28 protein-coding genes and 3 pseudogenes are annotated in these 53828 nt (G+C 47.4%); 14 read left to right on the forward strand and 17 right to left on the reverse strand.

The genetic code is table 11. The features are described from left to right. The 6 genes from GZ78_RS21270 to GZ78_RS21295 form a co-directional block, all read right to left on the reverse strand. On the reverse strand, positions 1 to 1029 hold a 1029-nt coding region (locus GZ78_RS21270), incomplete at its 3' end, for a reverse transcriptase domain-containing protein (protein WP_269078785.1). Between the two features lie 538 nt (positions 1030 to 1567). Next, complete coding sequence (locus GZ78_RS31070; RefSeq protein ID WP_407919816.1) at positions 1568 to 2134, reverse strand: DUF2441 domain-containing protein; 567 nt, start codon at positions 2132 to 2134, stop codon at positions 1568 to 1570. 300 nt (positions 2135 to 2434) lie between these two features. After that, a complete protein-coding gene (locus GZ78_RS21280) occupies positions 2435 to 3418 on the reverse strand; it encodes a hypothetical protein (protein ID WP_034840715.1) in 984 nt (327 codons plus the stop codon). Positions 3419 to 3482: 64 nt separating this feature from the next. Then, complete coding sequence (locus tag GZ78_RS21285; protein WP_034840718.1) at positions 3483 to 3809, reverse strand: transposase; 327 nt, start codon at positions 3807 to 3809, stop codon at positions 3483 to 3485. A 185-nt stretch (positions 3810 to 3994) separates the two neighbouring features. Further along, positions 3995 to 7783 carry a pentapeptide repeat-containing protein gene (locus GZ78_RS21290; RefSeq protein WP_236631640.1) on the reverse strand — a complete coding sequence of 1263 codons (3789 nt, stop codon included), beginning with the start codon at positions 7781 to 7783 and terminating at the stop codon, positions 3995 to 3997. 961 nt (positions 7784 to 8744) lie between these two features. After that, positions 8745 to 9083: a hypothetical protein gene (locus tag GZ78_RS21295; protein WP_034840722.1), complete on the reverse strand. Its 339-nt coding sequence runs from the start codon at positions 9081 to 9083 to the stop codon at positions 8745 to 8747. A 1132-nt stretch (positions 9084 to 10215) separates the two neighbouring features. On the opposite strand from GZ78_RS21295, the gene GZ78_RS21310 reads away from it, so the two are divergent. After that, positions 10216 to 11163: an integron integrase gene (locus GZ78_RS21310; RefSeq protein WP_034840727.1), complete on the forward strand. Its 948-nt coding sequence runs from the start codon at positions 10216 to 10218 to the stop codon at positions 11161 to 11163. Positions 11164 to 11438: 275 nt separating this feature from the next. Here the strand turns inward: GZ78_RS21310 and cysS are convergent, their stop codons facing one another. The 3 genes from cysS to GZ78_RS21325 form a co-directional block, all read right to left on the reverse strand. Further along, on the reverse strand, positions 11439 to 12821 hold the full coding sequence (cysS, locus tag GZ78_RS21315; RefSeq protein ID WP_034840730.1) for a cysteine--tRNA ligase: 1383 nt from the start codon (positions 12819 to 12821) through the stop codon (positions 11439 to 11441). A gap of 154 nt (positions 12822 to 12975) precedes the next feature. Continuing rightward, on the reverse strand, positions 12976 to 14670 hold the full coding sequence (locus GZ78_RS21320) for a glutamine--tRNA ligase/YqeY domain fusion protein (RefSeq protein WP_034840732.1): 1695 nt from the start codon (positions 14668 to 14670) through the stop codon (positions 12976 to 12978). Positions 14671 to 15106: 436 nt separating this feature from the next. Then, the gene (locus GZ78_RS21325; RefSeq protein WP_161787453.1) at positions 15107 to 16588 is read right to left on the reverse strand and encodes a protein kinase domain-containing protein; all 1482 of its coding nucleotides are present in this window, start codon (positions 16586 to 16588) and stop codon (positions 15107 to 15109) included. Between the two features lie 230 nt (positions 16589 to 16818). Between GZ78_RS21325 and GZ78_RS21330 the strand changes: the two genes are divergently transcribed. Then, positions 16819 to 17310 (forward strand): peptidylprolyl isomerase, encoded by a 492-nt coding sequence (locus GZ78_RS21330; RefSeq protein WP_034840737.1) that lies wholly within the window; start codon positions 16819 to 16821, stop codon positions 17308 to 17310. Continuing rightward, positions 17311 to 18042, forward strand: coding sequence for a UDP-2,3-diacylglucosamine diphosphatase (locus GZ78_RS21335; RefSeq protein ID WP_034840739.1), 732 nt, complete (start codon positions 17311 to 17313; stop codon positions 18040 to 18042). A 145-nt stretch (positions 18043 to 18187) separates the two neighbouring features. On the opposite strand, the gene miaE is transcribed toward GZ78_RS21335, so the two are convergent. Beyond that, positions 18188 to 18814 carry a tRNA-(ms[2]io[6]A)-hydroxylase gene (gene miaE / locus GZ78_RS21340; protein WP_034840740.1) on the reverse strand — a complete coding sequence of 209 codons (627 nt, stop codon included), beginning with the start codon at positions 18812 to 18814 and terminating at the stop codon, positions 18188 to 18190. Between the two features lie 308 nt (positions 18815 to 19122). On the opposite strand from miaE, the gene GZ78_RS21345 reads away from it, so the two are divergent. From GZ78_RS21345 to GZ78_RS30420, 6 genes are all read left to right on the forward strand, one after another. Then, complete coding sequence (locus GZ78_RS21345) at positions 19123 to 19983, forward strand: universal stress protein (protein ID WP_034840742.1); 861 nt, start codon at positions 19123 to 19125, stop codon at positions 19981 to 19983. Positions 19984 to 20413: 430 nt separating this feature from the next. Then, positions 20414 to 22579: a type I secretion system permease/ATPase gene (locus GZ78_RS21350; protein WP_051786420.1), complete on the forward strand. Its 2166-nt coding sequence runs from the start codon at positions 20414 to 20416 to the stop codon at positions 22577 to 22579. Between the two features lie 2 nt (positions 22580 to 22581). Beyond that, positions 22582 to 23979, forward strand: coding sequence for an HlyD family type I secretion periplasmic adaptor subunit (locus GZ78_RS21355; RefSeq protein WP_051786421.1), 1398 nt, complete (start codon positions 22582 to 22584; stop codon positions 23977 to 23979). Between the two features lie 444 nt (positions 23980 to 24423). Further along, complete coding sequence (locus GZ78_RS21360) at positions 24424 to 34554, forward strand: Ig-like domain-containing protein (protein WP_456236235.1); 10131 nt, start codon at positions 24424 to 24426, stop codon at positions 34552 to 34554. A 96-nt stretch (positions 34555 to 34650) separates the two neighbouring features. After that, a complete protein-coding gene (locus tag GZ78_RS21365) occupies positions 34651 to 34923 on the forward strand; it encodes an HU family DNA-binding protein (RefSeq protein WP_034840747.1) in 273 nt (90 codons plus the stop codon). A gap of 15 nt (positions 34924 to 34938) precedes the next feature. Next, the gene (locus tag GZ78_RS30420) at positions 34939 to 35103 is read left to right on the forward strand and encodes a hypothetical protein (RefSeq protein ID WP_236631641.1); all 165 of its coding nucleotides are present in this window, start codon (positions 34939 to 34941) and stop codon (positions 35101 to 35103) included. A 138-nt stretch (positions 35104 to 35241) separates the two neighbouring features. Here GZ78_RS30420 and GZ78_RS27775 read toward each other — a convergent pair whose 3' ends face one another. The 5 genes and pseudogenes from GZ78_RS27775 to GZ78_RS21390 form a co-directional block, all read right to left on the reverse strand. Then, positions 35242 to 35571 carry a helix-turn-helix transcriptional regulator gene (locus GZ78_RS27775; protein WP_051786422.1) on the reverse strand — a complete coding sequence of 110 codons (330 nt, stop codon included), beginning with the start codon at positions 35569 to 35571 and terminating at the stop codon, positions 35242 to 35244. 136 nt (positions 35572 to 35707) lie between these two features. Further along, the gene (locus GZ78_RS21375; protein WP_034840749.1) at positions 35708 to 36934 is read right to left on the reverse strand and encodes a glycosyltransferase family 9 protein; all 1227 of its coding nucleotides are present in this window, start codon (positions 36932 to 36934) and stop codon (positions 35708 to 35710) included. Next, positions 36931 to 38172, reverse strand: a complete 1242-nt coding sequence (locus tag GZ78_RS27780; protein WP_161787454.1) for a GtrA family protein — start codon at positions 38170 to 38172, stop codon at positions 36931 to 36933. Before GZ78_RS27780 ends, GZ78_RS21375 begins: the two co-directional genes overlap by 4 nt. Positions 38173 to 38487: 315 nt before the next feature. Beyond that, positions 38488 to 39951 carry a glycosyltransferase family 39 protein gene (locus GZ78_RS21385; protein WP_034840751.1) on the reverse strand — a complete coding sequence of 488 codons (1464 nt, stop codon included), beginning with the start codon at positions 39949 to 39951 and terminating at the stop codon, positions 38488 to 38490. Between the two features lie 566 nt (positions 39952 to 40517). Continuing rightward, positions 40518 to 40772 (reverse strand): annotated as a pseudogene (locus GZ78_RS21390) (transposase); the annotation flags it as partial. Positions 40773 to 40849: 77 nt separating this feature from the next. Here GZ78_RS21390 and GZ78_RS30070 point away from each other — a divergent pair. From GZ78_RS30070 to GZ78_RS31135, 5 genes and pseudogenes are all read left to right on the forward strand, one after another. After that, positions 40850 to 41098 carry a hypothetical protein gene (locus GZ78_RS30070; RefSeq protein ID WP_201772776.1) on the forward strand — a complete coding sequence of 83 codons (249 nt, stop codon included), beginning with the start codon at positions 40850 to 40852 and terminating at the stop codon, positions 41096 to 41098. Further along, positions 41019 to 42052 (forward strand): annotated as a pseudogene (locus GZ78_RS27785) (ISAzo13 family transposase). Before GZ78_RS30070 ends, GZ78_RS27785 begins: the two are co-directional and overlap by 80 nt. A gap of 339 nt (positions 42053 to 42391) precedes the next feature. Continuing rightward, positions 42392 to 47623 carry a pentapeptide repeat-containing protein gene (locus GZ78_RS21405; RefSeq protein WP_034840753.1) on the forward strand — a complete coding sequence of 1744 codons (5232 nt, stop codon included), beginning with the start codon at positions 42392 to 42394 and terminating at the stop codon, positions 47621 to 47623. 382 nt (positions 47624 to 48005) lie between these two features. After that, positions 48006 to 48914: a transposase gene (locus tag GZ78_RS21410; RefSeq protein WP_081869991.1), complete on the forward strand. Its 909-nt coding sequence runs from the start codon at positions 48006 to 48008 to the stop codon at positions 48912 to 48914. 565 nt (positions 48915 to 49479) lie between these two features. Then, positions 49480 to 49674 (forward strand): annotated as a pseudogene (locus tag GZ78_RS31135) (IS982 family transposase); the annotation flags it as partial. Between the two features lie 103 nt (positions 49675 to 49777). Here the strand turns inward: GZ78_RS31135 and GZ78_RS21420 are convergent. Both GZ78_RS21420 and GZ78_RS21425 read right to left on the reverse strand, forming a co-directional pair. Continuing rightward, on the reverse strand, positions 49778 to 51343 hold the full coding sequence (locus tag GZ78_RS21420; protein ID WP_034840758.1) for a WD40 repeat domain-containing protein: 1566 nt from the start codon (positions 51341 to 51343) through the stop codon (positions 49778 to 49780). A 171-nt stretch (positions 51344 to 51514) separates the two neighbouring features. Beyond that, positions 51515 to 53152: a hypothetical protein gene (locus GZ78_RS21425; protein WP_152558874.1), complete on the reverse strand. Its 1638-nt coding sequence runs from the start codon at positions 53150 to 53152 to the stop codon at positions 51515 to 51517. Positions 53153 to 53828: the final 676 nt, after the last annotated feature.

A 53828-nucleotide genomic window follows, 5' to 3' on the forward strand; every position in this document is an offset into this window, starting at 1 on the left:
CTGGAATCCCATCACACTGTCGTCCGCAAAACGGACGATGTAGCCCTCACCTCTGACCTGCTTCCTGCGCCACTGGTGAGCCCATAGATCCAGAACATAGTGGAGGTAGATATTCGCCAGTAATGGGGAAATAACCGCCCCTTGAGGTGTTCCAAGTCTTGTTCTGATCTTTCGGCCATCGTCGACGACTCCAGCTCTGAGCGTCTGCTCTACGAGCCGGAGTATTCTTTTGTCTGCAATTCTGTGCTGCAGGAATTTCATCATCCAGCCATGATCGATTTGATCAAAGAACCGGCTGATGTCCGCATCCACTATCCAGCTAACCTTTCGGGTGGTAATCGCCATGTACACTGCGTCCAGTGCCTGATGTTGATTTCGTCCCGGCCTGAAGCCATAACTGAACCCAAGAAAGTCTGCTTCGTAGATTGCTTCCAGCACCCAGACCAACGCCTGCTGCACCACCTTGTCTTCTACTGTGGTTATCCCTATTGGACGATGATCGCCATCCGCTTTGGGTATCCAGATTCGAAGCACGGATTGGGGTTTATAGGCTTGGGTATGAATGCGTGTGTGAAGTGCTTGCACTCGTTCAGCCAGATTTTGGCCAAAGCATTGCCAGCTTTCACCGTCGACCCCTTTGGACGCTTTCCGGTTCAGACGATGGTATGCCTTCACTAGCAACTCAGGGGTAATATGATGAAGCAGGTTGTTGAATTGCAGCGACCGATCCCGCTTTGCTGCTGTATGTAGACGTGATAGCCCTGTCGTCCATCCTTCTGCACTCTGTGTTACAGTCTGGATCGGCTTGTCACGCTCTTTTTGACGGTTAGTTCCCTTCGCTCCACCGGCTCCGCCGTGGTCTGGTGTGTTTACCTGCACTTTGTTCGCCAGTTTCCTCACTACTATGAAACTATCTGACTCCCTGCTTGCGTAAGCGTCCAGTCTTCGTCCACAGACTTCACCGAACCTGACCCACATGGAAAAGTGTGAATCACAGACAGGGTCTCCCGAGTTCCGCGCAAGAGACATCGATACATGCACCAGGTCTAACGACTCCGGAGAACCAACAAGGGCACTTGCAGTAACGCACTCTTGTTGTATTGCCTTCCCAATCACCCAACGTGGTCGGCGTTCTCGATAATGGTTTCGAAGCTCAATACTGAGCCTGCATCTTCCCCTGTCAACGCTTAACCATTGTCATTACTGACAACCGCCCATGACTCGGGGTTCCGGCGGTTTGCTAGACCTTACCGGATGAAGGGCTTTCACCTTCAATTTCTTGCCGATTTATCTCGGCGCACTGGGTGTCCTTTATATTTTAGATGCGCTTACTTGTTTGTTATATATTTTTCCAAAATAGAACTTAATTAATATCTGATTGTCTATAAAGATATAATTTCACATACTTACACGGATACAATAAAATGGATTCTATAACACATAAAAATCCTTTTGGAACTTTAGAAAATAAAAGTTCAAGTTCTGATGCTGGTCTAGCAACTGCATTTTCTAGACAAGTGGCTCAAACAGAAATTACTTTAAGATCAGTGGAGAAAGATTTTTCAGATTACGGAAAAACACGTAGTCCAGAATTATTGAATAGAGCATGGCGAGATGTTAATGCGGCTATAATGGAAGGCTCAGAACATGTTAAAGCCCAAGCCTTAACGCTAAAACCCTCAATCGCATTAGCCTGTGCTGAAGCAGATTTCTCAGAGTACGGAAAAACANTTTCTCTTTGTTCCGAGGCTGGAGGGTTACCTTGCCAATATAAAACAGCTCTTTGTTCTAATTCAGAAATATTTTCCATGTTTGTTGTTAAATGTCCTTCCCATGCTTCATGGACATTCCCTTCTATTAGCTCTAACTCATATATCACTTTTGAGCCATTGTGCGGGATTCTTTCCACCCAATATTTTGCACTTTCTAGGCTATCTGTAACCCATAGGCACGTTTTTCTTGAAGGTAAATCAGGGAATTTAGTAAGCCTTATATTTTCAAAAACCAACTCGCGGAGCATAGAAATATAGCTTTGAGTCACTTCGCTACTTGTAATTCCGGGAGCTAACCGTGTTGCAGAATTTTTATTCCTACATGAATAAGGGTTTAGTTTCTCACCAATATCGAAAGTCATCCCTTCGGCGGGCTTTGGAAAATCTCTGTTGTGCTCTGCCTGTGTATAAATATGGTAATACTTCAAATTATTTTCCGTGATAAGGAAATTAAGGAAAAGGACATCCACAAAAACACATACAACAAACTTGAATACCGCCCTAGCCCAAATCTCCCTGATCAGCTCAAATCTTCCTTACTGGAATACCCGTAAAGGCCATTAAACAATGGTTAAAACGCTGAAATCACTTTTGCAGGAACAGTGAACCTTCTCACCAAAAGATTTCAGCAAGAATTCGACGCATGAGACTTAAGAATTGAGTCAGCACGCCTTGAATAAACGACTGCAGATATGTAACCCCTGGAGCCATTGCTGCCCTGTATTGAGTGCGTAAGCCTTCATGGCTTTGAGTCTACCTGCCGCTCGATAGAATCGATTGTTCCAACTCATGGTTTTCAGCCACTCATCAGAATCGATTTCAAGCCTGGTCAGAATAGGAGGCGCACCCTCTGGAATAGAGCCCTTCTTATCGGCTCTTACCACTCTGCCACTCCAGTCGACCAGCTCCAGATAATCATGAAGAATATAAGGCAAAGCCTCATCCGGATTTTGTCCCTGACACTGAAATGCTTTCAGCATAGAAGGCTGCTTGATGTCTGCTGCACCAGCAGTTTTTCCGATGCGTTTCTGAATAGAGGTATAGTCTGACTGCTCAGGCGTGGGTGCCAGTTTTGCCCGAATAGGATTCAAATCAACATAAGCCATACAAGTCAGTAATGCTGCCTCATCCAGTAACGCCTGACTTTTAAAGCGCCCTTCCCAGAATCGACCTTTACAACCATCTTCCTTATTGGCTTCACGAGCCAGGTATTCGTTTAGACAACGCATAAACCAGCTCACACTCTTCAAGCGAAGACGATACTCATCCACATATTCGTCAACACGACTGAGTTCCGAGCTGCTCAGACTGGCTCTGCTCATATAACGTTGTACCAGCACCGGGCCAGCAAAAAGGGCAGTCCAGCGCTGCAGCACTTCATCACGGCTCCAGCTTTCAACATCTCTGCTGTTGATGTGAAGTACCACATAATAATGATTAGACATTACAGCATAAGCACAGACTTCAACGGCAAAGATGGAAACCAGTGCCTGCAACCGGTCAACCACCCACTGCCGGCGATGCTCAAAACTCTTGCCGGTCAGATGATCCTCACCACATAAGTATGCCCTGCGAACACAACGAGCCATGCAGTGATAATACGGTGTTGATCCTGGATCAATCAAACTGCTACGGGCTCGGGTCATGGGTACTCCTGCTACAAAGATAAAAATCAAAGACAGGAGAAAAGTAGTCTAACCGGTCGGTTAGTCAAATGTATGGGTGTCCCTTATATTCATCGAGAAAAACCCAGCATTGACCAAGGATATAAAGACCACGGTTCTTTTTCTTGCTGTGCTGGCGATGTATTCTGCATGCCGGAGCTTTGGCAGAGCACCGCTCAATTGTCAGGTCGTCGAGGATAATGGAAGTGATCTGGCCGTCAGGTACTTTGGAGCAAACCAGCAATATCAGACGGTGGGCCAGATCTCGCCATCGCCACTTACCCTGTGAGACCCAATGGTGATAGCTGCTCCAGACGTTTTCATATTGAATTACCAGAAGGGCTTGTGTAAGAAACCCTTCATCAGAAATCATACTCCCCAGAAGCAACTCGCAGAACGTTGGTGCCGCAATTGATGATAGCGCACCTGTGAGAAATGTCGTATATAAAGAAAGCTCCCGGAGGATAACTTTCTGTTCTGAAGTGAGCATGGCAACCGTTCCGTTGTGATAATCAGAACGGTTGCTTAACCTTATTCGAGCTCGAAAACTATAAAACGTTAGTGCTTATTATTCTCTAAACCCGAGTACATAAGAAAAGTCGGTTTTATTTTCTGCCACTGCTCTTGCATTTCCTTTAGAGCTTTACTCCGATTGAAAGAATCACTGTCAATATAGTGTTCAAAATTTCCCAGCGGTTCACTCGCAGCCTCATTGTAGAGTTCAAAAAGAACAACCAGGGACGCTAAATTATTTACTCTTGACTTCATCACCATAGTATCAATTAATTTTTCTAAAACCTGTGGAATGAACATTAATTTATTAACTTCACTCTTTACTTTAGGCATTGAAAAGAATTTTCTCTTCCCATCATAATAATCTCTAGACAGCTCACATATAATATCAACCCCATATTTTATTAAAATATCATCCAATGTTTTATCTTCTATAGAGTCAGAGCATATATCTTTAAGTAAGCTAAAACCACGCCGTGGATCTAATTGGTTGATAAACGCTGATTCTTCTTTAGAACCGAAACAATGCTTGTTGCAGAATTTTTGCCAAAGACATTCGCTTGGATGAATGATCTCCCCACGCTTCGCTTTTTCTAGTAGGCACTGCTCCTCAATATCGGTTAATGCCTGGTACTTTAAAAGCCCTACCCTATCCTTGAGTAACAGCCGGTCATAAGTCTTATCGAAGTCAGGCAACCCTGTTTCGAGCCCACAAGAGCAGTGCCGATCGACCTGCCTAAGCAAACTTTTGAACGAATTGCATTGCACTGTATCAGTTACTAAATGACTAAAAACAAATCTGGCATAGAAACGGTCATCAGTAAAACAAAGTTGGTTGCCATCATCAAACTGACAATTTATGAATGTGCCGTATAGAGTGCAAGAACTCAAATCACACCCCGTCAGATTACAGTTTTCTATTTTCATGCATGAAAAAACAGTGTTTTTCAGATCAATACCCTTAAAGGAAAAACCTTCAAGGCATCCTCTAAGCTCCAACCCATTCAAACTGCTGATTCCACTTTTCTCCAGATCGGGATTGAGTTGAAGAAATGGTTTGAATTGGTTATAGCCAAGACTTTTGACCAGTTGTCCCCACTGTTTATGCTTACATAGCCGCTCATATTCTGCATATGAATATTTATTTAATAGAACCACTTCATCAACAGGACGACCATCAGGCCAATAGTCAAAGTGCTTTTTAAGACATTCTGTTAACCGAGCCTTACCTTGCTCGTCCGGAACACTAATCGCTTCAAGATTCTCATATAAAGATACACTGTGCGCATAATTAACATGATTCTTATCTTCGTGCTCCTGATTAGTCAGTAGCTCACGGGTTTCCGTTCGTTCGAGTTTCATCTTTTTGGTTAATGGCACATCAGAATCAGCAATATTGATTGCCCTATCCCTGATAAAAGCATTACTTCCGAAGGCCATAGCATCCAAACGCTCAAGGACTCTTGGTTTAAGCAAAATCCGAATGCCCTCATGGTGTTTCTTTTTGCCAAGCCGGCTAAACACCAATGTAGCGGCGCCGTTTTCTATATTTTCATCAAGAACACTACTTCCAAAAGTTGGGAGACCCTTTCGGCTTCTCTCTGGCAGCGAGTCTAAAGTACCACCTTTGTGCAAAATCGTATCAATTACGTTTTCAGCTTTTCTTTCCGAGTCTCCAGAAAAGTATCCAAGATCATGACTGGCATAGTGATCACTCTTCTGACTCGAATTAACGGGCATTGGAGGTCTGAAAAAGATACGCTGCCCACCCTCCATCAAGCAATGGTGCTCCCATGACAGTGATAAAACACCCAGATGAGCGGAAACAAAGTGTTCCTTATGTCTGACTCTTTCTTCCTCTGCCATGCCTTTCACTTGCTGGTCGAGGCTTCGATGAATGCCCTCAAATCTTGCAAGCTGATCGAGATACTCTTCTTGCAGGCTTATGGCAGACGGTCGGCTGATGTGCAGGCTAAACCCCTCAAGCACTGAAAAAAGTTTTTCAGCAGCATGTTCTGGTGAACCCTCAACGGTAACAGTCAGACGCCTTGCAAATGCCTGCCCTGTTGGAATAGCTGCTCCATGAAATGACAGCGTTGTTTTTTCATCGGGAGTCATTGTGTATGCCGGAACAGAATTACCCATTTGACAGCGCTCACCAGTCAATGCTCCCTGACTCCATAGGCTCGGAATAACAGAGAAAGTACCGGGAAGCTCCATACCCACAGTAGCGACCCTGCCAGGCAGGCAGTGCAAATCTGTCAAGCCAGCCAACTCGGGCAAATGTTTAAGATTAACTAACTCACCATCTTTGGTTTCTTGAACATTCTTTCGAAGCTCTGACAGCCATTGTTCTAAATTTTCCCGCAACTCTCCGTTAACACCTCGGTAAGAGCCTGTTTTTTTATCCAGATTTGCTATCAAATTCTGGCATTCACCGGTCAGAATACGGTGCTCTTGCCGCAACTCCTCTGACATACTGGTTCCGGAAACATAATTTCTGAAAAAGGCTATTTTCTGTCTGAGGTTATGATGGCTGTGAACTATACCCATCTCACTTTCAAGACGGACAGCAGCCTCTTCACTGAGCAGGAGAGAAGCCTGAATTTGTGCCTGACCATCAGGGGTATATTGTTGTTGCAGTCTAATTTGACCCTCCGCTATATCGCCCACACAAACCGGACGACAATAGCCATTAATGCCTGCAGAAGAAATGGCCCCCTGTTCCGCTGGTGTAATGATCTGCTCATCACAGGCTTGTGGGTAACGTAAAGCAAACCAGGCTCTTCGTTCATGGATAGTCCGCCTTAACCACTGGCGTTCACCGGGCTTATCGGGACCATAAGTCTCAATAAGTTCGTCTATTTGCCGGGAGGGAACATTAATTAAGCGACGCACTGCATTTATGACATCATTGTCGGTCAGCCCACCAAAGGCATTTTGATGATTAGAGGCACATTTTTCATTTCTAACCTCAAAGTATTTCTTGGACAATTGAGTATTGGCATCCTTAAAAGCCGCTAGTTCTATGGGGGCAGAAAAAAAATCTGATTTTCTTTTAGATGACGCATTGAAACGTCCCGCAACACCCCAGTCCAGAGAAACAAGCTGACCATCAGCTCCTTCCAGAGTGTTACCCTGATGATAGACAGTATCCGAATTACCAAGCCATGCTGCACCAATGTAGAGTAATGCAAGCTCTTCTTTTGATCTTTTAGAGAAATCAGAAACAGGTTTTAAGCCCTCTTGCCAGGGCGAAATAACAAACGTCTTGCCTTGTTCCTGATGAAGACGGTAATCAGGTACACGCAACCCCATTAAAGAGGCAAGCTTAGACATTAACACTTCATTTCTGGCATGTTCAGGCTCAAGCGGGCATTTGACATAATATAATTGCCCTGTCGATTCGTGTTGGTATTTACCAGCTAAATTTTGTTGCCGACTTCCGCCTATAGGTCTGGCGGTTCGTTTCATTTCATCAAGCCGGCACTGCTGACAGGTTATCGGTTTTCCAGCACAGGTAACCAAGCTCTCAAAAAGTTCTGGTGCGTTTTTTTCAAGATGCTGAAGCTGTTTTGACATGGCATCAGGCGCTTTTTCGAATTCAAACTTTTCGCTCATAGAAAAACAGGCTGGACTTTTTTCTTTCAGGATTGTCTTGCTTCCAGAGCAAGTACCTTCAATACCGGTGTTATCTCTCAGATCCCCCTGACTGGCAATAAAGTCGCGAATAGATACAGCAAGAGCTAATATCTCGTTGCAACGAGCCTGATTATTTTGAGAGCCCTGGTAGAGCTCAAGATAGTCAAGGTCAAACATTTCTCGTACACGCATAACCTCAAAAACATCTGCATCGTGAAGCAAGGAGCGAATAAGGCAGGCTGCTTGATCGTCCCTGTATGGGAAGGCTTCCGGATTATCTTTGTATTCAATCGCCCTGGCACATATGTCGGCCAGTTTTGGGTGGGTTCCCAGTGCAAGGAGGTGTTCCCGACAGTTTTCTGCGCTGGCTCGCTCCCATTCAGGTTTATCTACCCCTTCCCCCTTTCTGCCGCTGTCGTGCAAGAGGCAGGTTTTTATTAATGCTGGAATATACTCATCCGGGAAATTCAGGGCCGCTTCATCCCCCCAGTCACGGCGTTTTTGTAATAAAATCGTAGCCCAGAGAGACTCCCTGCATTGATGTTGAGCGCCGTGATGCGGACGAGCTATCTGCTGGTGAGAAGCAGTGCTTCCATCGTAGTTTTTTATTAAGTAGCGATCTACCAACCCACGACACTGAGCCATAAAGTCTTCTGTGAATACGGGTTCGGATTTTTTTATGGCGTGAGAATCTACAATCCGGGCAGGCGAAAGTGCCGTGGCATCCATTGGTTCACTGATATCACTTGACGGTGTGACTTCTGGTACAATCGCTAATTGCCCTTGCTGGCGGCTGGCACCAAAAAAACTTCGTATAAATCCATACATGACAAGTACACCCCTTTACTGATTTCATGATGGTTTGACAGCCTCATAACTAAAAAAATCCCAGGATGATGCAAGTATTTATAACAAGGAGGCTAGGAGGCTGACCGAGAATAGCGTCCGAGCATAAAATTCAGTAGAACGAGTCAGCTTTTTCACTGGATTTGTGCGAATAGTTGACCTATTTAAGCAAATCCAGTGGAAAAGATGGCCGTTCTTTCTGGATTTTAGGCCGGAATGTCTATTCTCGGTCAGCCTCCTAGGGGCGTTCTCAATTAGACGTGAGACCAGTTGAGCAGTGGGCTAAACCTGTTAACCCAGGATCCTTTTAATCATCCAGTCCGGGTCCCATCAGCACCACGCCCACATAGAAAATAACCGTACAAACAATCATTGTAACCAACAAGTTTGTTGACAAATTCATCGTTGCTAACAAATTTCTGATAAGCCCTGTTCTCACCAGCTGAAATTCTTTATAGCGGTCATAAGCAACTCCTGAGACTATGCATTGCTTGCTATTCTCAGCAATAAAACCTGCCATTACAGATTTAATTTCCGGGTCTTCAACTATGCAAAAACCATAAACAAGATCACCTGACTCAAATCGTATCCGTTGGTCAGGATCAATATCTGCTGGCTCAGAAAGATAAAGGCCAGAAGGCGCCATTAATATCAGAAATTCATCAAAAACAAATGATTGATCAAGGCGGGCAGAATGGCAGGCACACTTTGAACTATACGTATCACAATGAACTATCCCCGGCGTCCAAATAGAAACCTCTGAATCAAAACTAACGCAGGCAGCATTACCACTTGATAGCAGAAAATGATTTTCAGGAAAAGGTTCTGTATGACTGTACGTTTTCCAAAGATCAGAAGGATGATCCGGTGGGTAGGGTAACTCAGCAATAACCTGACTCTAGGAGGCTGACCAAGAATAGTCTGCCCTACCGGCAACTGCTCCTGCGTTGCCCTAGCTCCGGCATCCATGCCGTCGTGCGGTCGCAGCAAATTGGTCTGAAAATCCGCTTTTGTTCGTCAAATAGCTCGCTATTCTCCTCACAAAACCGAATTTTCATCCTCAATTTTCTGCGATCCTCGCTACGGGCGCTATTCTCGGTCAGCCTCCCAGCCAATGAGCACAAACATTGAAAAAAACCATTTCACAGTATGATTACCGATATTTATTAGTGGGCTGCAGTATAGGCTTTGCATTCCTCTTTTTGTAAACATGCCGTCGTGTAATATGAACACTGCTATCCTATTTACATTTTCAGTTATCAGGTATTTCCATGCACTCATCAACAATGAAATGCCTATTAAATAAGCTGACTTAATTACTACTCATATACATGTCAGGTATTAGTTTGCTCCACGCTTATTCAATCAATTTGGGCGGCGGGGGTAATGGTGTCAGGGCTTACGCATCAAATTGAAACGACGGTACCTATCTTACAGATACTGAATATCAAGGGTTACAGGTTAATCATGCACAATCGTCCAGTTTTGAGCTAGTGAGAATCAAGAGATACACAACCGGCTGTCGTTTAAAAATATTATAAATTTGATTATTTTAACTGCTTTAAAAGCATAAAACAGGAGAAATTGTTAACTCCGACCCAACTTTACTGATCATTATTCGACCTGTCGCATTTCATGATTTGTATATTTTTCGCTTAACATAAGCAGTCTAACAAACTAATCATATTCTTCTTTAAAAACAATAAGTTATAATTTTCTTGATAATTTGCATAGGCGAACTACTTTTACTGGATAAATAAACAGTATTCGGTTTACTGATGCGCTTGCAAGAACAGTTTCTTATTGCCATACGATCCTCCAACTATTCACTCTCTACAGAGCGTTCTTACTGGAGCTGGATCCGGCAGTTTCTCAGCTATCACAAGATGAGACACCCTGAAGAAATGGGTGGGGCTGAAATCAGTCAGTTTCTCAGTCACCTTGCTATGAACCGAAATGTTGCTGTCAATACTCAACAACAGGCATTGAGTGCTTTGGTTTTTCTATTTCGTGAGGTACTGGGTCATGACAATCTGGTTGTTGATCACTGGAAGAATGCCAAGCGCCCAAAAAAGCTTCCAGTCGTATTTTCAACGTTAGAAGCAAAAAAGGTGATGAGTCATTTAACGGGTACACCGTACCTGGTTGTACTCTTAATGTATGGAGCCGGTTTACGATTGAAAGAGGCTCTGAGGTTGCGAGTAAAAGATGTCGACTTTGGCCGCTCAGAAATTACCGTTCGAGAAGGTAAAGGCAGTAAGGATAGAGTGACCCTTTTGCCTGATAAAGCTGTTGGCGCTTTGCAAGAGCATATTGAGCATTCCAGTTTTTTACATAACAAAGCCCTGGAGCAAGGCGTCTGTTTTGTTCATATGCCCGGTGCCCTTGCTAAAAAGTATCCTAATGCTGGAAAAGAATTAGCCTGGCAATATGTTTTTGCCAGTGGCCAGCTCAGTCGTGATCCACGGTCTGGTAAGATTGGTCGTCATCACATCAATGAGCGAGGCATTCAGCGCAGTGTGAAAGCTGCGATCAAGAAAGCAGGTATTCACAAGCACGCCAGTTGTCACACTTTCAGGCATAGCTTTGCAACTCACCTACTGGAAAGTAGCTACGATATTCGTACTGTTCAGGAGCTTCTGGGTCATGCCAACGTCAACACGACAATGATCTATACCCATGTTTTGAATCGCGGCGGTAGAGGCGTGAAAAGCCCTGTTGACTAAGTGGTTGGACACGCTACCGCCCAAGGAGTTCTAGCTGCCTAAACAGCTGGCGAGCACTAATCCCTTGGCTCAATGGCTTCCTGCTTGTTGGGGTGAGTTCTTGCTATTGAGCGACATTGTGCCAGTATTTTTTACTAAAAGGTAGGTACTAGCACTTATTCAAGACTGCTGAAGTAAGAGTGGTGAGATTGAAAGGGCCTGAATAAATCAGGCCCTGTAAGATGAGTCAGGGAGAACGGAATTCATGCTTTAATTAGGAAGTTCGAACCAAATCCTTATCGCTCAATGCGCCAAGTGGTACCTTCGCGACTGTCCTGCAGGATAATTCCCTGCCCCGCCAGCTCATCACGAATTCGATCTGACTCGGCAAAATCGCGCGCTTTTTTGGCATCTTTTCGCTTCTGGATCATTGCTTCAATCCAGGCTTCATCCACCTCGGTTCCTGACTTCAGAAACGCTTCGGCGTCTCCCTGAAGCACACCCAGAATACTCCCCAGCTTCACCAGCAAGGCTGCCAACGGCAATGCCTGCTGCTCATCAGCCGTACGTACCGTATTCAACTCACGTACCAGCTCAAATAAAGAGGCCAGTGCCTCCGGTGTATTGAAGTCATCGTCCATAGAAGCCATGAATTTTTCTTCAAACCGTGTATTCTCAGCCGGGCTAATATCAGCGATATCCAAACCTTTCAGAGCGGTATAGAGACGCTCAAGTCGAACAGACGCTTCTTTCAGACTGTCTTCTGAGTAGTTGACCGGACTGCGGTAATGACTGGAAATCAGGAAGTAGCGCACTACTTCGTCTGGGTACTTATCCAGTACTTCACGAATGGTAAAGAAGTTCCCAAGACTCTTGGACATTTTCACATTATCAATGCGAATGGCGCCGGAGTGCATCCAGGTATTAACAAACGTCTGGCCATTGGCTGCTTCACTCTGGGCAATCTCATTTTCATGATGAGGGAACTTGAGATCCGAGCCACCGCCATGAATGTCGAAGGTTTCACCCAGGCAGCACTTGCCCATTACCGAGCATTCGATATGCCAGCCAGGACGACCATTACCCCAGGGTGATGTCCAGCTGGGCTCACCTTCTTTGGCCCCCTTCCAGAGCACGAAGTCCATAGGATCTTCTTTTTGCTCTTCCACTTCAATACGGGCACCGGCCTCCAGCTCTTCCAGAATTTTGCCAGAAAGCTTGCCATAGCCGTCAAATTTGCGAACCCGGTAATACACGTCACCGTTACCCGGTGCATAAGCAAAACCTTTCTCGATCAGATCACCGATCATTTCGATCATGCCTTCAACGTGCTCTGTAGCCCTGGGCTCCTGATCCGGTTCCTGATTACCAAGACGTTTAAAGTCTTCTCGCATGGCTGCAATCATGCGATCCGTCAGTACGTCAATGGTTTCGCCTTTTTCAAGAGAGCGACGAATGATTTTGTCATCAATATCGGTGATATTGCGAACATAAGTCAGGTTATAACCCTTGGCTCTCAGATAACGGGAAACCACATCAAAAGCCGTGACGGTTCTGGCATGACCAATATGACACAGGTCATAAACCGTCATTCCACAGACGTACATCCGCACATGATTTTCATCCAGCGGCTTAAAGGCTTCTTTGGTTCGGGTCAGAGAGTTGTATATCTGCAACACGTTCTTTGTCCTGTAGCCTGATGATTCAGGCTCTATGCTCTTCCTGTCAGTACAGGAAGAGCTGAATCCCAATCACTTATTACTGTGAAAACTATTTTGCTGGCCAAGTTCATGATCGAACCGAATACAAGCGTTCTCTTCGATCATGCCTGAATCAGACCTTATTCGCCCAGGTATCCTTGAGACCAATCGTCATATTGAATACCGGCTTAGTGGCACTGTGCTCACGTCGATCTGCTACAAAATAGCCTTCCCGCTCAAACTGAAAACCCTGTTCTGGTTCTGCGTCCACCAGTGAAGGTTCTACCCAGCCTGTCACCACTTCCAGTGAAGCCGGGTTCACATGCGTCATAAAGTCTTCATCGCCCTTGTCGGGGGCAGGATGATTGAACAGGCGATCGTACTTACGAATTTCTGCCTGCTTGCCATGGGTTGCAGATACCCAGTGAATCACACCGCGAGGCCTGATGCCTTCAGGAGGATTTTCACCCACTGTATCGGGCACATAGCTGCAGTGAATCTCTGTAATTTTACCCTGTTCATCTTTAATCACTTCGTCAGACTTGATGACATAGGCACTGCGCAGGCGAACATATTCACCAGACACCAGACGTTTGAATTTCTTGCGTGACAGCGTGGTATCTTCTGTGAAGTCAGAACGATCGATATAAAGTTCGCGTGTAAACGGCAGTGTCCGCTCACCCAGCTCTGGTTTGTTGGGGTGCGCTGCTGCTGCCATTTCCTGAACCTCACCTTCAGGCAGGTTGGTAATGACCACTTTGAGTGGATTCATAACAGCCATGGCACGAGCTGCATTATTGTTCAGATCATCCCGGATCGCATGTTCCAGCATGGAAACATCAGCAATACCATCTGAACGACTGACACCGACCATTTCAGAAAATTTGCGTATCGATGCTGGCGTGTAACCACGACGACGCATACCGGACACGGTTGGCATACGAGGATCATCCCAGCTTTGAACAATGCCTTCGTCCACTAGCCGCTTTAGTTTACGCTTGCTGGTGACAGTATAATTCAGGTTAGTCCTGGCAAACTCATACTGTCTTGGTCTGGATGGTACCGGAAGATTCTCAATAAACCACTCATAAAGAGGGCGATGATCCTGGAACTCCAGCGTACAGATTGAGTGCGTCACCCCTTCTATGGCATCTTCCTGACCATGGGCAAAGTCATAGCTGGGATAGATGCACCATTTGTCACCGGTCTGATGATGAGGCACTTTACGGATCCGATAAAGAATCGGGTCACGCATGTTCATGTTTGAGTGTTGCAGGTCAATCCTGGCTCTCAGGCTGCACTGACCTTCTTCGTACTCACCGGCACGCATTTTTTCAAATTCTGCCAGATTTTCTTCCACAGAGCGCTTACGGCATTCTGTTTCTACTCCCGGCGTGTTGAAGTCACCCCGGTTTTTGGCCATGGACTCGGCGTCCTGGTGATCAACATAGGCTTTGCCTTCCTTGATCAGGTAAAGTGCCCACTGGTAAAACTGATCGAAGTAGCTGGAAGCATAGCGAACCTCTCCGCTCCACTTGAAACCCAGCCAGCGAACATCTTCCTGAATGGCATCCACATACACCTGCTCCTCTTTTTCAGGATTGGTGTCATCAAACCTCAGGTTACATTGGCCATTGAATTGCTCAGCCAGTCCGAAGTTCAGACAGATAGAGGTGGCATGACCAATATGAAGATAGCCATTGGGCTCCGGTGGAAATCGGGTTTGAACCGATTGAACAACGCCTTCTTTCAGATCCTTTTCAATGATCTGCTCAAGAAAGTTACCGGATTTAGATGGTTTGTTGGATGAAGTGTCTGTTGTGCTCATTGCAACCAGCGTCTTGGAGGAGAATGCACCCTCTTATATAAGAGCTTGAAATCGTCGGAACCCTAATGGCTCCAGACTGAATTAACTCAAGAGGGAATGCGTTATTTTACCGTAAAAAAATCTTTTTTCACCCCGGGCGTCTGCCGGTGCTAAAACAATTTCAGCCTAAAATCGAGGAAGAGCGGCCTATTTCCTCTTACATTGCTTAAACAGACCCATTCGTAAAATCCAACGAAGCTGTCTATAAACGCTCCAGGCTGACCTATAAACGCTCCAGGCTGACTCGCTCTACTGATTCTTCACTAGCGAGCACTCTATAGATAGCATGCTCGAACGTTGAAGTACGACCGACTCTCGGGCCATCAAGATTTTTTCAATCGCTCACGGCTGTTAAGTAAACGCTTTAGATTACCATTTTAGTGGCAAAGGGTATAGATCAGACTGACTTTTGGCTTGAAGTTTCCAGGTCCTTACCCACTGTCAGTGAATCTTCATCTTCCTCATCTGAACTGACATCTGGGGTATAGCTGATTGAAAGGGGTATCAATTGCGTAAGTTCTGCAACCACACTCTCTGCCGAAGGCCTTAACGTTGGGTTGACATCGACACACCGGACCAGGCACTCAAACAGCTGCTCGATCTTTAGAGGTACAGGATGTTTCAGAACAGGCTTTATGCCATTAAAAATCAACTTAATGAGTTTGCCTCTCACTCTTTCTTTTCTCTCTATTCCCACTCTCTTCATAGATTCTGGCGCTATATACCCCTGCCATTCCAGCAGTTTCAGGCATGTGACAGCAGTAGAAAAAACATCCGCAGTATAATCCTGGGTTTTTAGCAGCTGGGTCTCAGGGGCGGCATAGAACTGACGACCGCTGAAATCTCTGGGAAAGCCATTCCGACAATCCGCTGCCTGGTCGAAATCGATCAGAATCAGCTGATCATCGCGACACATTAGGTTGTCAGGACAAATATCCCGGTGCAGAACCCTTTGTTCTCTCATATGAGAGACTGCCTTCCAGAACCCTAAAAACTGCGTTAGAAGAAGACGCTGCGTCATCCTTTCTCCCCGGGTTTCTTTTTTTCCTTCTGGGCAATAGACCTCTTTAACGGGCTTTCCGGCATAGGTCTGCCTGAGGACAAGATGCAGGCCATCACAAGATTCATAGGAGTGGCCACCCAAGAAGGTCACAATATTGAAATGATTCATGCGCGACATGACATCGAGCTCAATCAGAAACATCTCCAAAGCGATCTTGTAATGGGCAGGATCATCGACCAGGCGGTGTCGTTCAACATATCCAGGGATTCCCAACTGATCGTCATGGCCATAAATAATAAAAGTACTATTAAAAATACTGTCAGGCAGAGTCGCTATGTAGCGCGTTTTCAATCCACAGGTATCGCCGGTTCCAACCGGGTATTCTTTTAACTCTCTACGAATCAGTTTGGGCTGGGAGGAGACCTCTTCAACAAACACCTCGTCTCCCCTGCTTTCTGTACTCCCTAAAACGAAAGGATTTGAGCCCAGACTACTGGTTCTGGAACGGCGAGTTGCCAAAAGCTGCTTTTCCATGCCAGCCACAAAGGAATATTCGAGATTATCAGAAGAATATTGGGGGTTGAGATAAAGCTGGGCTTCACAATCGGAAATATTCAGGCTGCTCCGGGGGGACGACCGGTCTTCTTCGGTACTCCAGGAATGACCTTCGCTGGAGGCAGACAAGAGCAGTGTACTGGAACCGGATACCCGACGGACGCTGTATCGTGAGTAGTGAAGGAGACTCTTTTCATAATCGTCATGAAGTCTGCCGGACTCCTGTTCAGGACGAAAATCCTGCTCGGTCTCCTGCACGGGAAACTTCAGATTATCATCTGTCACTAAAGCCGCAGCCTGCTCCAGCCCAATATTATTCATAACCACTTCACATGTAGGTAGCACAACATTTATTTGACTGGTGACCCCCATCAAAGTTCCATAAATACCCCCAGACTTAAAGGGTTACTCCTGCCATTAAGGTGGCAGCATCCTGATTCACTGACTAATAGCTGATAATTGCACTCAGACCTTTTACACCGACATCATAACCACCTAGAATTGCAGGCTTCCCGTTCGCGGACCATTAGAACAGAGATTACGGTAATCCTATGGTTGTACTGCATACCAACTTTGGTGATATCAAACTGGAACTTGACGCCGAAAAAGCCCCAAAGACCGTGGCTAACTTTCTGGAATACGTAAAAAGTGGTCACTTCGACGGCACCATTTTCCACAGGGTCATTGATGGCTTTATGATTCAGGGTGGTGGTTTTGAACCGGGTATGGTTCAAAAAGATGGCCAAACCCCTATTGATAATGAAGCGGACAACGGCCTGAAAAATGCCATTGGCACTGTCGCCATGGCTAGAACCATGGACCCTCATTCAGCTTCTTCACAGTTCTTTATTAACGTTTCGGACAACCACTTTCTTAACCATACCTCCAAAACTCCGGATGGCTGGGGCTACTGCGTATTTGGCCAGGTTACGGAAGGAATGGACGCCGTAAACAAGATCAAAGCTGCCAAAACAACTTTCCGTGCTGGCCACCAGGATGTTCCAGTTGATGACGTAGTGATTGAGTCTGCGGAAGTGGTGTGAATGAACATACAGTTCATTTCTGATCTGCATTTGACACCCGAACGCCCGGACATTGTCCGGGCGTTCGCTTCTTACATGAGCGAGCAGGCTTCCAAGTCGGATGCACTCTACATTCTCGGGGACTTCTTTGAGTATTGGGTGGGTGACGATGCCATGGAGCCCTTTCACCATGATATTGCCCGCCAGTTAAAAGCCTACACCGATTCTGGCAAGTCATTGTTCATCATGGCAGGTAACCGGGACTTTGCCATTGGCAAGGATTTTCTCAAGATGACCGGAGCTACCTGGCTTAATGACCCCTGCTGCATTGACTTGAATGGAGAAACGGTTCTGCTGATGCACGGTGACCTGCTCTGCACGGGTGATCAGCAATATCTTCGCTATCGCAAGATTATTCGCAACCCTGTTGTTCTGGGTTTTTTACGCCTTTCTCCTTTGAGCTACCGAAAAAACCTGGCTCAAAAAATACGCAGTAACAGCAAGAAGGCGAAATCCATGAAGTCCCTGGACATTATGGACGTGACTTCAGAAGAAGTGGTTCGGGTCATGGAACAGTATCAGGTGAAAACCTTGATCCATGGTCACACTCACCGACCGGACATCCACGATGTCGAGTTGTCTTCAGGAACCGGTAAAAGAATCGTTCTGGGTGACTGGGATCGACAGGGCTGGGTACTGACAGCCGACGACTCAGGGTTAAATATGGAAGCTTTTGATATATTACCCTCATAAAAATTTGAGCACTCAAACTACCATACCCTCCCAAAACCCATTCCGTTCACCCTGAATTTGTCGAAGTGCATTACCCGTATCCTTCGACAGCCCCAGAATGAACAAAGTCTGTATGAATATTAACGCTTGGCTGCATTAGCAACTGTCAGGCTGCAGCCGGCACACCACTGTGAAAACGAAACTCGTCATCGACAGATTCAATGGCTTCCCGCTCTACTTCTGCAAAAAATGCCACTCGCTCTTCAATGGAGTCTTCAGAAATGCTGTCTGCCAGGGTCAGGTAATCCTTAAAATGCCGGCCCTCTGACTTGAGCAGGGACAAGTAGAATTTCTTCAACTCGTCATCAAGATAAGGCGCCAGCTTATGGAAACGCTCACAGGAGCGCGCTTCTATGTAAGCACCAATAATGAGTGTATCCACCATGCGGGCAGGTTCCCAGGTTCTTACATGTTTTCTCAATGCCCCGGCATAACGGGACGCTGACAGCGGCTTATAAGGAATATCCCGTTTCTTGATCAGCGTCAGCACTTGCTCAAAATGCCTCAGTTCTTCACGAGCCAGACGGGACATCTTGTTCAGCAAATCAAAGTGCTCGGTGTACCGATACATCAGGTTCAGTGCCGTTGATGCAGCCTTCTTCTCGCAGTTGGCGTGATCGACCAGCAGAATGTCCTGATTTTTCAGGGCTTGGGCAATCCATTCATCCGGTGTTGCACAGGGTAAAAAAGCATCCAGCTCAGGAAAGAGTTCGGCCAGGCTCTGGTCACTCATTATTTATGTCTCTAAACAGCAGGTTCTAAACAACCAGACCGAGCTAAGGCAGGATCTGGTTAAATTTTGTTGAGGGTCAAAAAATCAGCTCTACCTTACCGTCAAAGCCGGACTCTGTCATGGGTTCCTTTCATCACTCTTTCTGATACAGTGCCACTGTGTCAATTAAATTAATAAGTTAACAATATTGATGCAGATCAATTTTTCACTTCACACTATTCAGTACGATGAAGTTAGCCTATAAAAAAGCAGTTAGCGCTCAGCCCCCTCAGGGTTAGATGAATCCTTAAGTAATAAAGGAGCCGGCCATGCAAGGAATACAACGCATACTTGTGATTGTTGATACCCGCAAAGCCCGTCATGTCGCACTCAATCGAGCCATTCAACTGGCCCAAGCTACACAGTCCAGCCTTCATATTCTTGCCCCGAACCCCAAGCCGGACATAGCGTCTTCTGAAGTACTGACAGCCCTTGCCAGGGATATCAGTGCCAAGGGAATAACCGTCACCAGCCAGGAACTGTGGAGACATAATCTTCTTGAAACGATTATTCATGTCAGGGAAATGGAACGCAGTCATCTGTTAGTGAAAGACTTCCGTCAGGAAAGCTTTCTTGAGAAACCTTTCTCAACACCAACTGACTGGGCTCTTTTGAGAAAAAGCAGGGTGCCTGTATTGCTCGTTAGACACGACCGTGCCTGGGAAAAAGAGCCCATGCTTGCAGCCATCAACGCCGATCCGGAAGACGCTGACCATCAGCAGTTGAATAGGGCTATTATGGAAAATGCCAAGGCAGTCACCGGCTATTTTGATGCAGACCTTCATCTGGCTTCTGCCTATCCCACCATTATGCTTGCCATGCAGGACAAAGGAGACGGTCAAACCGACCAGGATCGTTATCTGAAGACCTGTCAGCATTTTGCCAAAGACTACGGCATTTCGAATGACTCTATACATCTGGTGCCCGCTCCGGCTGAAACCATGATTCCGGATCTTACCCGTGAACTGGCCGTATCGTTGCTGATTATGGGCACTAATGCCCGCTCTGGGCTCAGCGCTCTCACCCTGGGCAATACCGCTGAGCAGCTGGCCAGTAATATCGACTGTGACCTGTTAGCGGTTCACTCCAAGCATCATATGATCCCACTGGAAAGGGAACTGGAAGCTTGATACTCAATCCCCCGGAGTTGAAAGCTCCGGGGCCTCTCCTTTTTTATTTAATGCCTACTCCCAATAAGATCCCCTCCTCCACCCTCATTTTATTCTTCCCTTTTACCTGCTGCAGCAGTCGTTGCTGAAGTTTCAGAAGTTGCGGATCAGCAAATCCCGACTATTTTTTTAAAGCCATAACACCGAGTTAGAACAGCAAAAGGATTTTCCCTGATCCCTCCCTGAGGCAATTTGCCACTCAGCACTCAAACTGATTTTCCCAGTATCCCCGGGGCATTCAGGAGCCCAAAGGACAGGAGTATCAGGAACTGTTGGCAGCAAAATGGGTCTTAGTAGTGGACCTGGCCTTTCGCAATTTAGTGCGATGAACAGATAGTTCGATGAACAGCGTTTGTAGATAAATCGAATCGACAAGGAACATCCATTTTCCATGCATGAAAGTGAATCCAGTCCTGAATTACAGGCATCCCTGAAGAGCCACGCACAGGTTCAGAGTCCACTGCTCGAGTGTCTGTTGCTGCTTTGCCGTCACTACAAAATTTCTGCGTCCATCAGCACCCTGACCGCTGGCCTGCCCTTAGACAAGGGGCAAATGGACGAGCCATTGTTCATCCGTTGCGCAGATCGCGCCGGACTCTCTGCCCGACATCTCCAAATAAGTCTGGAGCAATTAACACCTTTAGTACTACCGGCCGTGCTGCTGCTGAAGAACGGCAAGGCCTGCCTGCTGACAGCACTGGATCATCATAAAGGAACTGCCCAGGTGGTCATCACTGAGAGCGGTTCAGGCAGTGAAGAAGTAGCACTGACAACTCTGGCTGAGGAATATACTGGTGAGGCGTTGTTCGTCAAAGAAAAACACCGTTATGACGAAAGAACCCCACGCACCCTCAAATTGCCTGAACGACACTGGTTCTGGGGCACCCTGCTCCGCTCGAAAAAAATCTACCGGGATGTGTTGATTGCTTCGGTTATCATCAACCTCTTTGTAGTGGTCAGCCCACTGTTCGTCATGAACGTTTACGATCGGGTTGTCCCTAACAATGCCGTTGAAACCTTATGGGTGCTGGCGATTGGTGCAGGAGTCGCTTATCTCTTTGATTTTCTGCTGAAGCTGGCACGCGCCTACTTTATTGATGTTGCCGGAAAAAAGTCAGACATTCTGCTTTCTGCCAGCATGTTCGAACAGACCATGGGACTGCAGATGGCTTCCCGGCCGGTATCTGTCGGATCTTTTGCCCGTCATCTTCAGGAGTTTGATTACATCAGGGAGTTCATTACTTCCTCCACTGTTGCCACTCTGGTTGATCTTCCTTTCTGCCTGCTGATTCTTGCTGTTATTGCCCTGCTCGGGGGGCCTATTGTCTTTGTGCCCATCGCCGGTATGGCCATCATAGCCATTCACTCTCTTTCTATTCAGCCTGCGCTTAGATTAGCGATTGAAAACACCCAGCGCTCCAGTGCCCAAAAGCACGCCACATTGGTGGAAAGCCTCTGCGGTATTGAAGGCATTAAGGCCAGAAGCGCCGAAGGAGAGCTGCAACATCGTTGGGAAAAATTATCTGGGCATATCGCAAAATGGGACATCAAGACACGCTTTCTGACCGTCTCTGCCTCGACACTCTCGGCTTTTGTTATACAGCTGGTGACCATCGGTATTGTGGTATACGGCGTTTACCTGGTGGTTGATCAACAACTGACCATGGGAGGCCTGATTGCCGCTGTGATGCTGTCAGGACGATGCCTGGCACCTGTCGCGCAACTGTCTTCTCTGTCTACCAAGTTTTATCAGACACAGTCTGCTCTGAATGCTCTAAACAAAGTCATGGATCTTCCTGTAGAAGAACAAAGTCATGACAGCACTCTGAAAACCCCGGACATCAAACAAAGCATCACCTTCGATCAAGTCAGCTTTGCTTACCCCAATCAACATGGGCAGGCGGTACAAAATCTGTCTGTGACCATTAAAGCAGGCGAAAAGGTAGCCATCATCGGTCGTATAGGCTCAGGAAAAAGCACTCTGCAGCGATTACTGATGCGCTTTTATACACCCACTACAGGCAGTATTCGCATTGACGGGCTGGACATTCAGCAACTCTCCCCACATGAGTTGAGAGACCGTATCGGTTATGTCTCCCAGGAAAGTCAGCTCTATTTCGGTACGGTCCGAGATAATATCGCTCTCGGTGCCGGTTATGTAGAAGACGAACAGATTCTGGCTGCGGCCAGGCTCTGTGGCGTCACAGAATTTACAGACAGACACCCCAAAGGTCTGCAAATGCCTGTTGCTGAGCGCGGTGCCAATTTCTCAGGAGGCCAGAAGCAAAGCATTGTTCTGGCCAGAGCACTGCTGAGTGACCCCAATGTCCTGCTTTTCGATGAGCCCTGCAGTGCCATGGACAGCCTTTCGGAGCATTACTTTCGTGAGCGCCTGAGAACACTGGCCAAAGATAAAACCCTGATCATGACAACCTATAAGTCCAGCATGCTCGATCTGGTCGACAGGGTCATTGTCATGGACAACGGTCGTTTACTGGCTGACGGCCCCAGAGACAAGGTTCTCGAAGCGCTGGCACAGGGAAAAACGGAGTTTTAAAAATGAACAATCATTTCAACGTTGATGCCATCAGGGAAAAAATCGTCACCATCTGGCACCAGTGGGCCAAATCTTTAAGAGACTACAAGAGACAACAGTTCAGCCTGGACTATATGCCGGACACCAGTGCTGCCATTCTGATGCAGTCACCCAGAGGAGGTCGTATCCTGATCTATCTCTGCGTGCTTACTGTGGTCGTCTTTCTGATCTGGGCGGCTTTTGCCAAACTGGATGAAATGGCCCGAGGAAGTGGCAAGGTTGTCCCTTCCACCAGAGTCCAGATCATTCAAAACCTGGAAGGCGGTATCATCTCTGACATTTATGTCAGTGAAGGTGACCAGGTCACTTCTAACCAGGCGCTCATGCAACTGGACAGCACCCGTTTTCTCTCTCTTTATCGTGAATCCCAGGTGGAATACCAGAGCCTGAAGGTGGCAGGTGTTCGGCTCAAGAGTGAAATTGATGATACCGAACTGACTTTTGGTCATGAAATCAAAGACAGCCAACCGGTCGTAGAGCGAGAAACCGCACTGTTCAATAATCGCCGGGAAGCTCTGGTGAATGAGCTGGCCGTGGCCGGAGAAAGAGTAAAGCAGAGCCAGCATGAGCTCACCGAAATGAAATCCCGTCGCAACCATCTTGAAAACAGTCTCAAACTTGCCACGAGGGAACTGGATCTCACCCGACCTCTGGCGAGAGACGGCGCAGTTTCTGAAGTGGAACTCCTCCGTCAGGAACAACGGGTTAACGAGCTTGCTGGTGACCTCGATGCCGCCAGACTGGCTATTCCGCGCCTTGAGTCAGTGATGCAGGCGGCACAAAGACAGTCTGCCGAACTGAGACTACAGTTTCGCCAAAAAGCCATGCAAGAGCATAAAGACAATGTTCTGCGTATGGCTCAGCTCGAAGAAGTGTTGACCGCTCACCAGGATCGCGTTGACCGGACGCTTGTGCGCTCTCCCGTCTCCGGCACAGTAAAGAAAGTCAATCTCAATACGTTAGGCGGGGTTGTTCAGCCAGGTATGGACCTGATGGAAGTCGTCCCTCTTCAGGATCAGCTGCTGATTGAGGTTCAGATACGGCCAAAAGACATTGCATTTCTCAGACTTGGACTCAATGCCATTGTCAAGGTAACAGCCTATGACTACATCATATATGGCAGCCTCAAGGGCACGGTAGAACACATCAGTGCCGACACGATTCAGGACGAAAACGGCCAGAGCTTCTATATTGTTCGGGTCAGAACGGAAAAAAGCCACTTGGGTACTTCCGAAAAGCCGTTACCGATCATTCCGGGAATGCAGACCAGCGTCGACATTCTCACAGGAAAAAAATCGGTCCTGGACTATTTACTCAAGCCGATCATAAGAGCCCGACACACTGCTCTGAGAGAGGCTTGAACCGGAGGCTGGCAGACCGCTTTGCCTCTGATTAAGTAAACAGGAAGTTCGCCTATCCGGACGAGCTTCTGAAACAAAAGCTCTTATTTTTGTTTTAACGCCGAATTGAATTTGCTGAGGTAACCGATGGCTAACGAAGATTCAGCAGTAACACCTACCGTTACAGTTTTCACAGCTCATGGTGTTAAGGATCCTGACACCGGTATTCCTATTGAACTGGCCAAAGGCAACCGTCTGCCCCTGAGCCTGAGTCTTGAAATTATTCCTGGTGGTGCACTGACCGTAGAACAGGATGGTAAGCTGTTTCAGGTGACTGAGCCCGGCACCATGACTCTTGGGGAACACCTGAAGTCCGCTGCAGTGGTAGTCCCTGACGAGCCCACTGAAGTTGTTACCGAAACCATCCTGGAAAAAGAAGAGCCCACACCTGAGCAAAAAGCTGCCATGGCCAAGGCAGCCAAAGTGGCATCTCCCAGTGACTCCGGCAGTATTGAGCTGCCAGCCACTATCGAAGTAGAACAGCTGACCTCGTTACCAGAAACCAGCGACGCCCAGATTACACAGCTGTTGAATGAAACGGCCCAGACCCGCGCAACCCGAGCAGAGCTTGAACAAAAAGAGCAGGCCCAAAAAGCTTTTGTAGAAAAAACGCTTGCCGAGCCCACTTTTACGACTATTGCTGTTACACCTGTTACCCCTCTGACTCCTGCTGCGGTGGTGCCACCAACTGTACCCATAATCAGTACCTTTTTCCCCGACAGTGATATCAAGGGTGATAATGTTACCTCGTTCACAGACCTTGATATTGAAGGCACTGGCCGTCCCGGTGATCAGATCAGACTGCTGATTAATGATGAAGCCTCCAATCAAACGACAACTGTCGATAGCAAGGGCGCATGGACTCTCAGTTGGCAGGCGCCCGGTGAAGGTGTTTACGAGTTTTCAGCTCAAGCTGAAGCGGGCGGTGCTTTCAGTGACGCTTCAGAACCTTTGCGTGTAGAGGTCGACACCACCAGGCCTCAACTCAACATTGATACATCCGAGTTCACAGTACAGAGTTTCCGCCCCATTGATATCACAGGCAACAGTACGCCCGGAATACAGGTAGACATTGCTCGGGACGGAACACCTGCGGGACATTTTCAACCCACAGAAAATGGCGAGTGGACTCTCGCTCTGCCTCTGCCTGAAGAAGCTCACGGCGATTACCTCTATCAGTTCACAGTCACTGATAAAGCAGGTAATACCACTACCCATGAAGTCAAAGTCCATGCGATTACGGCTGTTTATGACGTTAAAGTATCACCTGACTCAGGCATAGACGGCGACCAGGTTACCAACGCACAAGATGTCACCGTCTCAGGGAAGTGCCCTCCGGGTGGGACGGTATTTCTGCAATATAATACCGATGGCGAGTCTGTCACCAAACAATACCCCTGCTCTGAACAAGGTGAGTGGAAAAGCGACAGCATTCAGCTACCTGCTGACGCCATTTACCCCTTTGAAGCCAGGGTAAAATTACCTGACGGAAGCCTGTCGAAATCGGTTGAATTCAAAGTAGAAAAAGATGCCAGAGCTTATCTTAAGCTAGAAATTGATGACCCTTTCTACACCAGTATCAACCCACCGGTTATCAAAGGTGAGGCAGAAAGCAGCTCCCGTATTCATGGTGAACTGAGCCAGGCGGGTACGTTAAAAGCCAACGCTGACACCGATGTTAACAGCCCTTTCCAGCTTAATTTCAAACCTGTCGGTACAGAGCCGCTAAGCGACGGCGCCTACGATCTCAAGGCAACCCTGACCGACAAAGCGGATAATACGGCCACTCAAACCCTGCAGCTGATATTGGATACTCAGGAGCCACCGACTCCCGATCAATTAAATGTTCAGGCTACAGGTGTTAAACATCTGGATGGAGCACATCAGGTTCCAAGCTTGAATTTCACTGTCACCGGGGTCGCGGAGAAAGAAGGACATACGCTACAGCTTGAGATGCCCAATGGGTTTGTTTATTCAGGCATCAAAGCCGGTTCAGAGGGTGTCTGGAGTCAACCCGTTGCCGTTTCTGACGAAGGCCGCTATACCATCAAAGTCTTCGAAACAGATCAGGCGACCAACACCAGCAGTCAGCCCGGTCTGATAAAGGTGACTGTAGAGGGAGTACCTTTACAGGTTATTGGCGTTGCTGAACAGGAGACCAGCTCTCAACTAAAACAGGGCGACACCCTGCTGGTCAAACTGAATCTGAACAAAGCAGCCGTCATCTCTGATGATGGGGAGATCAGCTGTCAGCTCAAACTCCTTAGACAAGAATCAGATAACTCATTCAGCACGATCCGGGAAGTTACTGCACAACTGGATAGTGATGCGACCGAGCTCGCCTCCAAACAGCTCATTTTCAACTATACCGTTCAGAATGGCGATCTGGCAGACGCTATTGAAGTAGTAGCAAACTCCCTGAGTATAACCGGTGGAGCCACCATACAATCCACCCTGGGATCACCGCTGGTTCCTGACTTTTCTCAGGCCATTCTCAGTGGGTTGAAAGTAGACGCCGTCCAACCCAATGCTCCTGAAATTACGGCTATTGAGCCCGATACTGGCAGCAATACCCATGATTTTCGTACCACTGCCACTGAATACAACCTGAAAGGTAAGTCAGACCCAGGCACTGAAATATTACTCTTTAATCACGGCCAACTCTTGACCTTACCCGGTCAGATCATTGCCTCTGAGCAGGGTCTCTGGGAAGTCAGCATCGAGGAATCCACCAAGGAATACACAGCCAGCTATACCGTCCAGAGTAAAGATAGCTTTGGTAACCTCAGTGACGTGTCAGCCCCTGAAGAAGTTGTGGTTGACCAGGTTAAACCGAGACTGCACTCTCTTGAGGCCACTACTGACACAGCCACACCTCTGAAAGCAGGGACAACGGTTACTTTCAAACTGACCTTTGATGAGCCCGTTACACTCACGGGCAAACCTGTTCTGAAGATAATGGTGGGTGACAGGATTATCCCGCTGGACGTTGAGAAAAATGGCGACGACCTGATTGCAAACTATACCGTAGAAGACGATTATCAGGACTCCGACGGTATCACAGCTGATTCGCTTGAGTTTACGGCACAACAACCCTCAGAAGACAGTGGTCAGCCTCCTGTAACCATTCCCCTGGGGCAAATTTCAGACCTGACTGGTAACAGCGCAGAAACCAACCTGGTTGATCTTCAGAACACCGGGGTTTTGGTAGACAGTGTTAAACCTGTTATTACTATTACTCCGCCACCGGCTACCGCTTCAGCCCAACCCGTCATCAGCGGCAACTGTTCCGAGACCGTCAGCCACCTTGATATTTATATCAATGATGAGAAAGTGACCCTGCAGGAAGTTCAGCTTGAAGGTATGAGCTGGACTGCCAGGTTGATGGAACCACTGACCGTCAACGAACACTACGCATTAAAAGCGGTAGCTACTGACAAAGCGGGTAATCAGGGCACTTCCGATCCTGTAGACCTATTCATTGACAATACACTTCCGTTTGTTGCCATAACGTCCGAAGCCTACACCAATGCCAAGAATCTAACGATTCAGGGAAGCAGTAACATCCTGAGTGGCACCATCAAACTGTCGCTTAATCAAGGTCAGTTTGTTGATTTAGAAACAGATACTGGAGGTAACTGGAAGTACACGCTAAAAGGCGCTGCTGAAAACACCTACAATGTTGAAGCCATCGCCACTGGCAACAATGCCCAAACAGATACTGCCAGAGCACAGGTCATTGTCGACCGGACTCAGCCTGTTTTTCAGACTGAGCTTTCAGATATCTACACCAGTAACCAGCCCACCTTCTCGATGCAGCTGGATACCGATCACGAACTTCTGACAACTGTCACTCTGGTATCGAACAACGAATCGACACATGCTCACTACAACCCAGACACTCATGCCTGGGAGGCAACACCGCTTACCCCACTGATTCAAGGGGAACAAAAGATCATCTTTACGGCAACTGACCTGGCCAATAATGTCGGTTCCCGTGAAAAAGTCATCACCGTTGACTCTGTTCCACCCTATGTTGAAATCGATCCGGCTTGCCTGAAGACACCCGACCTACAGCCTGAGTTCTTTGGTCGTGGTCAAAATGGTGTCAATGCAAAATTACTGATAAAAGACCAGGTAACCGGTGAACAGCTGGACTCTCTGAACCAGACCATCGTTCAGGGCACCTGGAAAGTAAAAGCCAGCTCTGAGTTACTGCCTGGCAGTTATACGCTTCAGTTGTCAGCTCAAAAAACACTCAGTGATGGCCAGACACTGACTAGTAAAACGATTGACCACGATCTGACCCTGCAGGCGCCCCCCGAAGAGCCAACGCCAGAAGCCACCCCGGATCAAGACCTCTTATTGACTCTTGACCCTATCGCGTCCTGGCACAATCTCAAAAAGCCCATTACCCTCTCTGGCCATGCAAAAGCTGACAGTCTGGTCTCCGTTAAAATAGACGGCCATGATATGGGTGAAGTGACCGCCTCGCCCAAAAATACCTGGCAACTGTCGCTCAGCACTGAACAACTTTCAGCCGTTAAAACACCAGAGGACACTCTTAAAGTTCTGGTGCAGGCCAAACTTGATACAGTGGTCGATACACTCCCGGATACCCTTCTCAAGGTTGATACCACTGCACCTGAAATAACCCTCAACCCTATTGAGATTACAGATTCTCAGTATGTTTTCAGTGGGACTTTTGTTGAGGATCATCCCAACTCTGTAACCTTGAAGGCTTCAGTAATTGATACCCTCAAGGATCCCAAAGTATCATCCAACTTCGTTAATTTAGAACCCAAGCTGCAGGGTGATCAGTGGCAAGCCAGTCTGAACACCCATGAATTGCCTCCCGGCCATCAGTATCTGGTGATTGTAAGAAGCAAAGACAAGGCAGGTAATGTCACAACTCAGAAACAGATATTCAGTATTGAAGCACCTGCTGAACCCACAACTGAACCTCAACCGGCATCAGATTTAGGGCTTACTCTTGATAAATGCCCTGAATGGATCAACTTACAAAAACCATTGACGCTTTCTGGTTCGGTTAAAGAAGGGAGTGAGGTTCGTGTAGCCATGGCTGGCCACGATCTGGGGACTGCAACCGGTAATGACCAAAACATCTGGCAAAAAGAGATCACGCCAACAGACCTTAAAACGGCTCTGTCAGGCCAGGAAGGTTCTAAAGAAATTCTCGTAGAGGCCACCCTTGGCAAGGTCACAGACAGCGTAAAACATCCGATAGGTGTCGACACTACCGGTCCAGTCGTTACCCTTGACAGTTATACGACCACTGCGACTCACCATGAGTTCAGCGGCCATATCGATGAAGCCCACCCACTCAAGAACGGTTTAAAGCTCTACCTGATTGATATTGATAAAGGCTCAGAAGACAAGAGTCACTATATCAAGCTATTGCCTAAGCTGGAGGGGAATGAGTGGACTACCAGCATAGAACACAAGGACTCGTTCACACCGGGTGATCATTACATGCTGTTGGCTAGCAGTATGGATTCAGCCGGTAATAAGTCTTCGAATCAGTTGCGATTTGATCTCAAGGTGCCTGAGGTTAAAGAGACAGAGCCTGCAGAAACGCCTGAACCGGCGATTCCTGTTCCTGTTAACCTCGTGCTGGACCCCCTGCCCCAGCTCACCAATCTTGGCAAAACCCTGTCAATTTCTGGTCAGGCCACTGCCGACAGTCTGGTTTCGGTGGAGCTGGGTAATCAGCCACTGGGACCTGTCACAGCACAACCCAACAATACCTGGGAATTGTTGCTCAGCCCTGAACAACTCAATACATTCCCTGATGGCCCCTTAAACGTCAACATCAGAGCCTCACTTCATGGAGTCACGGATCAAACCAGTGCAACCTTGACTGTCGATAAAACAGGTCCACAGCTGACCCTGGACTCCGATGTCAGCACAGATGCCATACCGGTGTTCACCGGCACTATTCAGGAAGCACATCTTAAGTCCTTCGACGCTAAACTACTGGACGCTGAAGGTCAGGTGATCGAAACCCTGACGGTTTCATACCCCACGGAGGGCGTCTGGCAAGCAACGGGGCATAACGCTCAAAATGCTGGCAGCGACTATCAGTTATTACTGAACGCCGAAGACACCCTGGGCCAAAAAGGTACCCTGACACAGCCTTGCAGTGTTCAGACACTCTCTGAACCTGAACCACAACTTCCTGTCGACCTGGGACTGACGCTTAACAAAACACCTGAGTGGATCAACTTACAAAAGCCGTTGACGCTTTCTGGTTCGGTTAAAGAAGGGAGTGAGGTTCGTGTAGCCATGGCTGGCCACGATCTCGGGACTGCAACCGGTAAGGAACAAAACAGCTGGCAAAAAGAGATCACGCCAGCAGACCTTAAAACGGCTCTGTCAGGCCAGGAAGGTTCTAAAGAAATTCTCGTAGAGGCCACCCTTGGCAAGGATACGGACAGCGTAAAATATCCGATAGGTGTCGACACTACCGGCCCAGTCGTTACCCTTGACAGTTATACGACCACTGCGACTCACCATGAGTTCAGCGGCCATATCGATGAAGCTCACCCACTCAAGAACGGTTTAAAGCTCTACCTGATTGATATTGATAAAGGCTCAGAAGACAAGAGCCACTATATCAGGCTATTGCCTAAGCTGGAGGGGAATGAGTGGACTACCAGCATAGAACACAAGGACTCGTTCACACCGGGTGATCATTACATGCTGTTGGCTAGCAGTATGGATTCAGCCGGTAATAAGTCTTCGAATCAGTTGCGATTTGATCTCAAGGTGCCTGAGGTTAAAGAGACAGAGCCTNCATTCCCTGATGGCCCCTTAAACGTCAACATCAGAGCCTCACTTCATGGAGTCACGGATCAAACCAGTGCAACCTTGACTGTCGATAAAACAGGTCCACAGCTGACCCTGGACTCCGATGTCAGCACAGATGCCATACCGGTGTTCACCGGCACTATTCAGGAAGCACATCTTAAGTCCTTCGACGCTAAACTACTGGACGCTGAAGGTCAGGTGATCGAAACCCTGACGGTTTCGTATCCCTCAGAGGGTGTCTGGCAAGCAACGGGGCATCAGGCTCAAAATACTGGCAGCGACTATCAGTTATTACTGACCGCCGAAGACACCCTGGGCCAAAAAGGTACCCTGACACAGCCTTGCAGTGTTCAGACACCCTCTGAACCAGAACTTCCTGTCGACCTGGGGCTGACTCTTAACAAAACACCTGAGTGGATCAACTTACAAAAGCCGTTGACGCTTTCTGGTTCGGTCAAAGAAGGGAGTGAGGTTCGTGTGGCCATGGGTGGCCATGACTTGGGGACTGCAACCGGTAAGGAACAAAACAGCTGGCAAAAAGAGATCACTCCAGTAGACCTTCAGGCCGCACTGAAAGGTCAGGAGGGACTCAAGGAAATACTGATTCAGGCTTCTCTTGGTAAAGAGACGGCCACTGCCAGTGGTCACCTGGGAATCGACACCACGAAACCTGTCGTCACTTTTACCAGTGAAGGTTATACAACCACTGAAACACATCATGTCTTCAGTGGTACCTTTGATGAAGCTCACCCTCTGGCCGAGGAAAGTGTGCGTGTTCGTTTGTTTGACACAGGCAACGATCCAAAGGATACATCGAAGTATCTTCGCCTCGACACAACGATTACCGATGGGAATCAATGGCAGGCCCAAATCAAGGACAGCGATCTCCCTCCTCTGATCAAGCAGTACGGACTTCTTTTAAATAGTAAAGATGCAGCGGGTAATAAGTTTTCCCAGCCCTTTACTTTTGAGCTCAAATCCCTTCTGGAGATCAAGAAGCCGGCCATTGATATTGAAATCACTTCAGCACCGGCTGTCAGTGCACTGAATGAGAAGTTTGAAGTTTCAGGGACTGCCAAAGCCGGTAGCACCCTGACTTTCGAGCTGGGTACACTGAAATTGGATCTGAAAACGATCGTAGGTGAGGACGGTCTCTGGACTGTCACTCACTCTGATATTCCTGCAGAAGGCAGTCAGTCTATACCTGAAGGCCCTGTGACATTCAAAGCCACGGCGTCCCTGGAAGACCATGATACAAGTGCCAAAGAACACTCTCTGATCGTTGATCGTACACAACCTCAAATAGTCATCGACTATGAGTCAACCGTTGACTCGGAACAACGGTTTACAGGATCCTTCACCGAAGACAACCTCCATGAAATCAGTGCAAAACTAGTAGCCAGTGACAAAACAGAATTACCCTTACAGATTACCTTAGAAGGCAATCAATGGACTGCTGCTGGCAAGCATCAGCTAGTTCAGGGCGTCTATGACTTCCATATCACCATAACAGATCAGGCTGGTGCTTCGAATACAGCGAAAGAAGCGCTCAATCTTGCCGCTGAAGAAACACTTACCGGGCCCATAGCTGTCGCTACTATAGATCCTGCATCACTGGCGACCGAGAACACTAAGCCAGTTCTGAAAGGCACGCTCTCTAATGTCCAACATGAGCACCTTCAGGCACTCAATCTCGAACTGGTTCACCAGGAAACGGGGGAGAAGCTGAATCTTCCGGTACAACCTGCAGAGCAATGGAATATTCAGGTTCCGGGAGAATTGAAGCAAGGTAGCTATAGTGCGACTCTTTTTGCTCAGGATAAAAACACTCAGCAATATAAGCTGACTTCTGACACCTTGGATGTATTTGGAAGCGACCATCTCTTCTCCATGGTGGGCGCAGAAGGGCTAAGTCTGATTGATGGCAACCTCTTCCTGCCACTTAACAGCGAAAACAAGGTTGACGGTCAAGTCACAATAAAAACTATTCCAGAAGCCAGTTTAAAGCTGATGCTGGTTAATCCATCCCAAGGAGCAGGATACGTTACGGCACCGGATAGACTCCCTGTAACATCAGACCAGCATGGCAAGGCCACCTTTGACCTGTCTACCATGCCAACAAACCGTGGAGGCCTCTACACAGGTGGCATCAAGGTGACGAGTTCTGCCAGCGACAAAGGCAAAACGGCATTCTTCTATCTGGCCATGTCTCCTATTCCTGTGTATCACTACAGCTTTGATACCCAGAACAGTGCTGATTTAAGCACTCAATTCAGGTCCCTGACTTTTGGTCAATACAGTACGGTTCAAGGCATTATGCCTGCCGTGGATGGAACCCTGGGAGCAGGTGTCCAACTCGGACAGGGCCATCTGATCAATAATGGCTTACCTGATCTACTGAAAGGAAACTTTACGGTCTGTGCAGACATACAGCGTACTACTGACCCAGAAACTCTCTTCACACTCATGGGAAGGCAAGATGGCTTGATGGTAGACGTGATTAACGATCAGGGTAAGATTGGAATATCGGCAGGAAAACAATCCGTCTTCTCCACCTCTCCCCTGAGTCAGGATGTTCCATTCCATCACGTCTGCCTTTCCCGCTCTGTAAATCCGGAGAAAACACAAAGTACTGTTGCCATTGCAGTTAATGGCCAGACTGAAGTTGAGAATGCCAAACTGGATCACCCGGATGGAGTAAACACCGATATTTCTGCCATAGGTGGTTACCGGGATAGTGAAGGTCATATCATAGAGTCTCAAGGTAAACTGGATAACCTCAAGATCTTTAATGAAGCTGATAGAATGGAGAATGCCTCTTCAGACCTTTATGTTTTATGGAGCTGCCCCGACAAGGATAAATGTTCACAAACTGAGTATCTGCCACTGGGTCAGGAAGCAGTGAAAATGAGTTCACTGAGCCAGGGAGGCGATCTGTATATTCAATTCGCTGGACTCAAGGCCGCTGCCAATAAAGGCTTCACCTTCAATGAAAACTTTGACATTCGGGTCAACGGTGAGTCAGTTCAGGCAGAAGCTCAGTCACCCAATGTCTTCAAATTAACCCATGTTACCGCTGAAAGCCTTAGCACTCTTGAAGTTAAACCCAGTCAACCTGAATCTGTCTACAAAGATCAGAACGATAAATCCGCCAAGATATATAGCTACACCGTTAAGTTTGCTCACAGCCTTGAAGGTCTGGATCAGCCAGAACTGACCGCACGCCTGGACTCTGACCGCATGGATTCAAGAGGCATACTCCACAATGTTCTGTCATTGCCCGGCTCACAGGTTGTGATGCACTCCCCTCAATCTGTGAGCTCAAGCGACAAGCCAATGAAGGGTGAAGATCATGACAGACCCATCCAACAGGATCACTTCCTTGCAGTGGAAGGAGGCAAGATAACCAACTACGATCCTCAGCATGACATCATTGACCTCAACAAACTGTTGAGTGGTGAGCATATTGTGCCCACCAGTGTTCAGGAGCTGGCAGCCCTGCTCTGCACCCGAGAACAAGAAGGCAGTCAAGGCCTGATTGATCAGGTATTGATTCGCCACAAGGACAACTCCAGTGATAGCCACTGCGACTGCCAATCCAGAGAAGATCCGGCTTATACCATCAACCTTCTAGATCCCATGCATCAGCCACTTCTGGTTATGAATTATGATGGTCTGCAACATGACCTCTACCCTTCTTCCTGAGTACGTCTGATACCAGGGATGCCAGTCGCCCATCCGAAGAAACTCTTCGGATGGGTATTCTTTCTCACCCACAGGTAATCATTGTCGAGACGAGCTATGAACAAGAAAGAGCTTGTTGAACAGGTCGCGGAACAATCCAGCCTTTCAAAGAACAAGGCAGAGCAGGCCGTCAATGCCTTCATTCAAAATACCCAGGATACTCTCGCAAAGGAGGATATCGTGCAGCTGATAGGATTTGGAACCTTTTCAGTGGTAGACCGAGCGGCAAGGAAGGGAAGGAACCCTCAAACTGGCCAGGAAATTCACATACCAGCCTGTAAATTGCCTCAATTCAAACCCGGTAACAAACTTCGAGAAGTGGTGAAGTAGCCAGACTCTGTTGCGATGTACTATTGGGTCAAGCTTCCAAAATCTATCGAACCTCGTCAGGACAAAGCCAGCAACAACTTTGTCCTGATACTCTCCAGCAAATATTGTCCACGCAATATGCCTCAGACCGCTATTAATACCAATCAAACTTTCAAACCCCGTTATGAGCAAGCCATTTGAGTCCAATAGGCAATACCCACAGGGCATAAAGGCGGGGTGAGGAGTCATAGCCGTAGCTATGGCGACGATCCCCAACGCAGAATATTGGACTCAAATGGCTGCACAACAGGGGATTTTGAAAGTGCGATTGGTATAAGATTAAGCCATGGCTTTCATAACATTGAGAATGGCTCGTTTCTTCTTCAGGTTCATTCGGTTCAAGGTTCGGATGATTTCATCATCTACCTTGGTGTCGCAGATCGTGTCGATCGGGGTAGTCAGGTACTGATTTCCTCTGCCAGTTGCTATCCATTCAAACGAAACTTCCAGCAACTCAGCCATTTTTCTTAGATTCTCAAGACTGGGGCTGCTCATCTCGGTTTCCCATTGAGCCAAAGCACTTCGGGATACACCGATAAGATCAGCCAAGGCTTGTTGAGATAAACGCTTTTCCTTGCGTGAACGAAGGATCCTTGTTGTCAGGTTCATCCTTGAACTCTCATAGATAATCGAAAAAGATACCTTATTAAAATTTAGTGTAACACAAGCTCTGGTAATGACCGGTTGCAATTAGAGAATCCTTGTCCCCTGATCAATATCCGTAGCTCCAAACACCTTTCCTTCACTAACCAGCCTTCATAATCACGTTGGCATCCAATGCCGGCCTTAATACATCCAGCACTTGCCCTGATTGAATGGCTTTCAGGCACTGGTTATCAACACAACTGGTTTTTCTGTGATTCCCGGCACTGACGCAGGGAGAACAGGGTAGTCCGGCGTAAATAGCAGTGGAATTCCCCAGGGCACCATATAATGCAGGCGTTTCGGGTCCGAAAATCACGAACGTCTCTAATTCAGTCACTGAGGCAAAATGAGGCGGTCCCGAGTCATTCGACAGCATAATCTTTGAAATTGAGTACAGAGGAACCAGCTCTTTAAATTCAAAAGTGCCGGCACTGTTCAGGCAACGATCATGATTGACCTGCTGCCTGAGACCTTCTGCCTCCGAACGCTCTCCGGGAGCGCCGGTGACTACTACCAGAATATCGGGGTATTCTGTCAGCAGGCTCTGAATAACGTCTACGTAGCGATCCTTCATCCAACGTCTTTGTGGAAGCAGATCACTGGCGTTGGGATTCACCAGCACCAGTCGCTGAACACCCGGCTCAAACGCTTTATAGAGCTTTCTCAGCTTAGTGATGACTGACGCGGTTAAATCACTGCTTACCTCTGCTCTGGCCAGTTCAATCTCCTCTTCAAACCCCTCTTTTTGATAAGGCTGTTGAGGATGGCTTTGAGAAGCTCTGACCAGCGTCATGAAGTTTCTGGAAATGTGACTATGAGGGTTATACATGACTGGATGGGTTAAATGATTACCACGATAAAGACCTTCTTCATGAACACGATCAAACCCTGACCTGTTAATCGCCCCACTGAGCCGGCTCAAAATCGAAGTAAAGCGGGAGAACAATTCCAAATCGATGACGGTATCAATCTTTTTTTTGCGGCACCACACCAGGAATTTAAGACTACTGATCGCCAGACTTATCAGATTATCGGGCTTAATAAGAAAGATATTGTCTCGATCAATTGTATTTAACAAATGGAGGCTGGCTGCATTTTTTTCAAAAATAACAAAATGTAATGCCTTATCTTGCTCCTTTAACCAGCGCATGGATGGATCCGCCAAAATAGCGCTACCCATTTCAGACAGTTCTATAAAGAGAACATTCCTGGAAGGCGTTTTCTGATTACGACGAAGCCAGTCAACTGGCCAGAATAGCAGTTTTAATAAAAAGCAGAGAGGTATGCCTGCATAATGATCGACCCATCGCATAGTATCTACTTTCACAGGTTGGCCTCCTTGGCAACGCCGGACTGCCGTCCTACAAATACAAACACACTGGCTATGGTAAAATTAAATAGCATGCCTGCCATAACACCCATTGCCAGCGCTAACTGTTTGTATTCCATAAAGAAAGGTACAAATTCAGTGAGCACATAATAGGAACCCCAGCTGGGAAAAAAACTCACCAGACACATAGTCAGGTATTTACTCCACTGTTTAAGTTTTCTCTCTTTTGGCACATGGGAAAAAGTAAAGGTGCGATTCCAGAACCAGTTCCAACTGGCAGCAACCCAGTAGGAACAACCTCTGGCGACTAAATGAGGTATACCCAGAAGCTGACCTAACAGGGTATAAACGCCCATATCAACCAGAAAACCGCTGGCTCCTACCATGCCAAATTTGGTGAGCCTGTGCCCCAGGAGAAACAGCTTATTCAGCAGAGTGCCCGGCTGTTTCAAACGCGACTCAAGCTCATCCTGATAGAGCGTGACAAGACAACGAACGGATAAAACAAGGGCCAGAAGAGCCAGTAAATATTGAAAATACTGAATCACTGTGTAGCCACGAAACCCGTTATCGTAAAATGGCAGGACGAACACACACAAAAGCCCCAGAAAAATAAACGCTACCCGACTTTTAAAGCCCGAATTCAATTTACTGGCCAGATAGTCTGCCAAAACAGCGGATACAATACCGACCCAGGCTCCCAAAAAAATATCAAACGGCCAATGCGCGCCAACCACGATTCTTGAAAGCCCTGATAAACTGGCTAACAAAAGAACCACTGATTGAATACGTGAATTCAAATAAAGGAACGAAAGTCCTACTAATAGAAATACCGTTCCCGTATGACCCGAAGGCATGGTGTCAGTTTTTAAAACAGGACCCAGAACATTGACGGCTTCAATACCCAATGCACCGACCGGGCGCAGAGAGGGAATTAATGCTTTACCACCATTGAGTAACAAGGCTCCAACCAGCATTGTTAAGATAACAGCCAGTTGTTTATCCGGTTTTTTATAAAATAACAGCATGGTTAAAGGGAACAGAAAAAAACCATCACCCAGATTGGTTAAAACAATCCAGAAAACAGAGACAGGCGACTCCCCTCCCCAGCTATTTAATGGGTAAAACACCGAATGATTGACCGCAGTGACTGAAAACAGAGCGACAAAGGGAAGCAAAAAGCAGCTAGCTTTGAAGATTGTTGAGCGAGACCGGCCAGAATCTACTCCGAACACATCGGACATTCCTTATATAACCTCGAAACCTATCTAAACAGCCTTCAGCGATATAAATAATATTTCATCTATTAAAGATGATTTTTTTAAACACTAAAAACTAAGTTACAACAGACAGTAGAATATGCAAAGACAGTATAAAAAGATGGATATGAATCAAATATGAAATGAGAGCAGTATAGACAGTCTTAAAAGCAGAAAAGTTCAAAAAGCATGAGCGGACATGGTTAATTTTCACGAGGACAGAAAAAAGAAGATGAACACACTCAAACCCCTCCTCATCAATACCTGGGAAGGGTCTAAGAACAGCAACATTCACATAGCGGACTTACAGCGATAAAACTGAAATTTATTCACCAAAATACTGTCCAGCCCGGCCTCCGTTTCATCAACCAGTTGACAGGAAAAACCCTGCAACTCAAGACGGTTATTCTCGGGAGCTGTACTCTTATCACGAATCAGCAGGCCATAGGTATTTGAATCCGCCTTACCGTGCCAAAAATCAAACTGGGTCAGCCGATCAGTCAACAGCTGCACCGGCTGAGGATAGGCATACCAGGCTATACGACTCGCCTTACTCCAATTGTCCACCATCAGAACCGGATTAACTTCACCTTCCTCCTGCCACTTCTGCTTCAGAGATTGAGCGTGCTCAGCGGCTTCTTTCCAGCCCACCAGATCCTTGATGGCTGGAGCCATGAAAGGAAAAGTTGAAAGCGGCATAAAAGCCAGAAAGAAAAACACAAAGCCAATCAATCCCAATGACAGAACGGAGGAAAAAACAGCCAGGCACTTCACCCACAATCTGGACCAGCCAAGACAGATCCAATAGGCCGATAAGGGCGCTAACAATGTCCACCCCAGAGCCGGCCAGTTGGGTAAAACAGTACCATCTCCGGCAGACCAGCTGATAACCACCAATACCGGTAAAGCGTTCCAGATGATCAGCCAGCCAGCATCCCTGCTCTGCTCTGGCATACGTCTTCTGACCACTGATATCGAAGCAGCTATTGCTGCCACATAAGCAAGGATGGAATAAAGAAACATTTGTGCTATTTGCATACCCAATGCTTCTTTCACGGACCACTCTTTGACACCGACACCACGATCAAACTGGTAAGCCAGTGATGCCCAGTCATTATCAGCATTCCAGATTAATACCGGTGAAATCACTACCAGAGCGATCAACGCTGCCAACCATGGGCCTGATTGCCGAAGCCATCTCAAGCCATGATGCTGAATCATAAAGATCATCATACCTAACGGCAGAAAAATGGCCGTGTACTTACTCAAACCAGCCAGGCCATAGATGACACCCAGTACGATCCAGTCCAGTAATCGATTGTGTTGATGAATACGATGAATCAGTTCCAGTGACAAAAGACCCAATACCATCAGGGGCAAATCAGGTACCAGCCCCCAACCCATCAGTTGCAGAATAGGCGCTGTATTCATCAGAAAAACGGATACAAATCCGGTCCATGAAGGGCTTTCAGGAAAGAGTATTCTGCTGACACGAAAGGCCAGATAGCTGCTCAACGCATATAAAATGGCTGGGACCAGCCTGACCGTAAATTCATTGTAACCCAGTGGCGCCACCAACATCTGCAACCAACCCACCATAGGAGGATGATCAAAATAGCTGAGGGCAGGATACCGTGCATAGAGCGCATAATGGGCTTCATCAACACCCAGCGGCACACCGGATGCCATCATCAAATGAATCAGGAGCACAATAATAATGATGCTCCAGGAGGCTATTCGCGCTCGTTCCTGCATGAGATCCCCTGAATTGTTTGGATAGTACGATCGCCCCATGAGCCTGTAAGCAGGAAGTGAGCAAATGGTCAGAATCTGTTAACAAGATTCTATTATGCCTTCCTAAATGGGAGCTGAACACACGACAATCGCTCTCTACGACAAGCACTGGTGTATTTTATAACTATCACGAAACCCAAGGCTTGTCAGTGGCCTGTTCCACTCAATACCAACATTCAGTCAAAATCGAATCAAATAATGAATGAGACATAAGACTTCCTTTTAAAACCATTTATTATGAAAAGAAATATTATGAAAAGAAAACTCGAAAAACTTGCTGGTAGGCATGCATTCCCAGAAAAATACCAACAATACCCATAACACCCGCAATGTGGGCAGGTACTGGCGTTGATAGCATAGGGAAAAAACGACAAAGCCCGGACACCAGCGAGTACGAAACCAAAAAACTCACGACACAAACAAACTTACCTTTATAGCACGAACCAAAAAACTCTCAGCACAGACTGAACCTAAAGATTTGAATTCTTGGACGGGGCTTTACTCACTTGCCGCCTACTACTAGTACATCATTCCAATTTAATTGTCGGGTAAAGCTTCGCCAGCTTTATCCAAGCATCTTCTGTTGTAAACCTCCACTCCATCTTGCTGTTGATGCTGTTGCGCTGTGATGCCCAAGCCGAAACTTCTGTCCTCAAGATACCCTGATCAGGTATCCGCCGACTCAAGCATTGGCGACTGAGTATGCTTAACTCGATCTCTGCCATGTTTAACCAACTGCCATGCTTGGGCGTGTAATGAATCTCCAGCTTAGGAATAGTCCTGAAATAACTTCCTGATTTCCCCTGAAGCTACAGATTAGGGATAATAGCCACAGCAATACGAAGTACAGAAAATCACCTTGAGCCATTATTCTCCAGCTGTCGCTATTCAGATGATTCGTTTCTACAACACCCTCAACGAGCGTGATCGCAGACGTTACGCCGCTGTTGAAGCTGTTAAACTTGGACATGGTGGTATCGCATTCATATCTCAGTTATTGAACTGTGATCCCAAGACCATCAATCGTGGTGTTTCTGAACTGGAGTCAGAAGAACAGATGGAGTCTGCCCGTCAGAGAAAAAAGGGGTGGACGGAAATCTCTGATTGAAAAAAATCCAAAGATCGTTGATAACTTTCATCAGGTTTTGCGCGACCACACGGCTGGAGACCCGATGCGGGAAGCCGTGAAATGGACGAACCTTTCCCGACGTAAAATCTCGAGTAAGCTCAGTGAACTGGGCACTCCAGCAGGTAAGAATATCGTTTCCCGCTTGCTTCACGAGAATGACTACCGTCGTCGTAAACCACAGAAAAAGCGTACCATGGGACAGAATGCTGATCGCAACGCTCAATTTGAAAATATTACCCATTTGAAAAAAGAGTATCTTAATGCTGGCAAGCCAGTGATCAGTATCGATACCAAAAAGAAAGAGTTGCTGGGTAATTTTTATCGTGAGGGAGTGGTTGATTCGGTAGACCCCATTATCATTAATGACCATGATTTTCCCAGCGTTAGTGACGGCAAAGTCATTCCCCATGGTATTTACGACTTGGGCAAAAATACAGCCTCCTTGCATCTTAACGCGAGTCATGACACGACTGAATTTGCCTGCGAAAGCATCGAACTATGGTGGAATGAACAGGGAAGAATGGACTATCCCGCTCAGGATGAATTGCTGATTCTCTGTGATGGTGGTGGCAGTAACAGTGCGACAACGTACATCTTCAAGGAAGACCTTCAGGCACTATCGAACCGTTTGGGGTTGAAAATCCGAATAGCACACTACCCACCGTACTGTTCCAAATATAACCCCATTGAGCATCGTTTATTTCCCCATGTGACGCGTGCCTGCAAGGGGGTACACTGGAAAGCATCGAAACAGCGGCGCACTACATGAGTAAAACAGAGACAAGCAAAGGCCTTGCCGTGACAGTCAGGATCATCGACAAAGTGTTCAAAACGGGCCGAAAATATGCAACTGACTTCAGGAAAAAGATGACCATTCAGTTCGACAGACTCTTGCCAAAATGGAATGACAGAGCTGTCCCCGTAACTGAGTGAAATACGGAAGTTATTTCAGGACTATTCCTTAACGCCTGCAGCAGGGGCGGCAAACGAGTGAAGCCCCGTGAGCCTACAAACAGTAGGTGATCGAGGTAAGCGAGAGCAGCCTCCCCTCCCACATCTTCAAGGGCGATGGATATATAGCCCTGAAAGCCACTACCCAGAAACCAAGAACTGACCGAAAAACAGACTACGACAGGAACTTTTTTTTGATTCTTGCCTCTTATTTGAAGAACCCTTACAGCCTACAGAAGTAACCTAATAAGACCAGGGGAGGGGGAAGAGTGAATCCAATAACACCTCTAATTTCATCCTGCGTAGCACAGGGAAGTAGTTATGAATTTTAAAGTATTGAAGTCGCTACTAATTTCACCCTACGCAGCACAGGGAGCTTGTGTCTATGCACCCAGAAAAGCCATAAAAGCTGCCTTCCCCTGCTCCACCTATATGAAAAGGAGTTGCATTGAGAGCTCCTCTAGAAACTCCCTACCTTCCTTGAAGAGAGCTTTCCCTGAGCCGACGACTGTTAACACCAAAATTCCAAAAGTAGAACCTGACCGCGTTACTCCTTCAGGCTCTGCGAACAAGAATGCCCCTGCTCAGCTCTATAAAGACTTTTTTGAGGATACCCAGGCGCTTGTCAGACGTTTCCTGTTTAAGCCTCTGCCAGATCAAAAAGTGGCTGCCGGTGAAATTCCCCGTATGGCTCATGGAGCCATGCATCTTAGTCGTGCTGCCTGCTGGATTCCCGTTTTGCTGGAATGGCGAAAACAGGCCGGAGATCAGGATGCCATCAACTTTCATACTGAAGTGCTTCCAACTCTTATGAAAACAGCCCTGCTACATGATTCTGGTCGCGAAGGTGAACAGGCCGATATGCCTGAATGGGAGCAATACAGTGGAGAAAATTGTGAAGATCATCTGCTGAATACGGGGGTTTCACCTGAATGGGCCAGCGCCTGCAAAAACGCCATTATTAACAAAAACCGTACAGAGGAAAGCGGAGAGCCCCGAACCCTTTTAATAGAAAAACTGCTCCACGACGCAGACTGCCTGGAAATCATGCGCTGTCGAGGCAACTTTGACATCGCCTATCTGGATATTTATAAAGACTTTTCCAGTCAGCCAGAGATGATCGGCAAGATTGTTTCATTGGCCACCGACATTCGGGACGTCGTTTATCAGCAATCCGACATGCTTTACGGTGCAGCCATTACAGACAGCTCTTCAGGAAAAACAATGGTGCCGGCCTGCTCCAGAAATTACTCAGCCTCAGGCAAAGCTGAGCATGAATTTGCAGAAAACGCTATGCTGCACCAGATTAACTGGTTAAAAAGTCATAGTCCAAATCTGTATCAGCTTTTTCAGGCATCAGCAAAAGGGACCCAAACAGCCCAAGTACCAGACTCTGATCCTGATGGGATATATAAAGAAGTTAAGGGACTTCCTCCCCAGGTGGCCCGCCACCGTGAGCTTATGGCAAATCTAGTTCGTTTACTAGGAATTAATGCGCCCGCACTCAAGGTACAGAATCAGGGGTATCACCAATGCACCCTGCAAATACCTGCCGCAACCATGACATTTACCGTCGACCGATCCAGCCTGCCCAAAGCAGAAAGAGCCAGGCTGTTTCTGGTGGCCTCTTTGCTGGGTCAGTGGGACATCGCAAATACTGCCAGACTGGATGAAAATGGGCAATTGAGCATCACTGATTTGTCCTCTGCCGGGCTGTATCACAACAAATGTCCTAAAACAAACAACCAGTTCAGCGCCACGCCCTATGAGCTTGAATGGTTACGCACACCTGAAAAAAACAGAGATAGCTTCCCTACTTGCGACGATGAGGTCTTAAAGCTGTTCAAAGACGCTTCTTCACTGTTTTCCGACCTGACCGACGAAGATATCGGTCAAGCGCTGTCTGAACTGGATCAAAGTACGGGCCAACAAATAGATTGTCTGGTTGAACGTCTCGGCCCGGATCTACCGATGGACAGGTATACCTTCAGACGCAACCTTCACCAGCGGCTGGCCTTTTTGTACCGGCGCTTCCCTGATGCGGTTCAACAGTCAATAATGAATTCTGAAGACCCCTGCTTCCATATTCAACCTTGTGAGCAAATGGCTATAACAGCCTCTGGCATAGCGGGTTACTGCTTGCCGGTGGGCTATAGCGATATTGAAAAAGGTGAGTTGCGACTCTACCAGATGGTCTCTTCGACCAATAAACCGGTCACCGAAGCCTGGCTACGCCTGACCCCGGAAGCGACCCGTCGACTGGCAGACGCCCAGGGTATTCCTTCCCCCTGGCACAGACGTTTTGAGATACTGACTTTTTATATTAATGACTTGTTTCAGCACAATGCACCCATCATGAACCCAAGCCTTCGGGCAGAGCTTCAGCAACTTCTTAGCCGTTGTGAAAAATGGCAACAGGAGTTGGAGACAGAAGCTCCCCGAATAGCTGACTACGGCTTTACGACTCTGGCCTGGGAGGCTCTCCAGCAGTCTGTCCAGATACTGGCAGAGTTGTTAGAAGCGAAACAAAACGGGGATTTATGCTACATTTTCACAAGCCCTGTAAAGTACCCAACATCATTTCCCACCGGACTGCCCGGCAGGGTGGTTATGACCCCCCCGGAAAAACACCAAAACAGCCAGTTCAACCTGAAGCAACACCGTCATGGTCATGCTTGGGAAACTCAGCAATGGCAGCTGGTTGGCCAGAACGATAACATCGGCCATCAAGACAAAAACACGGCCAATGCGCCAGTACATCACTACAGGTTACCTTCGTACGGCTGGCTGGATGAACGGGTGGAAGCCGACTTTTTTGCCGATGACCTGAGCGACGCTTTCAGTTTTGCCGGTATAGTCAGACTCAGAACAAACGGAACCGATCAGAAAAGCAGCCAGCGACTGGTCAACCACCTGGAACAGCTCGGCATTGACACTCACCGGGCCACTTGCGCTGAACATCAAGGTCATTACCTACGGGAAGTGGCAAAAACCTGCCAGTTCGAGCCCTTGCTGGAAAGTCTGGAAGACAAGACTGCCCCAAGCACTTCAGAGGGCGCTCTGTTGGACATCCAGGGTCAGCTGGTTTGTCAGAGCCTGCAGCTTCAAGCTGCTCCCCAGTGGCAGGATTACTGCCAGCAGCTCAATGGCAGGGCCGTCTATTATCGCCCCTCTTTCAATACCGATACAGCCGCAGAAGAAAATGGATTCAGACTCGTTCATCTCTTCAATAATCAGTCATTTCTTGAAAGCGAATCGTATACTTACATGGATTCCGAAACTCAGGCAGCACACTTGCAATTGCTGCCGAGACTGATGCATTGTGGCCATACACTGGACTCCTTTGTCGAGAGGGTGCGCAAGGGCATCGACAGTGTCTCTTTTTTCTGGAGAACGAGAGACATCAAGTCCGGTGGAACCAGTCAGTCACACTTTACCGTTGAGCAGGCATCCCAGCTTGGCGGCTCTACCGGTTTGATTGCAAAACCACTGACTATGCGAAGAACTGATGCAACCCCGTACGATAACAATGTCTGCCATTTTGGTGACACCCATCCAGAGTATGTCCGCCATAATAAGAGACCGTTTGATTGTCCGATTCCGAAAAATCAAACAGCTAACGAAACCGGTCTTGATGATTTTTCCCTGGAAGAGCTGGAAACTCTCGTTATTCCGCCTTCAAAAATCTTTAGCGGTTTTCCCATAGTCCAGCGTCTTGCCAGCTCTTGGCCTGACGGACTTCCTCTGGAAAATCGGCTCCCTTCTCATCACCTGGAGGCTCTGTTTCAAAAATTGACAACCTCTTATCGATTGCCTTTTGGACTACAAACCCTGCTCATATGTGCTGGGTCAGACCAGTTTGCCCAAATTAGGGATGTGAATCCCGACTTTTGTTCTGGACACATATACAATCTCGATGGCATCCACCTGACCCAAAAGAAAACAGTCGAAGGTCTGCACCTTCAGGGGACCTCCACTGCAAAGGCCAATTTCTCCGGTGTCACCTTTGACCGCTGTATTTTTGAGAATATGGATCTTAGCCAGACCTGCCTGGATAACTGCACTTTTGTGAGCTGCACATTCAGGAACACAACCATCCTGTCAGAACAGCTTGTAGGAACCACTCATAAAACTCGCTGTTATGATGGAAAACAAGTATTCCAATCAATGCGCCAGCTATCGGAACAGTTACTGGATACTCACCGCACGAATAACCGTTCAATGGTTGAGAGTATTGATTCTCTTTGCCGGACTGAACTCATAAGTTATGCGGAGTTAACCGATGAAGAGTGGCAGAAATTCTTCCAGAAAGTAGATACTGACACATTCTCCCACTGGGACAACGACCTCTTTATCAAAAAAATGCTGGAGACAAAAAACATAAAGTTCTATCCCGCAGACAAGGGGCATATTCTGCTCAGCTATCTCCAAAAAGAGAGAGACTTTCCAAAACAGTTCATTAATGTTCTCCAAAGGTTGGAGCCTGGTCAAATCCCTGAATTTATTCACCTTAATCAAGATCTTGATAACTACGCCTCCTCATATCGTTACAGCTTCAGCAGTATGAAATTCCGCCCCGGTACTACCCTGAGCAGCACTGCTGCCATCAATGTGACTGGTGCAGGTATTGAAGGTGTAAATTTCGAGGCGTTCAATTTTTCATATTCAAAGCTGTCATGGCAGCAAATCAAACAGAGCCACTTTACCGGCTACTCCTTTGCACACCCTGACCGCCTGCAGCCCGCCATAGTAGCGGCAAAGGACTATCTCAGGAACGATCAGAAGGATTCATTACAGGAAAAAATATCTAACCTTCAGAAGGTGGGCCTACTGGATCATATTGAGCTTACAGAAGAGGAATTTGAGCAGGCACAAGCGTGCAGATACCTACCATTAAGAAATGTGTTGATTCCGGGCTTGATCGACAAGCTCACGGATACAGAACTGACACAGCTACAGACGAAACTCTGTTCTGATAATTCTCCTTACTCCCTCACAACCCTGAATAAAGGTTTGATTGCAGCACTAAGCAATCCCCAGAGCATTAAAGCGCTGTTCCACCAAAACCCTGCTCTGTTGACGGGGACTATTACCTCACTCAAGAACTGTTCATTTGGGCAATCAAATAAGCACACCACTATCAGCCCGGAGTATCAGAGAGGCTCTCTGGAAAGTATTGATTTCAGTGGCTCAACATTTACAGGTTGTAATTTCTACCCTCTGAATATCACAAACTGTCACTTTCAGGGCTGCACATTTAACAAGTCTGCTTTTCATGGAATGAATAATGTCAGGTCAGACAGCGATTTTTCTGGAAGCCGCTTCACAAACTGTGTCATGTATGGAAATAACTTCCATTCGGTGGTTTTTGATGCGTGTAATCTGGGCTATACCACCTTTGCGAAGTGTGACCTGAGCCATGCCTCTTTTCGTGAGTGCATCCTGAATAACAATAAGTGGATTTCAAGTAATCTGTGCGACACCACCCACGAAAAATGCCATGCTGGCTTTCGTCAAACTCTGACTCCACCTCCTAACCCGAAAAATCAGTAGCTTCTAAAAAAACGCTGGAGCTTGTTGATGAAAAAAAATATTACCCGCGTAGGTGAGTATTTAGATTATTCTGTAGCTCACATAAAACCCTTTCTGCATCATGATGTAGTTTTCTAGTTTTTCTGAGTCAAAATCAGGAATTGTCACAGTTACTGGCATCCTTCCTCCCTCAGCTTCGATATCTTCTTGTAGGGCACTCATAAAGTGACCGGGATGACTTGTCTTTATTTTCAGGTTTTTCTTTCCTGCTGCATCTTCTGGCCAAAAACTAATGTAGTTACTAACCCGGAAATTTCATAAAAGAAGGCAAGTTCCGCCCAATCACTTGATATGATTGGGTCGACCAAAAAAATGCTTCGGAAAAAGCAAACCGGAACTTGCCATGCCCAAATCTACACAAAAACACCTTCGTTTTCACCCATCCAATAGCAAAACTGTCCGTGCCGACTTCAATGGTGGGGAATTATCCTCTGACTTTGGTGCTCTACTGCTACGAGAAACCATGCTTCATAGCGGTCTTATTGACAGACTGACCGATGCTATTCACGACAATCGTCACCGGTGGCCAAAGACCCACTTACTGGTTCGCGGGGATAGCCACTTTGCACAACCGGAGTTGATGCAGGTGGTTCAGGATGACCCGCACTCCGACTATGTACTGGGCAAAGGCGCTGGTCACAAGACAGCTTTGCGCCCTAAAGCCAGAGAGCAATTGGATGAAGCACGCAGGGCTCTCATCGTCAAAACAAATCTGGCAAGAGCGAATAATCTGCCAGAACCTGACCGTCTCAGGCTTTACGGGGAAACAGAATATCAGGCCAAAAGCTGGAGAGGGCTGGATACCCGGATCATTTATAAGGCAGAGGTTAACCAGAAAGGCGACAACCCTCGCTTTATTGTGACGTCGATAAAAGAGGCTTCTCCCGAAGTGATTTATGAAGAACTTTACTGCCCGAGAGGGCAGGATGAGAACTTCATCAAACACCTGAAAAGCGATCTGTCCGGTGACAGGTTGTCAGATCAGGGCTTTCTGGCTAACCATCTGAGGATGTTTTATGCCTGTGCCGCTTATGTTCTCCACCACGAGTTGAGAACCAAAGCCCTGAAAGGAACGGAGCTGGACAAAGCACAGCCATCAACGGTGATCAAAAAACTCTGCAAAGTGGCGGTGAAAGTGGTTGAGTATAAAGACCGGATCAAGCTACACCTGCCCCGTAGTTGCCCATTCAAGAATCTTTTACGGCATGTGACAGAGGTTTTTTATCGGATGCCACAGCCTCGTCCGGGATAGTGACCTTCATAAACCGTAATCGAACCAGATAGCGACCAGATGAAAGAGCTCAGGCAGAGTTCGCTTGTCCTGAAGAAGCTGAATTGACTAATAAATATCCAGGCTGCAGACGAGTCTGGATCGTAAGGCATCTTTCACTGCTAAAAGAGCAGCAGACTCACGGAAGAAATCAAAGTTGAATGACTTGACCGGAAGTTGCTGCTCCTTTATGAAATATTCGGGCTATGACCCTAAGCATCAGGAGCTGAAGTCAGCGACTACCTGACAGCCCATTTCAGGGTCATTACGATTGAAAACCTGAATGTTCGTGGCATGACGAAAAACCCTAAGCTGGCTCGAGCTGTGAACGATGCTGGCTTGGGTTTGCTGCGCCAATTTATAGAATATGCAACTCTTAGGGAAGACATTGGGTGCAGTTCTTTCCCTACGATACCGCAACCCCGATATATCGGTCACTTTGACGACCAGGGGCAAAGAAAAAAGGGCTGTTCTGTGGTGATATAAAGTCGTCAAACAAATAGCACCTTTCGGATACCAAACCATAGACGACTAGCTGAAGGCCTCCGTGTCCATGACCAGTTTATTCTGTGACGTTGATGATTTCTGCCTTATTTTTGAACCACAATAACATAAGCAACTGATCTGTAATTCCAGCAGACCGCCAGCTATCTCAAAACTGTCTCTCAGTGAAATCATGACCATTGTCATTTATTTTCATCAAAGTGCTTTCCGTGACTACAAACACTACTACTTGAACCTAAATTCAGCAGTTAGCCGCTTTCACTTCTCTGTAAGCCTTGGCATTCAAGATTCAAGATCTAACATCTTCACAACCCCTTCATGCGATACATGGTGATCAAGGATTAAAGTAGCGGAATCTGGTCGGCTTTTTCAATCAACCGTTTTGACTTCGCACTTTTCAGATAAACGACGACAGCGGCAGCGACCAGGGTGCCAATAATACCCCCAGTGGGCAGGGCGATGCCCACTACAAACCCGACCGAGTCTTCGACAGTTGCTATGACTGGCGGCGTCATCGTGGGAGAAACATCCATAAAGCTTGAGGCCGGGACCATCAGAGAGGCAAAGGAAGGGCTTGGTGAGGTGAGCCGATCGTCGCCCATAGTCGCAGTAGAATTGACAACCAACGTGGGTTCCGTCGCGGCTGCCTGCATGGTTGGGGCTGCCTGCATGGTTGGGGCTGCCTGCATGGTTGAGGCTGCCTGCATGGTTGGGGCTGCCTGCATGGTTGCCTGTTCGGGCAAAGAGATTTCAGGCAGTCCTTCCAGAAAATAGAATTCAATGTCGTTTCGTTTGTTGCCTAATGCCAGCCAGGTGCCACCAGGGTGAAAAGCGAGAGAATACACCTCACTCATATTATTTGTCATTGTCAGAGTATCGAGCCGGGTCTGGTTTGCGGCCTCATACAGGTGAACCCTGGGGCCTTCGGCCACCACATAATGTTCACCTCCGGGGTGGTATAAGACGACGCTTACCCTCTTAGAAAATCGCAGGCTCTCAATCAGAATAAAATTGCCCCCGGCCTCCCTGAGCCAATGACGTACCAGACCATCGTCTCCGCGAGAAAGCAGCCGGCTGCCATCGGGGCTGAAGTCAAGGCCTCGTAAAGCCTTACTGTGTGCCGGTATCTTTACGTAGCTGACGTCACTGAGATGGGTGAGGTTATGCACCCGGATCTCGCCAGATCCATCACCCGAAGCCAGCCATGGCCCCTGGCTGCTCAGCGTATACACTGTTTTGGGAAATTCACCCGGGAGGGGTATAACTTTGTTTTTGTTCACCGGGTTTATCAGTGAGATTCGGCCACCGTGACTGTATGCCAGCCAAGTATCATCCAAGATGAAGGTGCATGCGAACATAGGCGGACTGTATAGGAAAACTCTAACGTATTGCCAGGTGAGGCGCCGCCCATCGGAGGACGCCAGTATGATGGAGTTTAAATCATCGCCCGAACCAAACACTACACAACCCCCCCCCGAACAGATGCTCAGAGCAAGCGGGTAAAATGTACCCAAATAGTCATACCCAACCCAGTTAACGCTTTTCTGGTTAGGGGTGAGAGCACTGGTATTGAAGCGCTGAACAAACGTTTGCCCAGGTATATCACCGTCATGTATTGCAAGCCCCACCATAACCAATTCAGAACCGTCCGGTTTAAAACGCAGTGCCACAACACGAATTTGCGGCCCATAGATGTTGCCTTCTTCATCAATCTCCATCAACTCAGTGGAATTGAGCCTTATCACTGGGCCAGGAATAAACCCTACTTTTTCAGGGTCGCCACTCGATTCAAACTCGCCACTCAATTCAAACTCGCCACTCAATTCAAGCTCTCCACTGCCCTCGAGTACCCCATGGCTCACACTGGCCAGAACGCTCAGCATCAGGCCGGCTAGTCTGCTCATCATTGTTAATGCTCCATTACTGCTCAGTACCATGTGTAAACCATAGAACTTTTATAGAAAGGAACTCATTCCAGTTCACACTCATTATGGAAGACGTTGCAGAGGATCTTACAAGTCTGTAGAGAGAGAGCCATCGCTGGCCTGTTGGGAAATAATGTAAAGGGCTGTGAGCTCTCATTGTAGCCATCTGGTCATCACAAACAAAACCGTCAGGGCAGAAACGCCATAGGCTACAGGCCGAGCCGCTGAGGAGTGTGGGCCCACAGGTGTTGATGAAGTAACCGGAGCCACGGAAACATCTGACGGCGTGACTGTAATAACAGGTGTGTACAGGGTTGCAGAGCCTGACGACACAGCCGCAGAAGATGAAGAAGTCAAAGAGGAAGTGGCGGTGCTTGATGTAGTCGGAGTTGGGGGCTGTGGGTTCTGGGTTGAGGTTGCTGCATTTTGGGTTGAGGTCAGTGCACTCAGTGTTGAGGATGCTGGGCAGACAGAAGGACTAAGCTCCCGGCCACAGCGCAGGGTAGCACGCTGATAGGTTTCAGTGCGGGTTACTTCTGATGGCACAAATGAGCCCCGGGTGTCATTGACTGCCTTGCGGAACTGTTCTGCCCCCTGAACCAGCTGCTGGGCAAAGGGGAACTCGGAGCAATCAGGGTTCGGGTCTTTACACAGATCTTCTGGACAACCTTCATCCACATAAACACAGCCAAAATTCAGGAGCCTTGAATAAACATCGCCAATAAACAGTGCCCCGGCCCTGATCTTCGAGCGATCATTCAAAACGACAGTGTTCTCTAATAAAGGTCGCTGTGGCGTCAGGCGCTCAAGCCAGTTCAAGTAGTCGGTGTAATAATCGTACCCTGTATTCATAGCCAGGGGGCTTTCTGGCCCGGAAATCATTCCGTCAATATTCACTTGTGAGCGACAGGCCCTGATCTTGAGCGACGAACGATGACCATCCATACATGATCCAGTGTCGCCTGAAAACGGGAACATGGGTTCATACAACCAACTTCGGCTGATATTGATCACCCCTTCTCCCGTAAACAGACGACTGGGGTCATCGGTAACAATGCTTGAACGATAGAGCTGGAGATAATGATTTACCTCAAAAGCAAAGGCGCTTGGGGCCAGTTGTAACTCCAGATCGAGATTATACAGCTGCACAGGGCCATTGAAGACGAAGCCCGCAGAGTATTCAGGGGTTGCACCGAGGTCAATGGTTATTCGGACTCCGCTGCCAAGGCTGGCCAGCATCAGGGTGGGTGTTTCACCGTTGACAGTTTCTGCAACGGCTATGGAGCCATTCTGTGAGCCAGTGGCTGTGAGATGTTTGCGGATATCTTCGGCAGAGATGGAGAACAGCTTCTCCCTCTGCCCGATCTCGTTTGGCAGGTCGTGGGTTCCCGGCAGGTTCTGCGGTTTGCACTCTCCTTTCCACAAGCAATGCAGTTTACTATCGGACATCGTGGTTTCCTCAATCCCACTGCCGCTCTGTGATTCAGCCTCCAGAGGCAACTCCTCGTTCGAGGGAGACAGGAGAACCACAGTGTTTTCCCGAATGGGCAAGAGGTTCAGAAGATCCTCTGCGGAATCTACAATATAAAGCCGGGTATAACGACTGCCCCCGGACAGAAACTGCCAGTTAATATCAAACTCAGAGGTAATCCCGGAATAGCCGCTGCCTTCGTTGTAGTCGGAAAGCACGGACTGAATAATATCCTGCTGCCGTGGAGCAGGTGGAAAGACGCCGCAATCATGATCTCCCAGTTGATCCGTTTTGGTGTTGATCACCAGTTGTTTAAACATTGGCATCTCTGAGAGGCAAACAACAGAGGTTGGAGAATAATAAATATGGAATCTACCTATAAGAGCGGTTGGAGAACTATAAATGTGGATGCCTACATTACGACTTCTTAGTTTTGAGCAGGCATGGTAGGAATTGTCGCAGTGGGGATTTTTGGCTTGATTACGGTCGATCCTGCGATAAGCCTGACTGTCAAAATGAAAGTAACGGCCATTGTTAAAGTGGGTGTCAAGCCGAAATGTGGTTCGAGCAGCATTAGCCACCCTGTACTTTAAGTCAGAGTAGCTAAGGCTTTCGTGAGCAAAACTTGCAACGCAATCAAGAGAGGCTGTGGCATCATTCACCCACCAAAAATCTCTAAAAACCAATGCGCCATAAAAAGGCGATCTGGCAAAGTACCGTGGCCCGAGATGAGCAGAAAACAGCTCAACTTCAGGCTCCGAATCAATCAGCTCGGCCTCTGTACCAGCCCCATGCAGAAGGAGAGCTGATAAAGCAAAAAGACGGCAAAAATACACAATAAAAGACCTCTGAACAGCAAGGGAGGCTGGAGTCGAGCAATAAGTACAACAGACTTTGTAGTGTAGACCCTGAGCAGTGTCAGGCCACCGAGGATCTTGAGAGGCTGTAGAGAAGGCCATCACTGGCCTGTTGGGAAATAATGCAAAGGGCTGTGAG

Origin of the sequence: Endozoicomonas numazuensis (assembly GCF_000722635.1) — a bacterium.
Classification (GTDB): Bacteria; Pseudomonadota; Gammaproteobacteria; order Pseudomonadales; family Endozoicomonadaceae; genus Endozoicomonas_A; species Endozoicomonas_A numazuensis.

Bases quoted from the DNA above. Each gene is read 5' to 3' on its own strand.
- GZ78_RS21280 (WP_034840715.1), bottom strand. From the start codon at position 3,418: ATGACCCGAGCCCGTAGCAGTTTGATTGATCCAGGATCAACACCGTAT.
- GZ78_RS21285 (WP_034840718.1), bottom strand. From the start codon at position 3,809: ATGATTTCTGATGAAGGGTTTCTTACACAAGCCCTTCTGGTAATTCAA.
- GZ78_RS21290 (WP_236631640.1), bottom strand. From the start codon at position 7,783: ATGCGTGTACGAGAAATGTTTGACCTTGACTATCTTGAGCTCTACCAG.
- GZ78_RS21295 (WP_034840722.1), bottom strand. From the start codon at position 9,083: ATGGCGCCTTCTGGCCTTTATCTTTCTGAGCCAGCAGATATTGATCCT.
- GZ78_RS21310 (WP_034840727.1), top strand. From the start codon at position 10,216: ATGCGCTTGCAAGAACAGTTTCTTATTGCCATACGATCCTCCAACTAT.
- GZ78_RS21320 (WP_034840732.1), bottom strand. From the start codon at position 14,670: ATGAGCACAACAGACACTTCATCCAACAAACCATCTAAATCCGGTAAC.
- GZ78_RS21325 (WP_161787453.1), bottom strand. From the start codon at position 16,588: ATGAATAATATTGGGCTGGAGCAGGCTGCGGCTTTAGTGACAGATGAT.
- GZ78_RS21330 (WP_034840737.1), top strand. From the start codon at position 16,819: ATGGTTGTACTGCATACCAACTTTGGTGATATCAAACTGGAACTTGAC.
- GZ78_RS21335 (WP_034840739.1), top strand. From the start codon at position 17,311: ATGAACATACAGTTCATTTCTGATCTGCATTTGACACCCGAACGCCCG.
- miaE (WP_034840740.1), bottom strand. From the start codon at position 18,814: ATGAGTGACCAGAGCCTGGCCGAACTCTTTCCTGAGCTGGATGCTTTT.
- GZ78_RS21345 (WP_034840742.1), top strand. From the start codon at position 19,123: ATGCAAGGAATACAACGCATACTTGTGATTGTTGATACCCGCAAAGCC.
- GZ78_RS21350 (WP_051786420.1), top strand. From the start codon at position 20,414: ATGCATGAAAGTGAATCCAGTCCTGAATTACAGGCATCCCTGAAGAGC.
- GZ78_RS21355 (WP_051786421.1), top strand. From the start codon at position 22,582: ATGAACAATCATTTCAACGTTGATGCCATCAGGGAAAAAATCGTCACC.
- GZ78_RS21365 (WP_034840747.1), top strand. From the start codon at position 34,651: ATGAACAAGAAAGAGCTTGTTGAACAGGTCGCGGAACAATCCAGCCTT.
- GZ78_RS30420 (WP_236631641.1), top strand. From the start codon at position 34,939: ATGTACTATTGGGTCAAGCTTCCAAAATCTATCGAACCTCGTCAGGAC.
- GZ78_RS27775 (WP_051786422.1), bottom strand. From the start codon at position 35,571: ATGAACCTGACAACAAGGATCCTTCGTTCACGCAAGGAAAAGCGTTTA.
- GZ78_RS21385 (WP_034840751.1), bottom strand. From the start codon at position 39,951: ATGCAGGAACGAGCGCGAATAGCCTCCTGGAGCATCATTATTATTGTG.
- GZ78_RS21405 (WP_034840753.1), top strand. From the start codon at position 42,392: ATGAATTTTAAAGTATTGAAGTCGCTACTAATTTCACCCTACGCAGCA.
- GZ78_RS21410 (WP_081869991.1), top strand. From the start codon at position 48,006: ATGCCCAAATCTACACAAAAACACCTTCGTTTTCACCCATCCAATAGC.
- GZ78_RS21420 (WP_034840758.1), bottom strand. From the start codon at position 51,343: ATGATGAGCAGACTAGCCGGCCTGATGCTGAGCGTTCTGGCCAGTGTG.
- GZ78_RS21425 (WP_152558874.1), bottom strand. From the start codon at position 53,152: ATGTTTAAACAACTGGTGATCAACACCAAAACGGATCAACTGGGAGAT.